Annotated in this window: 45 protein-coding genes and 1 pseudogene; 21 read left to right on the top strand and 25 right to left on the bottom strand. The window is 62.9% G+C overall.

Going from position 1 to position 51,819, the window contains the following annotated elements:
* Nucleotides 1-87 precede the first annotated feature (87 nt).
* Together ACW9IN_RS24830 and ACW9IN_RS24825 are read right to left on the bottom strand one after the other, a co-directional pair.
* On the bottom strand, nt 88-642 hold the full coding sequence (locus tag ACW9IN_RS24830) for a hypothetical protein (protein WP_457368306.1): 555 nt from the start codon (nt 640-642) through the stop codon (nt 88-90).
* Between the two features lie 72 nt (nt 643-714).
* Complete coding sequence (locus tag ACW9IN_RS24825) at nt 715-2,523, bottom strand: monovalent cation:proton antiporter-2 (CPA2) family protein (protein ID WP_457368305.1); 1,809 nt, start codon at nt 2,521-2,523, stop codon at nt 715-717.
* A gap of 509 nt (nt 2,524-3,032) precedes the next feature.
* Here ACW9IN_RS24825 and ACW9IN_RS24820 point away from each other — a divergent pair.
* Nucleotides 3,033-3,929, top strand: a complete 897-nt coding sequence (locus ACW9IN_RS24820) for a LysR family transcriptional regulator (RefSeq protein WP_457368304.1) — start codon at nt 3,033-3,035, stop codon at nt 3,927-3,929.
* Here the strand turns inward: ACW9IN_RS24820 and ACW9IN_RS24815 are convergent.
* On the bottom strand, nt 3,919-4,320 hold the full coding sequence (locus ACW9IN_RS24815) for a RidA family protein (RefSeq protein WP_457368303.1): 402 nt from the start codon (nt 4,318-4,320) through the stop codon (nt 3,919-3,921). The two genes, ACW9IN_RS24820 and ACW9IN_RS24815, sit on opposite strands and share 11 nt — an antisense overlap.
* A 192-nt stretch (nt 4,321-4,512) precedes the next feature.
* Here ACW9IN_RS24815 and ACW9IN_RS24810 point away from each other — a divergent pair, with 192 nt between their 5' ends.
* Nucleotides 4,513-6,063 (top strand): DUF726 domain-containing protein, encoded by a 1,551-nt coding sequence (locus ACW9IN_RS24810; protein ID WP_457368302.1) that lies wholly within the window; start codon nt 4,513-4,515, stop codon nt 6,061-6,063.
* Nucleotides 6,064-6,105: 42 nt separating this feature from the next.
* Nucleotides 6,106-7,425: an Nramp family divalent metal transporter gene (locus ACW9IN_RS24805; RefSeq protein WP_457368301.1), complete on the top strand. Its 1,320-nt coding sequence runs from the start codon at nt 6,106-6,108 to the stop codon at nt 7,423-7,425.
* 25 nt (nt 7,426-7,450) lie between these two features.
* On the opposite strand, the gene ACW9IN_RS24800 is transcribed toward ACW9IN_RS24805, so the two are convergent.
* From ACW9IN_RS24800 to ACW9IN_RS24790, 3 genes are all read right to left on the bottom strand, one after another.
* Complete coding sequence (locus tag ACW9IN_RS24800; RefSeq protein ID WP_457368300.1) at nt 7,451-7,828, bottom strand: type II toxin-antitoxin system VapC family toxin; 378 nt, start codon at nt 7,826-7,828, stop codon at nt 7,451-7,453.
* Nucleotides 7,825-8,184 carry a type II toxin-antitoxin system Phd/YefM family antitoxin gene (locus tag ACW9IN_RS24795; RefSeq protein WP_457368299.1) on the bottom strand — a complete coding sequence of 120 codons (360 nt, stop codon included), beginning with the start codon at nt 8,182-8,184 and terminating at the stop codon, nt 7,825-7,827. Before ACW9IN_RS24795 ends, ACW9IN_RS24800 begins: the two co-directional genes overlap by 4 nt.
* A gap of 140 nt (nt 8,185-8,324) precedes the next feature.
* The gene (locus ACW9IN_RS24790) at nt 8,325-9,257 is read right to left on the bottom strand and encodes a LysR family transcriptional regulator (protein WP_457368298.1); all 933 of its coding nucleotides are present in this window, start codon (nt 9,255-9,257) and stop codon (nt 8,325-8,327) included.
* A 116-nt stretch (nt 9,258-9,373) separates the two neighbouring features.
* On the opposite strand from ACW9IN_RS24790, the gene ACW9IN_RS24785 reads away from it, so the two are divergent.
* Together ACW9IN_RS24785 and ACW9IN_RS24780 are read left to right on the top strand one after the other, a co-directional pair.
* Entirely contained in the window at nt 9,374-9,862 is a 489-nt protein-coding gene (locus ACW9IN_RS24785; RefSeq protein WP_457368297.1) for a DMT family transporter, read from the top strand.
* Nucleotides 9,863-9,866: 4 nt separating this feature from the next.
* Nucleotides 9,867-10,322: a DMT family transporter gene (locus ACW9IN_RS24780; RefSeq protein ID WP_457368296.1), complete on the top strand. Its 456-nt coding sequence runs from the start codon at nt 9,867-9,869 to the stop codon at nt 10,320-10,322.
* Here the strand turns inward: ACW9IN_RS24780 and ACW9IN_RS24775 are convergent.
* On the bottom strand, nt 10,319-10,591 hold the full coding sequence (locus ACW9IN_RS24775; protein WP_457368295.1) for a hypothetical protein: 273 nt from the start codon (nt 10,589-10,591) through the stop codon (nt 10,319-10,321). The genes ACW9IN_RS24780 and ACW9IN_RS24775 overlap by 4 nt on opposite strands.
* 155 nt (nt 10,592-10,746) lie before the next feature.
* Here ACW9IN_RS24775 and ACW9IN_RS24770 point away from each other — a divergent pair, with 155 nt between their 5' ends.
* The 3 genes from ACW9IN_RS24770 (at nt 10,747) to ACW9IN_RS24760 (ending at nt 12,765) form a co-directional block, all read left to right on the top strand.
* Nucleotides 10,747-11,511, top strand: a complete 765-nt coding sequence (locus tag ACW9IN_RS24770) for an AraC family transcriptional regulator (protein WP_457368309.1) — start codon at nt 10,747-10,749, stop codon at nt 11,509-11,511.
* Between the two features lie 89 nt (nt 11,512-11,600).
* Nucleotides 11,601-11,774: a DUF1427 family protein gene (locus ACW9IN_RS24765; RefSeq protein WP_457368294.1), complete on the top strand. Its 174-nt coding sequence runs from the start codon at nt 11,601-11,603 to the stop codon at nt 11,772-11,774.
* 31 nt (nt 11,775-11,805) lie between these two features.
* Nucleotides 11,806-12,765, top strand: a complete 960-nt coding sequence (locus ACW9IN_RS24760) for a quinone oxidoreductase family protein (RefSeq protein WP_457368293.1) — start codon at nt 11,806-11,808, stop codon at nt 12,763-12,765.
* Between the two features lie 76 nt (nt 12,766-12,841).
* On the opposite strand, the gene ACW9IN_RS24755 is transcribed toward ACW9IN_RS24760, so the two are convergent.
* The 3 genes from ACW9IN_RS24755 to ACW9IN_RS24745 form a co-directional block, all read right to left on the bottom strand.
* Nucleotides 12,842-13,870: a purine-nucleoside phosphorylase gene (locus tag ACW9IN_RS24755; RefSeq protein ID WP_457368292.1), complete on the bottom strand. Its 1,029-nt coding sequence runs from the start codon at nt 13,868-13,870 to the stop codon at nt 12,842-12,844.
* 14 nt (nt 13,871-13,884) lie between these two features.
* Complete coding sequence (locus tag ACW9IN_RS24750) at nt 13,885-14,832, bottom strand: nucleoside-specific channel-forming protein Tsx (RefSeq protein WP_457368291.1); 948 nt, start codon at nt 14,830-14,832, stop codon at nt 13,885-13,887.
* Between the two features lie 155 nt (nt 14,833-14,987).
* On the bottom strand, nt 14,988-15,926 hold the full coding sequence (locus ACW9IN_RS24745; RefSeq protein ID WP_457368290.1) for an AraC family transcriptional regulator: 939 nt from the start codon (nt 15,924-15,926) through the stop codon (nt 14,988-14,990).
* A gap of 209 nt (nt 15,927-16,135) precedes the next feature.
* Here ACW9IN_RS24745 and ACW9IN_RS24740 point away from each other — a divergent pair, with 209 nt between their 5' ends.
* Entirely contained in the window at nt 16,136-17,461 is a 1,326-nt protein-coding gene (locus tag ACW9IN_RS24740; protein ID WP_457368289.1) for an ABC transporter substrate-binding protein, read from the top strand.
* Between the two features lie 15 nt (nt 17,462-17,476).
* Nucleotides 17,477-18,250 (top strand): L-iditol 2-dehydrogenase, encoded by a 774-nt coding sequence (locus ACW9IN_RS24735; protein WP_457368288.1) that lies wholly within the window; start codon nt 17,477-17,479, stop codon nt 18,248-18,250.
* 136 nt (nt 18,251-18,386) lie between these two features.
* Here ACW9IN_RS24735 and ACW9IN_RS24730 read toward each other — a convergent pair whose 3' ends face one another.
* Nucleotides 18,387-19,079, bottom strand: a complete 693-nt coding sequence (locus ACW9IN_RS24730) for an NUDIX hydrolase (RefSeq protein ID WP_457368287.1) — start codon at nt 19,077-19,079, stop codon at nt 18,387-18,389.
* 146 nt (nt 19,080-19,225) lie between these two features.
* On the opposite strand from ACW9IN_RS24730, the gene ACW9IN_RS24725 reads away from it, so the two are divergent.
* From ACW9IN_RS24725 to nadE, 3 genes are read left to right on the top strand one after another with little or no spacing between them, the layout of a single operon-like run.
* Complete coding sequence (locus ACW9IN_RS24725; protein WP_457368286.1) at nt 19,226-19,873, top strand: nicotinamidase; 648 nt, start codon at nt 19,226-19,228, stop codon at nt 19,871-19,873.
* Between the two features lie 11 nt (nt 19,874-19,884).
* On the top strand, nt 19,885-21,102 hold the full coding sequence (gene pncB, locus ACW9IN_RS24720; protein ID WP_457368285.1) for a nicotinate phosphoribosyltransferase: 1,218 nt from the start codon (nt 19,885-19,887) through the stop codon (nt 21,100-21,102).
* Nucleotide 21,103: 1 nt separating this feature from the next.
* Nucleotides 21,104-21,934, top strand: coding sequence for an ammonia-dependent NAD(+) synthetase (gene nadE / locus ACW9IN_RS24715; protein ID WP_457368284.1), 831 nt, complete (start codon nt 21,104-21,106; stop codon nt 21,932-21,934).
* Between the two features lie 228 nt (nt 21,935-22,162).
* Here the strand turns inward: nadE and ACW9IN_RS24710 are convergent, their stop codons facing one another.
* Genes ACW9IN_RS24710 through ACW9IN_RS24680 form a run of 7 tightly spaced genes read right to left on the bottom strand, consistent with a single transcriptional unit; the run spans nt 22,163 to nt 28,602 of the window.
* Nucleotides 22,163-23,194, bottom strand: a complete 1,032-nt coding sequence (locus ACW9IN_RS24710; protein ID WP_457368283.1) for an ABC transporter substrate-binding protein — start codon at nt 23,192-23,194, stop codon at nt 22,163-22,165.
* Nucleotides 23,195-23,208: 14 nt separating this feature from the next.
* Nucleotides 23,209-24,306, bottom strand: a complete 1,098-nt coding sequence (locus ACW9IN_RS24705; protein ID WP_457368282.1) for an NAD(P)/FAD-dependent oxidoreductase — start codon at nt 24,304-24,306, stop codon at nt 23,209-23,211.
* The gene (locus tag ACW9IN_RS24700) at nt 24,303-25,646 is read right to left on the bottom strand and encodes an FAD-dependent oxidoreductase (protein ID WP_457368281.1); all 1,344 of its coding nucleotides are present in this window, start codon (nt 25,644-25,646) and stop codon (nt 24,303-24,305) included. The genes ACW9IN_RS24705 and ACW9IN_RS24700 overlap by 4 nt, the downstream gene beginning before the upstream one ends.
* Nucleotides 25,643-25,933: a (2Fe-2S)-binding protein gene (locus ACW9IN_RS24695; RefSeq protein WP_457368280.1), complete on the bottom strand. Its 291-nt coding sequence runs from the start codon at nt 25,931-25,933 to the stop codon at nt 25,643-25,645. The genes ACW9IN_RS24700 and ACW9IN_RS24695 overlap by 4 nt, the downstream gene beginning before the upstream one ends.
* Entirely contained in the window at nt 25,933-26,727 is a 795-nt protein-coding gene (locus tag ACW9IN_RS24690) for an ABC transporter permease (RefSeq protein ID WP_457368279.1), read from the bottom strand. The genes ACW9IN_RS24695 and ACW9IN_RS24690 overlap by 1 nt, the downstream gene beginning before the upstream one ends.
* A 4-nt stretch (nt 26,728-26,731) precedes the next feature.
* Nucleotides 26,732-27,577 (bottom strand): ABC transporter permease, encoded by an 846-nt coding sequence (locus ACW9IN_RS24685; RefSeq protein ID WP_457368278.1) that lies wholly within the window; start codon nt 27,575-27,577, stop codon nt 26,732-26,734.
* Nucleotides 27,574-28,602 (bottom strand): ABC transporter ATP-binding protein, encoded by a 1,029-nt coding sequence (locus ACW9IN_RS24680; protein WP_457368277.1) that lies wholly within the window; start codon nt 28,600-28,602, stop codon nt 27,574-27,576. The genes ACW9IN_RS24685 and ACW9IN_RS24680 overlap by 4 nt, the downstream gene beginning before the upstream one ends.
* Nucleotides 28,603-28,843: 241 nt before the next feature.
* On the opposite strand from ACW9IN_RS24680, the gene ACW9IN_RS24675 reads away from it, so the two are divergent.
* From ACW9IN_RS24675 to ACW9IN_RS24665, 3 genes are all read left to right on the top strand, one after another.
* Nucleotides 28,844-29,674, top strand: a complete 831-nt coding sequence (locus ACW9IN_RS24675) for an IclR family transcriptional regulator (RefSeq protein WP_457368276.1) — start codon at nt 28,844-28,846, stop codon at nt 29,672-29,674.
* 83 nt (nt 29,675-29,757) lie between these two features.
* Nucleotides 29,758-30,177, top strand: coding sequence for a cupin domain-containing protein (locus tag ACW9IN_RS24670; RefSeq protein ID WP_457368275.1), 420 nt, complete (start codon nt 29,758-29,760; stop codon nt 30,175-30,177).
* The gene (locus ACW9IN_RS24665) at nt 30,174-31,640 is read left to right on the top strand and encodes an amidase (protein ID WP_457368274.1); all 1,467 of its coding nucleotides are present in this window, start codon (nt 30,174-30,176) and stop codon (nt 31,638-31,640) included. Before ACW9IN_RS24670 ends, ACW9IN_RS24665 begins: the two co-directional genes overlap by 4 nt.
* Here the strand turns inward: ACW9IN_RS24665 and ACW9IN_RS24660 are convergent.
* From ACW9IN_RS24660 to ACW9IN_RS24650, 3 genes are all read right to left on the bottom strand, one after another.
* Nucleotides 31,630-33,024: a class II fumarate hydratase gene (locus ACW9IN_RS24660; protein WP_457368273.1), complete on the bottom strand. Its 1,395-nt coding sequence runs from the start codon at nt 33,022-33,024 to the stop codon at nt 31,630-31,632. The genes ACW9IN_RS24665 and ACW9IN_RS24660 overlap by 11 nt on opposite strands.
* Nucleotides 33,025-33,036: 12 nt before the next feature.
* Nucleotides 33,037-34,341 carry a cation:dicarboxylate symporter family transporter gene (locus ACW9IN_RS24655; protein ID WP_457368272.1) on the bottom strand — a complete coding sequence of 435 codons (1,305 nt, stop codon included), beginning with the start codon at nt 34,339-34,341 and terminating at the stop codon, nt 33,037-33,039.
* 126 nt (nt 34,342-34,467) lie between these two features.
* On the bottom strand, nt 34,468-35,823 hold the full coding sequence (locus tag ACW9IN_RS24650; protein ID WP_457368271.1) for a class-II fumarase/aspartase family protein: 1,356 nt from the start codon (nt 35,821-35,823) through the stop codon (nt 34,468-34,470).
* A gap of 113 nt (nt 35,824-35,936) precedes the next feature.
* On the opposite strand from ACW9IN_RS24650, the gene ACW9IN_RS24645 reads away from it, so the two are divergent.
* Complete coding sequence (locus ACW9IN_RS24645) at nt 35,937-36,668, top strand: GntR family transcriptional regulator (RefSeq protein ID WP_457368308.1); 732 nt, start codon at nt 35,937-35,939, stop codon at nt 36,666-36,668.
* Between the two features lie 3 nt (nt 36,669-36,671).
* On the opposite strand, the gene ACW9IN_RS24640 is transcribed toward ACW9IN_RS24645, so the two are convergent.
* Together ACW9IN_RS24640 and ACW9IN_RS24635 are read right to left on the bottom strand one after the other, a co-directional pair.
* Nucleotides 36,672-37,379: a methyl-accepting chemotaxis protein gene (locus ACW9IN_RS24640; protein WP_457368307.1), complete on the bottom strand. Its 708-nt coding sequence runs from the start codon at nt 37,377-37,379 to the stop codon at nt 36,672-36,674.
* A 417-nt stretch (nt 37,380-37,796) separates the two neighbouring features.
* Nucleotides 37,797-38,312: pseudogene (locus ACW9IN_RS24635) on the bottom strand (MCP four helix bundle domain-containing protein); the annotation flags it as partial.
* Nucleotides 38,313-38,548: 236 nt separating this feature from the next.
* Here ACW9IN_RS24635 and ACW9IN_RS24630 point away from each other — a divergent pair.
* The 3 genes from ACW9IN_RS24630 to ACW9IN_RS24620 are packed head-to-tail and all read left to right on the top strand — an operon-like array spanning nt 38,549 to nt 41,718.
* A complete protein-coding gene (locus ACW9IN_RS24630) occupies nt 38,549-39,121 on the top strand; it encodes a DUF2239 family protein (protein WP_457368270.1) in 573 nt (190 codons plus the stop codon).
* A 27-nt stretch (nt 39,122-39,148) separates the two neighbouring features.
* Nucleotides 39,149-40,504, top strand: coding sequence for an MATE family efflux transporter (locus tag ACW9IN_RS24625; RefSeq protein WP_457368269.1), 1,356 nt, complete (start codon nt 39,149-39,151; stop codon nt 40,502-40,504).
* A gap of 41 nt (nt 40,505-40,545) precedes the next feature.
* Nucleotides 40,546-41,718, top strand: coding sequence for an MFS transporter (locus ACW9IN_RS24620; RefSeq protein ID WP_457368268.1), 1,173 nt, complete (start codon nt 40,546-40,548; stop codon nt 41,716-41,718).
* On the opposite strand, the gene ACW9IN_RS24615 is transcribed toward ACW9IN_RS24620, so the two are convergent.
* Together ACW9IN_RS24615 and ACW9IN_RS24610 are read right to left on the bottom strand one after the other, a co-directional pair.
* On the bottom strand, nt 41,719-42,084 hold the full coding sequence (locus tag ACW9IN_RS24615; RefSeq protein WP_457368267.1) for a type II toxin-antitoxin system HicB family antitoxin: 366 nt from the start codon (nt 42,082-42,084) through the stop codon (nt 41,719-41,721). It abuts the gene before it with no gap.
* Entirely contained in the window at nt 42,081-42,332 is a 252-nt protein-coding gene (locus ACW9IN_RS24610; protein WP_457368266.1) for a type II toxin-antitoxin system HicA family toxin, read from the bottom strand. The genes ACW9IN_RS24615 and ACW9IN_RS24610 overlap by 4 nt, the downstream gene beginning before the upstream one ends.
* Before the next feature lie 210 nt (nt 42,333-42,542).
* Here ACW9IN_RS24610 and ACW9IN_RS24605 point away from each other — a divergent pair.
* Nucleotides 42,543-51,819: amino acid adenylation domain-containing protein (locus ACW9IN_RS24605; RefSeq protein ID WP_457368265.1), on the top strand; the 9,277-nt coding region annotated here is incomplete at its 3' end.

The raw sequence follows: 51,819 nt of genomic DNA, 5'->3' as shown, positions 1-51,819 counted from the left end.
CACAGATGCCACCTGACCCACCGCCTTCGCAGCCTCGCCGGGGCTCGACAGCTTGCTCCACATTAGTCTGGGTTGTTCGGGGTCGGGTTATTTCCCGCCGGTGATTTGCTTCACCAGCTCCGCATGCCCCTTCACATCATCAGCCCGGGAGATCGCCTGGATCACCAGCAGGCGGTTGCCCGAGCCACCGAGGAAGGTCGAGTTCAGGGTCTTGCCGCCGCCCTGGGTGGCGGTGCTGTCGACCTGGCGCAGGCCGAGGCCCTTGAACGTCAGCTTCTTCTCGGCCTGTTTCTTGAAATCGGGCAGGGCGGCGCTCTGGTCCTTGACGAACCCCGCGACGGCACCGTCGAGGAACTGCGGGTCATTGTCCTGAATGGTGACCCCATCGTTGCGCACGGTTTCGGCGACGATCACCACACTTTTTGTGGTCTGGTTGGCGTACAGCGTGCCTTGGGTGTCGCCGGTGCCATCTTCGGCCTTGCCCGCAGGCAGGGTGTCGGCCACATAGGCCTTGGGCAGGTTGAAGGTGAACTTGCCGCCCAGGGTGGCGATGGTCTGCGTGGCCGGCTTGCTTGCGGCAAACACGCTACCGGCGGTGAGCGCCAGGGCCAGCAAGGCTGCGGTCTTGGTGAAGGTGGCCATGAAGCACTCCAGAGGTGAACGAAATTGCGGCGTATTCTGTCAGAAAAATCGCAATATCGTTCACCAGCCGCCTCACACCTTGTCGGACTCTTCCTCTAGTCGATCCATCTCAAACAGCCGCGCCAGCTCCGTGCGGGCTTCCTGGGCGGTCTGCATCACCTTGGCCGCGTCGTCGTATACCGCATGCTGGGCGGCGAGTACTTGCAGGTCGTGGTTCTTGAAACGGGTGATGCGCGCATCGGCCTGGACCTCGGTCAAACCCAGTCCGACCAGGGTACGGCGGCTCATCTCCAGGCTGGAGTAGAAGGTCTCGCGAACCGGTGAAGCGTCCAGGTCCACCAGCCGGTGCACGTGCTGGCGGTTGCGCGCGCGGGCGATGATCTTCATGTGTGGGTAGAGGTTGCGCACCAGCGCGGCGGTCTTGATGTTGATCTCCGGGTCGTCCATGGCAATCACGAAGAACTCCGCTCGATCGACCTTGGCCGCATGCAGGATCTCTGGGCGCTGCGGGTCACCGTAGAACACCGGCATGCCGCCGAAGCTGCGGGTCAGTTCGATGGTTTCCACCGAGGTGTCCAGCGCAATGAACGAGATGTTCTGCGCCCGCAGGATCCGCGCGACGATCTGGCCCATACGGCCCATGCCGGCGATGACCACGCGCGGCGCGTCGCTTTCGATGGTGCGGTATTCCTCCGGCACGTCCACCGGCTTGGCCTTGGGCTTGAACAGCTTCGGGCATACCAGCAACAGCAACGGTGTGACCGCCATGGACAGGGTGATGGTCAGCACCAGCACATCATGGAGCCCGGCCTCGAAGAGGCCCTGGTCGCGACCGATCTTGAACACCACGAAGGCAAATTCACCGCCCGCCGCCAACACCACACCCAGGCGCAGTGCGCTCTCGCGGTTGAGGTCGCCCGCCAGTCGGCCAACGGCATACAGCAGCGGCAGTTTGAGGCCGATCAGCAACAGGGTCAGGCCAATCACCACCAACGGCGAGCTGAGCAGCAGGCTCAGGTTGGCGCCCATGCCCACACTGATAAAGAACAGGCCCAGCAGCAGGCCCTTGAACGGTTCGATCTGGGATTCCAGCTCGTGGCGGTATTCCGAGTCCGCCAGCAGCAGGCCGGCGAGAAACGCGCCGAGGGCCATGGACACGCCCACCAGCTCCATAAGCCAGGCCGTGCCGATCACCACCAGCAGCGCGGTGGCGGTGGACACTTCACGCAGCCCGGTCTTGGCGACGATGCGAAACACCGGTCGCAACAGGTAGCGTCCGCCGATGATCACCACGGCGATGCTGCCGAGGATCTGCAACACATGCTGCACGCCCTGGGCTTCGGTGGCCGGGTGGTCGCTACCGGCCAGCAGCGGTACGAGGGCGATCAGCGGGATCGCCGCAATGTCCTGGAACAGCAGAATCGCGAACGCCAGGCGACCGTGGGGCTGGTTCAGCTCCTTGCGCTCGGCCAGGCTTTGCAGGCCGAAGGCGGTGGACGACAACGCCAGGCCCAGACCGAGCACGATGGCACTGTTCCACGCCTGGCCAAACAGCCAAAGCGCCACTACGCCCATCACCAGCCCGGTGAGCAGCACCTGGGCCAGCCCCACGCCAAACACGGCTCTGCGCATTACCCATAAACGCTTGGGCGACAGCTCCAGGCCAATGATGAACAGCAACAACACCACCCCCAGTTCGGAAAACTGCGCGACGCTCTGCGGATTGCCCACCAGGCCGAGTACCGACGGGCCAATGATCACGCCGGCGAACAGATAGCCCAGCACCGCGCCCAGTTGCAGGCGCTTGGCCAGGGGCACGGTCAACACGGCGGCGAACAGAAACACCACGGCTGCTTGTAACAGGTTGCCTTCATGGGGCATTGCGAACTCCAGGGTCTTCAAAGCGAATCAACAGGGCGTATTAGAGCGCTTTTTACATTTTGAAAATTGTATTTTTGCTGCGCGGGGCGCGGGACGTTGACTGTCAGCCCGCTCTGACGACGCACTTACAAAAGTATTAATACCATTTAATTCAATGACTTTTCCGCGGGTCTACTAACGTTTTGGCACACGGGATCGGTTGTGGTCATTCCGTGTTCGATACGGGTGGATGCGAAGAGCAGGATGACGGCGGCCAACTGCCGCGTACTGACAACGACCACTCGCTGACCCACGATTTCTCCCTCGGGCTCTGATCAGGCCCGAGTCCCTTGAACCGCCCGAAAGGGCGGTTTTTTTACGCTTCTTTGGAGCGCGTCGAAGTTTCAATGTGTAAACGATGTCTCCGGTTTCGGAGAGGTATCGCTTGAATAACGGCTTGTTATTCTCTGTCCCCATTGTGCAGGTTGATGGACAATGAGCCCGGTTTCCCTCTGCTATAGGTCGCCCTTGTGAATCAACTTCTCGCCATGCGCGCCTTTGTCCGTGTTGTCGACACGGGCTCATTCAGTCGGGCGTCCGATCAGTTGGCGTTGCCACGTTCTACCGTCAGCAAGCTGATCACCGATCTGGAAAAGCACCTGGGCATCAAACTGATGCACCGCACCACCCGAGCCCTGGCGCCGACCTCCGAGGGGCTGGAGTATTACCAGCATGCCCGGCGGCTGGTAGCCGAACTGGACGAAGTCGACAGTGCCGCGCGCGGCCAGGTTCTCAAGCCGCGCGGGCACTTGCGTGTGGATGCGCCGGCTTCGTTTGCCAATTGCCTGCTGATTCCGGCCCTGGTGGACTTTCATCGGGAATACCCCGATATCACCGTGGCCCTGGGCATCAGCGACCGTGCGGTGAATATCGTGGGGGAGGGTGTGGACTGTGTGATTCGCGCCGGCAAGCTCGATGACATGGCCATGATCGGCCGCAAGGTGGCAGACCTGGAATACCTCACTTGCGCCGCGCCCGCCTACCTGGAACGCAACGGTATCCCGACTTCCCCGGAAGACCTGGCGCGCAATCACCTCAAGGCCGGTTACTTTTTTACCGGCTCAGGCAAGCCGGAGCCGCTGATTTTCGAGCAGGGTGGGCGGCGCATCGAAGTGAACGACTGTGCCTATTCCACCAACGAAGGCAACGGTCTCAAGGAAATGCTGCTCGCCGGGCTGGGCGTCGGGCAGCATTTCAAGGCGATCGTGCAGTATTACGTGGACACCGGCCAACTGGTGCAGGTGTTGCCGCAGTGGTCACGCCCGGCCACGCCGCTGCACTTGCTTTACCCACCCAATCGCCATCAGAGCGCGCGGCTCAAGGTGTTCACCGAGTGGGTGATGCGCACGTTCGGGATCAGGGAATGATCGCGGTCACGCGGACTTCCACGCGCATGGTCGGCAAGCCGAGGGCTTCGACGCCAACCTGCGTCCAGATGGGCGCATGGTCGGGCATGTAGCGGCGGTATTGCTTGACCATCGCCTCGTTGACCTCGGGCGGAAAGCCGCCCACGTGGTAGGAGTTGACATGAATCACGTGCTCCCAACCCGCGCCGGCTGCCGCCAGGGTGCGGTCCAGGTTGTGAAACGCCTGGGCGATTTCTTCCGCCAGGTCGGCGGGAATCTGGAGCGCGTCGTCCCATCCCCCTTGGCCGGAGGTTTCCACCCGGTTACCGACTTTGACTGCCTGTGAGTAATGCAGGTGTTCACGCAGGTAATCGCCGTAGCCCGGGGTGACGAAAAACTCGACATTGCTCATGGTATTTCCTCGGTTCAGTTCAAGACATGGCGGATGCTAGAGGATGAAATGAGCGAACAAAATCCCGGTTTTTTGGCATGACTGTTCACTGTTATGCATAATCCGCCGCGCTTGTGGCGGTCAGGATTCACCTCGCTGTGGATCCCGCTTTGTTACTATCGCTGTCCCTTTGTCACCAGGAGTCATCGCCCCATGCAACACCCGTGGGATGAAATGCACCGCACCCGCAAGCCCACGTTTCTGTTATGTGGAGAACCCAAGGGAGAGGTGCTCAATCTCTACGTGCACGGTTACTCGGCATTCTTCAACCCGCAACAACTGGGCAATTTCACCCAGCAGTTGGCGGGCATCGAAGGTTCGACCAACCTGATGCTGTTCTGGCCAGCGGGGCATTTCCTGGAAAACCTGTTTGCGCCGTTCAAGGATGTGATCACCTCGATGCTGGGCGGTGGCCTCGGGGCCGCGACGGTCGGGGTAGGCAAGGCGATTGCGTATTTTCTCGACCACTACAAGAGCGTCGAAGCCCGGGTCGATGAAGTGGCCGGCAGCCTGCTGCCGGAGCTTGTCCGCTATCTGCACGCCGAATCACTGGCGGTAGAGCGGATCAACTTGATCGGGCATTCGCTGGGCGCACGGATTCTGGTCAAGAGCCTGCTGGCCAGCCCCGAGATCGCTCGCGAATTGCCGCTCAATCACTTGTTGCTGATGGGGGGCGCAATCTGTACTTCCAGCCCCTGGGACGCAGTGTCGGCACCCCTCAAGGGGCGTGTGATCAACTGCCACTCCAGTCGGGACTGGGCCCTGGCCTTGAAACCGGACACCGAGCGTTGCATCGGGCGCTACGCCATTCCGTTGACGCCGGCGCTCAAGGCCAAGGTGACCAATGTGCACCTGGCCACTTTCGATCACGCCTCGTATTGGCCGCAGTTACAGACGGTGGTGCAGTACACCGATCTGTTACAGGAGCGGCGCGGCATGATCCGCGCGGATCAGCGCAGCAGCGAAGTGCGCTTTGCCGAGGAGGACGTGGAATTGTTCCCGGCGCTGGTGCAGGCGCGACCCGATGAATTGAAGTTTCTGGCCGAGTTGATGGCGCAAAAGCGCAGCGCTTCGATCGATGCGTCGGTACGCGAGCCGCTCAAGTTGGCGATCGAGTTGCAGCGCATGGGCGGAGATACGTTCATGAACATTGCCCGAGGCCATGGTGTGAGTTATCGGCAGATTGCCGAGGACGTGGTGCAGCGCTTGGGGATCCGCTTCGACGAACCGCTCGAAACGGTGGCGCTGGCGACCCTGGAAGCCCAGGTCGCCGAAACACTCATCGAGCAGTACAAGGACAAACTCAGCAGCACCGACCGTCAGGTGTTCGACGCCGAGCTCACGGCGGCTGCGCAAAAGGAACAAGGCCTGTTCAGCCGTTTCACTGTCGGCCGCTCGGCCACCACGGCATTGAGTGGCACGGCCCTGGCTGGGCTCACCGGGTTCATGCTGCGGCGTGGAGCGGCCACGGCGGTCCCGGTGGTGGGCCAGGCGCTGGCGGCGGCGATGCTGTTGGTGAGCGGCGTGCGCGCTTTTTCCGGGCCGGCCTATTCGATCACCACCCTGGCGGTGCTGGTGGTCGGTTTGATTCGTCAGCGCATGGAACGTGAAGCCCTCAACCAGGAAATGGATTTGGTGGTACAGGTGGTGGAGGCGTTTGATCTGCCCCGGGAAACAGTGGTGCGCACGGTTGGGTCCGACTGATAAGCTGCGCCCCTGTCTAAGTGTGTTTGCCTGGGATACCGCGTGAAATTCAGCCTGCCGAAAATCGCTACCGCCCCGTTCTGCCCGCCGGAAGTGGCCGGCTCCGTCGCCGTTGATCCCAAGGCCTCATTCTTCAAACGCATCCTCATGTTCGCCGGCCCCGGTTTGTTGATTTCGATTGGTTACATGGACCCGGGCAACTGGGCCACCGCCATCGAGGCAGGGTCGCGCTACGGTTACAGCCTGTTGTTCGTGGTGCTGCTGGCCAGTCTTGCCGGGATGGCGGTGCAGTGCCTGTGCTCGCGACTGGGGATCGCCACCGGCAAAGACCTGGCGCAACTGTGCCGTGAACGCTACAGCAAACGTTCGGCGCGCACTCAGTGGGTGCTGGCGGAAATCTCGATTGTGGCGACCGACCTTGCCGAAGTGCTCGGCTGCGCCCTGGCGTTTCATCTGATGCTGGGTGTATCGCTGACCACCGGCATTGTCATTACCGCGTTCGACACATTGCTGATCCTGGCCCTGCAAAACCGTGGTTTCCGACGTCTGGAAGCGATCATGCTGGCGCTGGTGGCAACCATCGGCGTGTGTTTCTTCATCGAGCTGGTGCTGATCAAACCCTACTGGCCGGAAGTGTTGAGCGGCTTCACCCCCTCATTGTCGGCCCTCAGCGACGCGGCTCCGCTGTACCTGGCCATTGGCATCCTCGGCGCCACGGTGATGCCCCATAACCTTTACCTGCACACCTCCATCGTGCAGACGCGCCTGATCGGCAAGGACCTCGCGAGCAAACAGGATGCGGTCAAGCTGGCACGTATCGACACCATCGGCTCCCTGGCCCTGGCGTTGTTGGTCAATGCCGCGATCCTGGTGCTGGCCGCGGCGGCCTTCCACAAGACCGGCCACAGTGATGTGGTGGAAATCCAGGACGCCTACCACTTGCTTGACCCCCTGGTCGGTGGCGTCTTTGCCAGTATCCTGTTCGGCATCGCCTTGCTGGCCTCGGGGCAAAGCTCGACGTTTACCGGCACCATCGCCGGGCAGGTGATCATGGAGGGCTACCTCAACCTGCGTATCCCGTGCTGGCAACGCCGTTTGATCACCCGTGGGCTGGCGCTGATCCCGGCGTTCCTTGGGGTGTGGCTGATGGGCGACGATGCCATCGGCAAGCTGCTGATCCTCAGCCAGGTAGTCCTCAGCCTGCAATTGCCCTTTGCGCTGTACCCCTTGATCCGCATGACTGGCGACAAACAGTTGATGGGTCCATTCGTCAATCGAATGCCCACCCGCATACTGGCGTGGTTTCTGTTTACGGTGATCAGCGGGGCGAATGCATGGTTGATCGGCCAGTGGCTGTTTTGATGTGAACGTTCGTGACGGTGATGACCTAGACCAGGATGGCCAGGGAGGTGTACTGGGCGATCTGTGGGTCTGCGGTCAATAACCTCATGGGCTCGCTCATGGCGGTGGCAACGAGGAGCCGGTCAAAAGGGTCCTTGTGGTAATGCTCAAGGTCGCTCACCGACAGGGCATGTTCCAATGTGATGGGCAGTTCGACAAAACCACTGTCCAGGCTGTATTCACGAATTTCATCCAGATCGATATCCAGCTTGCCCAGGCCGACCTTGATCGCCATCTCCCAGAACGTTGCCGCGCTCACGTAGATTTCTGCTGCATTCTCAATGAGTTTTCGAGCTTTGCTGGATAACTTCGGGTCATCATTCAACGCCCAAAGCAGGATGTGGGTATCCAGCAACACCCTCATGAATGGCTGCCTTCGAAGGCATCCAGCACGTCATCCGGCAGGGGTGCGTCGAAGTCTGCGGGAATGACGAGCTTTCCTTTCATGGCACCTATTCGACGGCCTTTGGATTTTCCCACAGGCACCAACTGCGCCATTGCACGTCCATGCTTTGCAATCGTGATGACCTTGCCGGCGGCGGCTTCATCGACCAGCTTCGACAAGTTGTTTTTTGCCTCACCCAAAGGGATGGTAACCATGTCAGTCTCTCCCGATTTTGGCCAAATATAGCCAAAACTGGGTGAGCTATCCAAAACGGGGCGACCGCTGGTTAATGCTGCGCGCTCGGCGCGCGACTGTTTCCGGTACATGAACTCCATGGAGACTCTCCAAACCGATTTCGCCAAAGTCTGCCGCAGCCTGCCAAGTGCAAAAAATAGTGGCCCGTAAATTCAGAGCGGGACTACTTCGGCGTCTAGGAAAGTTCCTCATCCACTCAGCGTTTTGCCACCTGCAACGCTCAGCGATCCCAATACGGCACCGTGCCAAAACATTCCACAAAGTAATCGATCACCGTGCGCACCTTCAGCGACAACCGCCGGCTGCCCGGCCATAGCGCCGCGATCTGCTGAGGTTCCAGGGTCGTTGCGACGTCATAGTCCGTCAGCACCGCTTGCAGCGTGCCTGCGCGTAAAGCTTCGCCGATCAGCCAGGAGGGAAATACCACCAACCCCAGGCCTTGCTCGGCGGCGTGGGTCAGGGTGTCGGCATGGTTGCCGGTAATCGGGCCCTTGACGCTGTAGGGCGTCCAGTCGCCGCCGTTACGGCGAAAGAACCAGCGCTGCTGACCGGTGATGCCTTTGTAGGCCAGGCATTGATGCCTGAGCAGTTCGTCCGGGTGCTCGGGCGTGCCATGGCGGGCCAGATAGGCCGGGCTTGCAGCGATGCGAAAGCGTTGGGGGGCGAAGATCCGCGCCTGCATGCTGGAGTCGTTGAGCACGCCGATGCGAAACAACAGGTCGGTGCCATCTTGCAGCGGGTCGACGTAGGTATCGGTTTGCTGGATATCCAGTTGCAGCTTGGGATAGCGCTGGCAGAGCGCTCCCAGCCACGGTGACAGGTGACGCTGGCCAAACACCATGGGGGCGTTGATGCGTACCAGCCCACTGGGTTCGCTGTCCTGTTCCTGCAAGGCCTGGCCGGCGCTTTCCAGTTGTTCCAGCATCAGGCGCGCGTGGCGCCCGAGCAGGCGCCCGGCTTCAGTGGGGCTGACCGCGCGGGTGTGGCGGTACAGCAATTGCTGGCCGATGGCCTGTTCCATCAACTGGATCTGCCGGGAGATGGAGGAGGGCGCCAGATTTTCGCGGCGGGCGACTTCGGAAAAGCTGCCGTGGTCCAGCACCGCGACGAACAGGCGCAGTGCCTTGAAACTCAATTCATTCAAGCCCTGCATGGTGGCTCCAGGCTGTGCGTATTGCGCAAAAGTGTTGTACGCATGCTCCCATTTATCGCACAGAAGGGCCACCGGATAATGTGCGCCATGTTCCTTTCCTGAAGCGCAGGTGATGTATGCAGGCACGTTCCATAGAGGGTGTGGCCCAGGCCATGCCGGAAAAAAACCGGTTGCGATGGCTGTTGCTGCCGTTGGTGATCCTGGCCGGCATGGGCCTGTCGGTGGAGGCGGGCCTGCTCGGGCCGCTGGGTGTGCAGGTGGGGCATTTATGGGCCACGTTGAGCATCTTCGGCGTGGGCTCGGCGATTCTGTTTCTGTTGCTGCTGTTCAGCGGCCCGCAAAAGGGCCCGGCGCTGACCGAGCTGCCACGCTGGCAGTTGATCGGTGGGTTCCTGGGGCCGATGTACGTGGTGGTATTGACCCTGGCCACGCCGCATATCGGCATTGCCATGACCATGATTGCGATCCTGTCGGGCCAGGTCGGCAAAAGTGTGCTGATCGACCATTTCGGCTGGTTCGGCGCTGCACGCAAGCGGGTCAATGGTGAGCGCTGGATGGCCCTGGTGCTGATTGTGGTTGCACTGGTTTTGATTGCTCGAGGTTAAGGCGATGAATCTGATTCTGTTATTGGTAGTGGTGATTGCCGCCGGCGCGGTGTTGAGTGTGCAGGCGGCGATCAACGGGCGTCTGGGCCAGACCGTGGGCGTGCTGCGCAGCAGCCTGCTGACGTTTTCAGTGGGGGCGATCAGCACCGGTCTATTGATTCTGTTCTTTGAGCCGGCCCATGCCGTGAGCCTGCTGGACGTGCCGAAATGGCAACTCACCGGGGCGCTGTTCGGGGTGGTGTACATGATGGTGATGGTTGGCGCGGTGCCGGTGGTGGGCACGGCGGTGGCGACGGTGGCGGTGATCGTCGGGCAACTGGGCATGGGCATGCTGATCGACAACTTCGGCTGGCTGGGCAACCCGGCCATCGAGCTGTCGGGCAACCGTATCGTCGCGATGCTGTGCCTGGCGCTGGCACTGGTGTTCATGTACCGCAGCAATGCCCGACAGGTCGATTAACCGACTTCCAACTCCAGCCGCAGGCTGTAATCGGACAGCCGCTGGCTGTCCTTGACCACGCCGCTGGTGCGCCGGCCCTCCAGGGCAAATACCACGGTTTGCGCCGCGTGCAGGTCATTGGGCAGGGGTTGAAACACCTTCAGCACCATCCAGCCGGGTTGCTGCTGCACGCTGACCTGGCATTCGACATGCCTGGCCAACGGCCCGAAGAGTGTGTCCTGGGTGTAATCGATCCGCGCCTTGCCGTTGATGGGGATGGGGCAATCCATGGGGGGCTCCTTGATCCAGCCTGGGCACGCGCATCCTGGCGGCCCGATATGGGGTTGAGTGTAGGCAAGTGATCCTGGGGGGCTGCGAAAATTCACTCGGATTGTCGAACGGTGGTGATTACCATGGCGCCTCACCCTTGATTGATGTGTGCTCCATGGCCCTGGCCGCGCCCCCCGACCTCAGTGATCACGCCGTTCCCGTGCAACCGTTGGCACGCACCTACCCCCGTGGATTGTTCGTGGAGCCCCACAGTCATGATTGGGGCCAGTTGCTCTATGCCATGAGCGGGGTGATGTGGGTCGAGACGCCACGCGAAGCGCTGGTGGTGCCGCCCCAGCGTGCGGTGTGGCTGCCGCCGGGAGTCGAACACGGGATCCGCGTGGTCTCGGACCTGCAGATGCGCAATATTTATCTGCGCCCGGCACTGGCGGCGACGCTGGACAGCCAGGTGCAGGTGATCGAAGTGGGTGGGCTGTTGCGCGAACTGATCGTCACCCTGGTGGACGAGGGCGATCAGGGCGATGCGGCCTACTACGACGCCGTGGTCGGCCTGGCCCTGCTGGAACTGCAACGGGCCCGCCGCTCGCAGATCCGCATCGCCATGCCGGTAGAGGCCGACCGCCGCCTGGTCAGCGCTTGTCAGGCGGTGATGGCCGCGCCGTCCCTGGAGATTCCGTTCGAACACCACGCCGAAACGGCGGGTGCCAGCGTGCGCACCCTGGCGCGGTTGTTCCAGAACAACCTGGGCATGGGGTTCGCCGAATGGCGGCGCCAGGTACAACTGGCCACGGCGGTGGCGGAGTTGATCCAGGGCCAGTCGGTCAGCGCTATCGCGCGCTCCCTGGGCTATTCGCCGAGCAGTTTCAGCGACATGTTTCGTCGCGAACTGGGGATTGCTCCTTCGCAGTTCCGCGGTTGAAGGCTTGGCCGAAATCCTGAAGCACTTGGCCGATGCTTCAGGAACAGGACCTCTACACTGCGCCCATCAACCTACCAGGCGCAGCCCCCATGAGTTATCTGATTTCCCTTGCCATCGGCCTGTTGGTCGGCGTGATCTACGGCGCCCTGGACTTCCGTTCGCCCGCTCCACCCGCCATCGCGCTGGTGGGCCTGATGGGCATGCTGCTTGGTGAAAAGCTCTGGCCCATGGGCCGGCAACTGATCAGCGCCTGGTGGTCCTGATGCCTCTCTTTCTCTTCGATGGATACCTGTCATGAAAGCACTGCAATTTTCCGCCACTGGCGACCTGTCCGCCCTTCGTTTCGTCGACGTCGCCACACCGGTACCCGCCGAGGGTGAAGTGCTGGTGCAGGTCAAGGCGGCGGGCCTCAACCCCAGCGATGTGAAAAACGTGCTTGGCCGTTTCCCCTACACCACGCTGCCGCGCATTGCCGGGCGTGATTTTGCCGGTGTGGTGGTGCAAGGCCCGCAGGCGTTGGTGGGCCAGGAGGTCTGGGGCACGGGGCGCGACCTGGGGTTCTTCGCCGACGGCTCCCACGCGCAGTACCTCAGCGTATCGGCCAAGGGCGTGGCGCATAAACCTGCCCACCTGAGTTTTGCCCAGGCCGCCAGCCTTGGCGTGCCGTACACCACTGCCTGGGACGCACTGGAGCGCAGCGGTGTCGGCCAAGGCACGCGGCTGCTGGTGATCGGAGCCAACGGTGCGGTGGGCAGTGCGACCCTGGCCCTGGCAAAGATTCGCGGTGCCCAGGTGCTGGCCGCCGTGCGTCGACCTGAACAGGTGGAGGTGCTGCAGGCCCAAGGCGTCGAAGCCATCGTCCTGGGCAAGCCCGAGGAGCTGGGTGTGCAGGTGAATGCCGTGTTCAAGGGCGGTGCCGACGTGATCTTCGATACCACGGGTTTCTGGCTGCCGGCGGCGGTGGCGGCGCTGGCGCCGTTCGGGCGGATCGCGATTATCGCCGCGCCGGTTGACGGCCTTGTGCAGTTGCCCGCCCTGGCGTTGTACCGCAAGGGCGGTTCGGTGGTGGGCATCAATTCACTGCTTTACAACTGTGAACAGTGCGCAGTGATGCTGGAGCAGTTTGGACGCTTCTTCGATGAGGGCTCGCTGCCACTGCCCACCGGCCTGCGCGAAGTGGCGCTGGCCGATGGCGTGCAGTGCTATGAGGAAGTGAACAGCGGTAGCGCAGACAAAATCATCTTCCTGCCCTGATACCCCGCTATCCGATCGTTCCCACGCAGCGCGTCACGACGCTAAAGCACACGCGGAGCGTGGGAACGATCATGCTTCACGCCTCAGGAACACCTTTTTCCCAGGCCGACCAGTTCTTCAGGATCGCCTGCACCAGCGGGTTGCCCGTGCGGTACAGGTTTTCCAGCGCCGGTACGAACCCGCCCTGGTCCGCGTATTTCAGCAGGTTATCCACCTCGCTGTAGCCCGGGTAAGGACGGTCGAAGTCCGAACCTGCGCGCACCACCGCCAGGCGCTGCATGTCCACCAAACCTTCACGGCTGGCGCGCAGCAGCGCTTCATAGGTGGAGTTGTCTTCCTGTTGAGTGGTGCAGTATTCGCCTTTGTTGTCGGTCAGCAGCCTGGTCCAGACTTCGGCGCGCTCGCTCAGGCGTGTGCCGGAGAACCAGGTGTTGCCCGCCACGGTGTCGCACCGGGTGACTTGCGGCGGCTGGTTGGCTGGCGCGGCAGGGTAGTGTTTGCGCCAGGCGCTGGACTCCTTGCTTTCAGTCAGTTCCACTTTTTGCGACAGGGCGAAGGCCTTGGCCTGCAATTTGGGGTTCAGCTCGAACACTTCGGTTTTGTAGTCCAGCGGTGGTTTTTCGTTGGGCCCTTTGGTGTTGATGCCGATGTAGCCGGTCGGCCAATCCTTGGGCGCATCCCGCGAGTCCAGCTCCCACTGGGTGCCGAACTCCACCAGGTAATGTGCCCACGCGGTGGTACCGATGGTGCCGTGCTTGGGGCTGATGCCGGCGATCCCGGCGATCAGGAAGTAGCTCTGGCGCAAGTCGAACCTGGGCGACAGGGCCAGCGCCAGGGTGGAGGCGGCGGCGTTGGTCTGGCCCATGCCGGTCACCAGCAGGCACACATCCTGGGTGTTGCAGCGGATCACCGGGTATTCGGCGGACAGCCCCGGTACGCGCACTTCCTGCTTGAGTTCCAGGCGATCGATCCAGGTTTGCGCCTCGGGGGCGAACATGGTGATCAGCATCACCTTGGGTTTGATCGGCGCAGGCGTATCGGCCAGCACCATGTGGGGCAGCACGGCCAGGCCGACAGCGATAGAGAGACGGGTCAACGTTTTCATCGAGTGCTCCTTGATCAGAATTGGTAGCCCACGCCGGCGTAGTAACCCCAGCCGTCGGAGCGGGCGCGGAAGTTGCCTTCGCCGAAATTCAGCTCGCTGCCGTCTTCCCAGTTGCCGCCGTTGTGGAAGTAGCGGCCGACCAGAGTGAAGCGCAGATGGGTGAAGGAATACAACAGCACGTTGGTGGCCACCACTGCGTTGGCGGTGCGCGCGGGGTTGTCTTTGTGCAGGTTCGAGCCGAAATCGTAGTTGGTGAAACCGATGTAGGTCAGTGAGGCGCCGTTGTCGAAGCTGCTGATCGGCACGATGTATTTCATCTGTGCGCGGTAACCGTCCCAGGAATATTCATTGCTGGCGCCATAGTTTTCCCACTGGTAGCGCCCGTAGAAGTTGGCCGACAGGTTGACCCGCGAATGGGTATCGATGTCGGTGCCCAGGCCGCTGTACAGCGTATTGGCACGGTTGGCCTTGTTGCTGCCGTGGTCGTAGATCCAGTCGAACGCCACGTACCATTCCTTGAAGGGGCCGATGGCCAGGCTGCGCCCCGCCAGGTAATCGATGGAAATCCGTGGTTCGTGCTCCATGAATACCGGCGAGCCATGGTCCCACACGCCTTTGTCATTGCTGTTGCCGATGGTGAGAATCTTCGGCACGTCGATATAACCGTACAACTCGAAGGGTCCCTTGCGACCGAAGTATTCGTACTCCAGGTAGACGTCATCCTGGGGTTTGGGCCCGAAGCTGATGTCTTTGCTGCCGATGAGCGTGAGGTCCTGGTTGAACCAGTCGGAAAAGTAGGCGCCTTGTTTCGGCGGGCTGGCTTCCGGGCTCAGGGTTTCGCCCTGTGCTGACTCATCGACGGCAGGTTGTTGCGCCAAAATGGGTGTACTGAGTACTCCCGTAACGGCGGCCAGTAGCAAGGAAACACCAAAGGAGGCAGGACGCCTGGCGGTGGAGTGCATTGAAAATCCCTATTCGTACGCGGTTTGAACCCGATTCTTCGGGTGGTGGCGAACCTGGCGGTCAAGTTCATTCCGCAAACGTTTGCACGGGTTGTACCAACTTCGCTCAATGGCTTGAATAAAAGGGGAAAAACCGGAATTAATCGACCTTTTGATCAGAATTGACTGGGTGTCATTTTTTCAATGCGATTGAACAGGTGCATTGCGGTTTCGCGACGATAGTCGCTCGGCGTCTGGTTCATCTCGATGCGAAAGTGCCGGTTGAAGTTGGACAGGTTGGCGTAGCCCACTTCAAAACAGATATCGGCCACTGACATATCGCTTTGCAGCAGTAACCGACAGGCACGTTGCACGCGGAACTTGCGCATCAGGTCGATAAAACCGTGGCCGGTGTTGCGCTTGAAGAAGCGCGAAAAACCCGGCTCGCTCATCTCCAGTTGCTGTGCGATCACCGACAGGCGCACATCGCCGGTCAGTTCGCGCATCAGGTAATCGAAGGCCTTGTTGATGCGCTCGGCGCTGCGCGCGTCCAGTGTAGGGGCGTAGCACGGGCTGGCGAGGGCCTGAACATGATGGCTGGGGGCGTTTTTCAGCGTATCGAGCAGTTTCAGGAACAGGATCAGTCGCTGCAAGCCCTGGGCTTTGCCGATGGCCTCCATCAGGCTCGCCGCCTGCACGGCGGTGTCGCCGCTGAACTCCAGGCCGCGCCGCGCGCGTTCGAACAGCTGTTGCAGGTCGCCCAGCTCCGGCAAGGTCTTGCGCAGGGCGAGCAGGGCGGCGCCGTCGAATTGCAGCACCACGTCGCGGCCCGTCAGGTACTCGCCGGGGGCCAGTTCGCCGATCCAGTCGTGGGGCAGGTCGGGACCGATCAGCGCCACATGCCCGGCACTGAACGCACCGATATAGTCGCCCGCCACCAGTTTGCCGCTGCCCTGGCGGATCAGGTGAATCTCGAACTCGGGATGGTGGTTCCAGCGCGCCAGGTCGTAGGGGTAATCGTGTTCGAACCAGCGAAAACAGTGGTCCGGCTCGGGCAGGATCACTTCCAGTTCGGCGGGGCGATGTTCGAACAGGGTGGTACGGCTGACGGGCATGGCGATGCCTCTTGTGGGTCTGTATCGCGTCAAAATACGCGCGTGGACGCGGTGTGCGCTACCCCCGGTTTCGCTCGGGACCGATACTTTTTTGATCCTGGCGAACCGGTTAAAAAAGTACCAGTCGTGCATTCGCCATTCGTTTGTGAGGGGGCGGCAGAGCTGCTGTAATCGGCGCTCGACAACAAAAACAACAGGTGGAAACCGCCATGCTCCAGACCTGCAAAGCCAAGCTCCCGCACGCGTTGTTCCTGCTCAGCGCACTGGCCCTGGCCATGCCCAGTCACGCCGCCGACACCGTCACCATCGCCACCGTCAACAACAGCGACATGATCCGCATGCAGCGCCTGTCCAAGGTGTTCGAAGAGCAGCACCCGGACATCAAGCTCAACTGGGTGGTGCTCGAAGAAAACGTGCTGCGCCAGCGCCTCACCACCGACATCGCCACCCAGGGCGGGCAGTTCGACGTGCTCACCATCGGCACCTACGAAACCCCGCTGTGGGGCGCCAAACATTGGCTGGAACCCCTGACCCAACTGCCGGCCGCCTACGACGCCGATGATATTTTCCCGGCCGTGCGCCAGGGCCTGTCGGTCAACAATACCCTGTACGCGCTGCCGTTCTATGGCGAGAGCACCGTTACTTACTACCGCACCGACCTGTTCCAGCAGGCCGGGCTGAGCATGCCCGCGCACCCGACCTGGAGCCAGCTCGGCGAGTTCGCGGCCAAACTCACGGCCAAGGACAAAGACCAGTACGGCATGTGCCTGCGCGGCAAGGCCGGCTGGGGTGAAAACATCGCATTGCTGAGCACCATGGCCAACGCCTTTGGTGCACGTTGGTTCGACGAGCAGTGGAAGCCACAATTGACCAGCCCCGAGTGGACCGCTGCGGCGAACTTCTACGTCAACACCCTCAAGCAATCCGGCCCTCCCGGCGTCTCCAGCAACGGCTTCAACGAAACCCTGGCGCTGTTCAACAGCGGCAAATGCGCGATCTGGGTCGACGCCAGCGTCGCCGGCTCGTTCACCACCGACAAAAGCCAAAGCAAGGTCGCCGACAGCGTAGGGTTTGCCGCGGCGCCCACCGAAGTTACCGACAAGGGGTCCTCATGGTTGTACGCCTGGTCACTGGCGATCCCGGCAACCTCCAAGCACAAGGACGCCGCCAAGGCCTTTGTCACCTGGGCCACCTCCAAGGACTACATCCAACTGGTCGCAGACAAGGACGGCATCACCAACGTACCGCCGGGCACGCGCCAGTCGACCTACAGCGAGGCGTACCTGAAAGCGGCGCCGTTCGCCCAGGTGACCCTGGAAATGATGAAGCACGCCGACCCCGCGCATCCTTCCGCCCAACCGGTGCCCTATGTGGGTATCCAGTACGTGACCATTCCTGAATTCCAGGCCATCGGCACGTCGGTCGGCAAGCTGTTCTCGGCGGCACTCACCGGTGGCATGTCGGTCGATCAGGCCCTGCTCGAAGCCCAATCCACCACCGAGCGCGAAATGAAACGCGCCGGGTATCCGAAATAGAGACGGGAAGCCCCCATGAAACGACTTGAAGGTAAAAGTGCGCTGATCACCGGATCGGCGCGCGGCATCGGTCGCGCCTTTGCCCAGGCCTATATCGCCGAAGGCGCCACCGTGGCCATCGCCGATATCAACCTGCAACGGGCCCAGGCCACGGCCGCCGAGCTGGGCCCGCAGGCCTACGCGGTGGCGATGGACGTCACCGACCAGGCCTCCATCGACAGCGCGATTGCCGCCGTGGTGGCCCGGGTCGGCAAGCTGGATATCCTGATCAACAACGCCGCGCTGTTCGACCTGGCGCCCATCGTCGATATCAGCCGCGACAGCTACGAGCGCCTGTTTTCGATCAACGTCGCCGGCACGCTGTTCACTTTGCAGGCCGCCGCCCGCCAGATGATCAGCCAGGGCCATGGCGGCAAGATCATCAACATGGCCAGCCAGGCCGGGCGCCGTGGCGAGCCGCTGGTGGCGGTGTACTGTGCGACCAAGGCGGCGGTGATCAGCCTCACGCAATCGGCGGGGCTCAACCTGATCAAGCAAGGCATCAACGTCAACGCCATCGCCCCTGGCGTGGTAGACGGCGAACATTGGGACGGCGTGGATGCACTGTTCGCCCGGCACGAAGGCCTGGCGCCGGGCGAGAAGAAGAAACGGGTCGGAGCCGAGGTGCCGTTCGGGCGAATGGGCACGGCGGAGGATCTGACCGGGATGGCGGTTTTTCTGGCTTCCAAAGATGCCGACTACGTCGTGGCCCAGACCTACAACGTCGATGGCGGCAACTGGATGAACTAGAGCCCTGCACTGATCAGAATGTGGGAGCTGGCTTGCCTGCGATAGCTAACTGTCAGTTGCTGCTTTACTGTCTGACCCAACGCTATCGCAGGCAAGCCAGCTCCCACAGGTGATCATCGGTGTTTTTTAAATCGCGTTACTCAGCGAAACTGCGGTCGAAGAAGTAGATTTCTCCAGGTTTCAGAACCGCCACTGTCGCCTGGGGCCTGCCGCCTTCGCCTTGCTTCTTGCGCCCGGTCTCGCGCAAGTACCCAGCCTCAGTCAGTTTCAATAGCCGCTGACGAATACTGGTCTTGAGCACCGGCCGCTCCAGCACCCGGGAAAAGATCGTGGTCGCTTCCGGTGCACTGAACTCTTTGCCCAGGAACATCAACGGCAAGCTGCTGTACAGCGACTTGGACAGCAACCGCTCCTGAACCGCCGCCACAATCCGGTTGTGATCGAATGGCAGCTTGATGCTGCCCTTGGCCACGGCGTCCAGGGCAAACCAGCCTTGATGTTCACCCAGCCGTACCTCATCCGCGACGATCGCCAGGTAGTAAGTGGACGACGACCAGCATCGCGGGTCGCGAAACGCATCACCCACGGTGCCCACTTGCTCGCTCCAGACCAGCTTCAGGCCCACCTTGTCACTGGCGCGCAGGCGCTCCACCGCCGCCTCGAGGCTCAGATCTTGCACATCGCCATTGACCACCACGCCGGGTAACGCCCAATGCCCGGCGAAAGGTTCGGCGTCGCGCTTATTCAGCAGCAGCTTCAGTTCACCGGAGGTGCGGCAATAGAACAATACGCACAGGTCGACAGTGTGGAGGTAGGCGCTGAGCGGCATGTGAGGTCCTTCCAGAATTGCAGTGGGGCACAGTCTAACGGATCAAACAGATATGTCATGTACTGAGTCCAGCATAGATAACCAAATGTTTCTTGCAATGAAAGTACATGACGTGTACTTTTGTTTCAGGCCACAGGAGAACCGCCATGATCCTCGCGAAAACAGCCATTGCTTCATTCGATGTCGACGCCCAGAAGAGCTTCACGCCGCTGTGCCCCAACGAATTGCCGGTGGCCGGCGGTGACCGGATCGGCGCCGAGCTCAATTACATGGCCAGCCTCGCCGGCCATCGCGTTGGCAGCAAGGACGCCCACACCCCGCACGCGCCCTGGGTGGTGTCGCAGCACAGCGACATGCTGCAACCCACCGGCCTGGCCCATGCCGATGTCACTTGGGTGAGCCACTGCGTACCGGGCACGGAAGGGTTTACCTTGCTTGACGAATTGCCCACGCCCTATGACTACGATTACTTCATCTGGAAAGGCGTCGAACCCGACCTGCACCCCTATGGCGCCTGCTACCACGACTTGCACGACAAACTGTCCACCGGCGTGATCGAGTACCTGAACGCCCAAGGCGTGACCCGTGTGATCGTCGGCGGGCTGGCCCTGGACTACTGCGTCAAGACCACCGCGTTGCAACTGCTCAAGGCTGGCCTGGAAGTGGTCCTGCACCTGCCGGCGTGCCGGGGCATCAGCGCGGAGGGCGGGGTGCAGGCCGTGAACGATCTGCTCAAGGCCGGCGCCGCCATCAGCCGCACCCGCGAAGAACTGGCCGTGATGGCCACGCGTTAAGGAGAGACAGCATGGAAAGTGCCTACGACTATGAAACTTCGGTGATTCAGGGCTTGCTCGACACCGACTACTACACCTTCACCATGATGCAGGCCGTGCTGCACCAGCACCCGAATGTCGACGTCGAATACAACTTCATCGTCCGTTCCAGGGAAAAACTCGGCCATCTGATCCCCGAGCTGCGCGCCGAACTCGAGAAAATGGCCGGCCTGCACATGCGCGAAGGTGAACTGCGCTTTCTGTTCAACCCACGTTTTCGCGAATACCTCACGCCGGATTACGAGCGCTTCCTCGGCCTGTTCCGCTTCAACCTGCGTTATATCCACGTCAGTGAAGTCGACGGTCAACTCAACATCCGCGTGGTCGGCCCGATGCTGCACTGCATCATGTTCGAGCAGCCGGTGCTGGCCCTGGTCAGCGAGTTACGCAACCGCGACAAATATCCCGACGTGACCCTGGAAGACGTCACGCGCAAGCTTTACCAGAAGTTCGACTGGCTGGAAAAGCACCTCAGCCGCGACGAGTTGGCCGACCTGCGAGTGTCCGACTTCTCTACCCGCCGGCGCCTGTCCTTCAAAGCCCAGCGGGAAGTGGTGGACATCATGCGCCGCGACTTCCCAGGCCAGTTCGTCGGCACCAGCAACGCGCACTTGGCCTACGAATTCGACTTGCCGCTGATCGGCACCATGGCCCACCAATGGCTGATGGTGCACCAGCAACTGGGCCGGCTGCGCGAGAGCCAGAACGCCGCCCTGGAAAACTGGGTGCGTGAGTATCGCGGTCGCCTTGGTATTGCCCTGACCGACTGCATCAGCACTGACTTTTTCCTCAAGGATTTCGACCTGTATTTCGCCAAGCTCTACGACGGCCTGCGCCAGGACTCCGGCGACCCCATCGTCTGGGCCGACAAGGTGCTGGCCCGCTACAAGCAATTGGGCGTCGACCCGATGACCAAGGACCTGATGTTTTCCGACGGCCTGAACTTCGAAAAATGCCTGCCGATCCTGCGGCACGTGCGTGGCAAAGCCAGGTTCGGCTTCGGCATGGGCACCAGCCTGGCCTGCGATGTGGACGGCGTGGAGCCTTTGAGCATCGTCATGAAACTGGTGCGGGTGCACGGCGAGCCGGTGGTGAAATTCTCGGATGACCCCGTGAAGAACGTCTGCGAAGACGCCTCGTTTTTGCAGTACGCAGCGCAAGTGTTCAATGTGGGTAGTGTGGAGGTGTGACATGCAAGACCGTATCGCACAGGAACTGAACATCGACCGGCAACTGGTCAAGGGCGGTGAAGCCAGGGAGATCCAGCGGCGCATCGACTTCATCAAGAACACCTTGCGCAGCTCGGGCTGCAAGGCGTTGGTGTTGGGCATCAGCGGTGGCGTCGATTCCCTCACCGCCGGTCGTCTGTGTCAGCTGGCGGCGGAGCAATTGCGCGCCGAAGGCTACGCTGCGCGCTTTGTCGCCATGCGCCTTCCCTACAAGATTCAAGCTGACGAACGGGATGCCCAGGCCTCTCTGGACTTCATCACCCCGGATCAGATCGACACCCTCAACATCGCCGCCAGCGTTGACGGCCTCATGGCCAGCCTGACTGCCACAGATGCCTGCGCTGACCATCTCGACTTCATCAAAGGCAACGTCAAGGCCCGTGCGCGGATGATCGCCCAGTACGCCGTGGCCAACCTGCATAACGGCCTGGTGGTCGGCACCGACCATGGCGCCGAAGCCTTGATGGGGTTCTTCACCAAATTCGGCGATGGCGCCTGCGACCTGGCACCGCTGTCCGGCTTGACCAAGACTCAGGTGCGCCTGTTGGCCTCGGCCCTCGGTGCACCGGACAACCTGGTGCACAAACACCCGACTGCCGACCTCGAAGAATTGGTGCCGGGAAAGTTGGATGAACACGCCTACGGTTGCACGTACGCCGAAATCGATGCCTACCTGATGGGCGAACCGGTGAGTGAGCGAGTGCGCAATATTGTGGAACAGGCCTATCTAAAGACCGCCCACAAACGCGCGCTACCCATTACCCCCCTGCAGGAGCCGACTTGCCGGCGATGATCGCAACGGCACCGCGTTTCTCCAGAATGCCCGCGTTATCGTTAACGAGCATCGCAGGCAAGCCAGCTCCCACATTGGATCTTCACCGCGGGTAAGAAAGCGCCCGTCGCAATGTCCCTGCTGACAGAGTTTTTCCAACCACCATAAGTACCCTGTGGGAGCTGGCTTGCCTGCGATAGCGGTTGGATGTGACGCCGTCATCGCAGGCAAGCCCACAGGGGAGTGCGATCAACGCTCGATAGACCGGCTCCACCGCGCGTTCCACTCCGGGCGAGCCTGGTTGACCTGGTCCCAATCAATCGAAATCGCCGTCTGCAAGTAGCCCTGCATCGCTTCCACCCGCGCGCGGGTCTTGTCGGTGGTCGGGGTAGTGGGGTTAGACGGGATCTGGTCGCCTTCTTCCAGCGCCGGGGCCTGGGCTTCGGCGGTCAGCAGGAACGCGGCGAGTTTCTGCGCCAGTTCCGGCTGGTCATTACGCGCGATCACGCATTCAGCCACGTTGAGTACCACCGCGCCTTCCTTGGGTTGCGCATATTCCATGGGCACGCCGAGCAGCTTCTGAGTGGCGACCTGGGTCGGGGTAAGCGGAAAGATCGCCGCTTCGTCGGTCTGCACCATCTCGGAAATTTTCGCGGAACTGGCAATGTACTCCAGCACATTGGGCCCGACGGTTTTCGGCCAGGCCTTGAACCCCGGCTCCACGTTGGTCTCGTCGCCGCCCTGGATGCGGTTGAACATCAGGAAGCCATGCAGGCCGAAGGTGGAGGAGGCCAGGGACTGGAACACCACCTTTTCCTTGAAGCGCGGGTCGGCCAGGTCCATCCACGAGGTGGGCGCGGCCCAGCCTTTTTCCTTGAACATCTTGGCGTTGTAGCCCAGGCCCGTGACGCCGAGGGTCACCGCCACCGCTTCCTCCTTGATTTTCGCCTTGGCCGGAATCTGCTCCAGAGTCGGGCTTGGCGCCAGCTTGTCGCACAGGCCCATGGAGATGGCGCGGTACATGATGCCATCGTCGAGGAACATCACATGCATTTGCGGGTTGTCTTTGTTGGCCTGGACCTTGGCCAGAATGTCCGACGAGGTGCCGGGCACGATCACCACCTTGACGTTGTTGGCCTTTTCGAACGCGGGCAGCACCTTGTCGGCGTACACCCGTTCCATGGTGCCGCCGTTCATGCCCAGGTACAGCGTCGGCGCGGCGTGGGCGGTGGAGGCGAGCAGGGCAAGGGACAAGCAGGGCAGCGCAATACGTGGGTTCATGGATGTTTTTCCTCTCAGGCTTGGAAACGACGGATGGAAAACGCTTCGATGGGTTGGCGGCTGGCGCCCGTGCAGACGATCTCTGCCAGGGCTTCGCCGACGGCGGGACCGAGCTGGAACCCGGCGCCGGCAAAGCCGAAACCGTGGAGCAGGCCGGGTTGGGTGCTGCTGGGACCGATCACTGGTTCGTGATCGGGGAGGTAACCTTCGGTGCCGCTCCAGGTGCGAATCGCCTGGGCGCCCTTGAGAAACGGATACAGCTCGCCGGCGTTGCGCAGGATCTCCAGCACCGCCGCTTGCCCGGGCCGGGCTTGCCGGGGGCCGAGGGCAAAGCCGCGACCGCCGCCCAGGATGCAATTGCCTCGGGCCACTTGCCGCGCATAAATGCCGCCGCCTTCGACGCCGGTACTCACGTTCATCACCACCGGCAGCGGTTCGGTGACCAGCATCGCCGGGTGCGCCGACGTCATCGGCACCGGCTCGCCAAACCGTTCGGCCAGCGTGCCGGCCCAGGCGCCCGCGCAGTTGAGCAGCCACGGTGCTTGCAGGTGCAGGCCGTTGGGGCAGTGCACCTGGAACTGGCGACTGTCATGTTCGATGCGGATCACTTCGGCCTGCTCGTAAAGCGTGGCGCCACAGCGTTGCGCGGCCCTGGCGAAGGCGGGGGAGACCAGTCGCGGGTTGGCGTGTCCGTCCTCGGGGCACAGCGAGGCGCCCACCGCGATATCGCCGACCCAGGGGAAACGGGCGCGCAGCTCGCTGTAATCCAGCAATTGCAGGCCGAGACCAAAGCCACGGGTCTGTTCGGCATATGCCTGCAACGCGGCAAGATCGGCGTGACTGCGGGCCAGCTTCAGGTGCCCTGAGCGCAGGTACTCACCGTCGATGCCGATCAGCCCTGGCAGGTCGGCCCACAACTCATGTGAACGCTGCGACAACGGCAATTGGTGCAAGGGCCGTCCCTGACGCCGCACGCCGCCATAATTGACGCCGCTGGAGTGCGACCCACAGAAGTCGCGCTCCACCAGCGCCACACGCTGACCTTTCTGCGCGAGCATCAGGGCCGCCGAGGCACCGACGATGCCGCCGCCGAGCACAATGACGTCGATCATGGCTGCACCTCGACGCCAAACGGCAGTGGCTTGATCGGCGCCTGGTCGCGCAGCCGCCCAACGTTTTCGATGCCCCGGCCACTGCGCTCGGCCACGATTTCCGCTGCCGCCAGCCCACACATGCGTCCCTGGCAGCGGCCCATGCCGACGCGGCAATGGGCTTTCACGCGATTGATTTCCCAGTGACCTTCATCCACCACCGCACGAATCTCGCCGGCGCTGACTTCCTCGCAGCGGCACACCACCAGGCTGTCCGGCGCCTGTGCCGCCCACTGTGCAGGGAAGGGGAACGCCGTCTCCAGGCCCTGGCGAAAGCGCAGGATGCCTGCCAGCTGCCGCTCCAGCAGCGCGGGGCGACGGTGATCGATCGCCACGCCCGCATCTTCCAGTACCGCCAAGGCTGCGCGCTCGCCGGCCATCTGCGCGGCGTCGGCGCCCATGATGCCGGCACCGTCGCCGGCCAGGTACACGCCCTTGACGCTGCTGCGTCCGGCGCTGTCCCGTTGCGGCAACCAGGCGCGGTTCAGGGCGTTCCAGGCGAACTCGCAGCCGAGCAAGTCCGCCAATTGCGTCTCGCTGCGCAGGGCATGGGCGAAGGCCACGGCGTCGCATTCAAGGTTGTGCTCGCCGAAGCGAATACCGCGAACCCGTTGCTCGCCATCGATCTGCGTCAGCGTTGCGCCCTGATGCACGGGAATCCCGTGGGCCGTCAGCCAGGCGCGGTAATACATGCCCTTGGCCAGGGTTGCCGGTTGCCCGAGCAACGCCGGCAACGCGCGGCACTGGGCGCTGAACGGCGCACTGTCGAGCACCGCCACCACCGTGGCCCCGGCCTTGGCATACTGATACGCCACCAGGTAGAGCAAGGGGCCGCTACCGCAGAAGGCCACGCGCTCACCGATGGCGCAGCCCTGGAATTTCAAGGCGATCTGCGCCGCGCCCAGGCTGTACACCCCGGGCAGCGTCCAGCCGGGCACCGGCAGAATGCGGTCGGTGGCGCCGGTGGCAACGATGAGCTGCGCGTATTCCAGGCTGTCGGCGCGGCCATTGTCGAGCAGGTCGAGGCGCCCATCTTCGGCGTTCCACACCAGCGTTTCCCGGCGATAGTCGATCAGCGGCGCCAACTCGTCCAGCGTGCGGTGCATGGCCTGGGCCTTGTGCGCTTCAAACCCGTAGAGTTGTTTGGCGGAACGCTGGAAGTTCGCCGGTTGGCGTCGATAGATCTGCCCGCCGCCGCGCAGGCTTTCATCCACCAGGCACGGTTTGATGCCATGGTCGAGCAGGGTGCGCGCCGCGCTGATGCCTGCCGGGCCCGCGCCCACGATCACCACCGGCTTCATGGCTGACGCCCCGGCTCGCGGCTGATCGCCTGGCCTTCTTCCAGCAGGGTTGAACAAGCCCGCACACGACGCCCGTCTTCCAGACGTACCCAGCAATCCTGGCAAGCGCCCATCAGGCAAAAACCTGCACGGCGTTCGGCGCTGAAGTCGCTGCCGCGCAAGTGGTCGGCGCAGGTCAGCACGGCGGTCAGCAGGGTGTCGCCAAGCAGGCCTGTCGCCGGTTGCCCGTCCAGGGTAAAGGCCAGCGTCGGGCGCGCGGTTTCGGCCAGTCGTTTGAACAGCGCCATCAATGTTTCCCCACCAGCACACGGTCCAGGCCGTAGACCCGGTCCAGCAGAATCATGGTGGCGGCGGTGAGGGCGATCACCAGCGCCGACACCGCCGCCATCATCGGGTCGATGGACTCGGTGGCGTACACGTACATGCGTACCGGCAGGGTTTGGGTGGCCGGCGAGCTGACGAAGATCGACAGCGTCACCTCATCGAAACTGTTGATGAACGCCAGCAGCCAGCCCCCGGCCACGCCGGGCAGAATCATCGGCAAGGTGATCTGCCGGAACAGCGTAAAGCGGCTGGCCCCGAGGGATTCGGCGGCTTGCTCGGCGCTGCGGTCGATGCCGATGGCCGCCGCCAGCACCAGGCGCAGCACATACGGCGTGATGATCACCACATGGGCCAGCATCAGCCAGGTAAAGCTGCCGTTGACGCCCATCAGCGCGAACAAGCGCAGCATCGCCACGCCCAGCACCAGGTGCGGAATGATGATTGGCGACAGGAACAGCGCGCTGAAAAAGTTGCGCCCCGGGAACGGGTAACGACTGATTGCCAATGCCGCAGGCACCGCGATCAACGTGGCCAGGCTCGCGGCGGTAAACGCCAGGATCAGGCTGTTGTAGAACGCCTGGATAAAATCGGCGCGCTCGAACACCGCGCGAAACCAGCGCAGGGAGAAGCCCGACGTGGGCAGGCTCAGGGTGTTTTCCGGGGTGAAGGCCACCAGGCACACCACCACCAGCGGCGCCATCATGAACAGCACCACCAGCGTGTGGAAACCGAGGGCCAAAGGACCGTTTCTGGACATGCGCTTAAACCCCCAGGGACTTTTTGTAGCGGCCTTCGACCATGCGGTTCCAACTCAGCATGATCAGCAGATTGATCACCAGCAGCGCCACCGCGATGGTCGCACCCATGGGCCAGTTGAGTTCCGAGAGGTATTGGTCGTACACCACCGTGGCGACCATCTTCAGGCGGCGTCCGCCAAGCAGGCCGGGGATCGCAAAGGAACTGGCGGCCAGGCCGAACACGATCAAGGTGCCGGACAGCACGCCGGGCATTACCTGTGGCAGCACGATCTTGCGCATCACCGTGGCCTGGCTTGCGCCCAGGGACAGCGCCGCCTGTTCAGCCGACGGGTCGAGCTTTTGCAGGGAGGTCCATACCGGGATGATCATGAAAGGCAGCATCACGTGCACCAGCGCGATGATCACCGCGAACGGCGTATACAAGAGTTTCACCGGACGCCCGCCGAGGGCCTGGATCACCTGGTTGACCAGCCCGTCGGCACCCAGCAACAGGCTCCAGCCGAAGGCGCGCACCACCACCGAAATCAGCAGCGGCGTGAGGATCAAGATCAGGAAGATCGAGCGCCAGGGCGTACCCATGCGGCTGAGGATGTAGGCCTCGGGCACGCCGATCACCACGCACAGCAGCGTCACCAGCGCACTGATCCAGAAGGTGCGCCAGAAAATCTCGTAGAAGTACGCATCGCTGAACAGCGACAGGTAATGGGCGAAGGTCCACTCATCGGCCTTCACCCCCACCTGATAGTCGAACACGTTGAACGACAGCACCAGCGTCAAGCCCAGCGGCAGGATCAACAACCCGGTAAACAGCGCCAGGGCCGGCAGCGACAGCAGGTAGCCCCGACTCATGGGCGCACCTCATCCGCCGCCAGCACGCGCAGCAGCTCAGCCTGCCAGTCAAGACCGACGACGGCGCCGCAACCCAGCGGCGCGCTGCCGTCGTTGCTGCGCACTACGGCGATTTCACCGAGGCGGGTGTCGACGCGGTACAGCCACTGGCTGCCAAAGAAGTAACGGTCGAGCACCTTGCCCTGCAAACGGCCACTGCCGGCATCCACCATCTGGATCTTTTCCGGGCGCAGGCTGAGGGTCAGCTCGCCGTCGCCGCTTTCAAGACGCACCTGCGCAAGACCCAGTGAGTCGTAGTCGCCGGCCAGCAGGTTGGCCTTGCCGACGAAATCCGAGATGAACCGCGTGCGCGGGTGTTCATACAGCTTGTACGGCGCGTCGATCTGGGTGACGCGCCCGGCCTGCATCACCACCACGCGGTCGCTGATCGACAGCGCTTCGGCCTGGTCGTGGGTGACCATCAAGGTGGTGATGCCGACGGCACACTGGATGCGGCGAATCTCGAACTGCATTTCTTCGCGCAAATTGGCGTCGAGGTTGGACAGCGGCTCATCGAGCAGCAGTACCGGAGGCTCGATCACCAGCGCACGGGCCAGGGCGACGCGCTGGCGCTGGCCGCCGGACAACTCCCGTGGGTAGCGCTCGGCGTGCTGGGCCAGGCGCACCAGCTCCAGCACGGTCTTGACCTTGTTGGCGATCTCGGCGGCGGGCACTTTGCGCATCTTCAGGCCGAAGGCGACGTTGTCGCGCACGGTCATGTGCGGGAACAGCGCATAGCTCTGGAACACCACGCCCAGGCCACGGCTGGCGGGCTTGGCGTGGGTGATGTCGCGTCCGTCGAGCATTATCTGCCCGCCGCTGACGTCCACGAAGCCGGCGATCATTTGCAGGGTGGTGGTCTTGCCGCAGCCCGAAGGGCCGAGCAGGGAAACGAACTCGCCTTTTTCCACCGCAAGGTCGGTGGCGACCACTGCGTCGACGGCGCCGTAGCGTTTGCTCAAGGCGTTGAGCTGGAGAAATGCCATGTCTGCGTTCCACCTTTTTTGAGTCGCGTCGAAACGCGCTTTTTTGTTTTGGGCAGATGCGAAAAGGGTGTTGCCGGTGCGTTGGCGCTCGATCTTGGTCGGCTGCCGGTTGTTGTTCATTTCGCCCCTGTGGACGCAGATTAGGACGAAGCTTAGGATGGGCGGAAGATGGAATTTCACTGAATGGACTATTATTTTCGAGTTTATTCACTCACCGGAATTTTCAAAGAGATTGTGTTTCATGGATTCCACTGATCGAAATGACAATGGCAAAGAAGTCGGAGCAGGCGGGGTGTCGCGCCTGTTCGCGCTGTTGCGAACCCTGGGCGCCGTGCCGGAGGGTGGCGAACGCGTCACTCAGCTCGCGCAACAAGTGGGCCTGTCCCAACCCACCACCCATCGCCTGCTGCGCAGCTTGATGGACGAAGGCATGGTCGAGCAGGACGCGCGCAGCAAACGCTATCGCCTGAGCCTGGAGTTCTTCGCCCTGGCGGCCAATGCCGGCAAGACCGGCAACTTGCGCGACCTGGTGCGGCCCAGCCTGTTGCGTCTCAGCGCGTCATTGGGCGATTCGCTGTTCTTGCTGGCCCGCTCCGGCTTCGACGCAATTTGCCTGGACCGCAGCGAAGGCCCGTATCCGATCCGCACCTTTACCGGCGATATCGGCGGGCGCGTGGCATTGGGCGTGGGGCAGGGCAGTCTGGCGATCCTGGCGTTCCTGCCCGAAGAGGAGCGCGAAACGGTAATCCGCTACAACCTGCCACGGCTCAAGGACTTCCACCTGTATGACGAAGTGCTGCTGCGTTCGGAGGTAGAGAACGTACGGCGTCTGGGGTATGCCGCGCGCAATACCGGGGTGCTGGAAGGCATGGCGGGGTTGGCGGTGCCGATTCTCAATCGGGACGGGCATGCCGTGGCCGCGCTGAGCGTGGCCACCATCAGCGACCGCCTGGGCCCCAGCCGCTTGCCGATGGTGGTGGAATTGCTCAAGCGCGAAGCGGCGGCGATCGGGCCACGGATCAACCCGTTCGACCCGACGTTGCGCCGACCGTCGCAGACCTTTGGCGGGTAGTTGCCTTCAGCTTGCACACGAGGGAATAAACGGCGGGGCTCAGGTGTTTACCGGGATATTCGAAAAACCAGTGAGCCTGAGTCATGACCGAACCCAAGACCTGCCGCCTGCTTCGTCCACGTGCTGCCGTTGTCGGCAAGCAAGGCCTGCACAACGCCGTGGGCATTTCCACCGAAACCGTGGGCGCCACCGGGATCAACCTGCAAATCGTCAGCATCCCGCCGGGCGCTCGGGCCAAGACCCACATGCATGAGGGCCATGAAACCGCGATCTACGCTCTGAGCGGCATCTCCCGCGTGTGGTACGGCCAGCAACTGGAGCAGCACGAGACGATCCATCCCGGCGACTTTTTCTATATCCCGGCGGGCATGCCCCATCAGCCTTACAACGACACCGATGAGACCGTCTCGGTGCTGGTGGCGCGCTCCGACCCCAACGAGCAGGAAAGCGTAGTGCTGATGCCCCACCTGGACACGCTGCACCCCGCCGAGCCCAGGACATGAACACCGACACCGCCTATCGCAGTGCCACCGAGCTGCTGGCCGACATCGCCGCCGGCCGCCTGAGCAGCCGCGCGTTGCTGGAGCATTGCATCGCGCGGATGGAGGCGCTCAACCCGGCGCTCAACAGCGTGATCGCACTCAACCTGGAGCAGGCGCGGCTCAAAGCCGACCTGGCCGATACGGCGGTGCGCAATGGTCTGGCGTTGGGCCCGCTGCATGGCTTGCCTGTGACTATCAAGGACACGTTCGAAGTGCTGGGCCTGCCCTGTACCGCAGGCGCGCCCGCGTTGCGCGAGCACCGCCCGCAGCACTCGGCGGCGGCGGTGAAGCGCCTGGAAGACGCCGGCGCCATTGTGTTCGGCAAGACCAACGTGCCGGCCATGGCTGGCGATATCCAGACCTACAACAGCTTGTTCGGCACCACCAACAACCCCTGGAACCTGGCGCTGACCCCGGGCGGTTCGTCAGGCGGTGCAGCGGTGGCCCTGGCGGCCGGGTTTACCCCGTTGGAACTGGGCAGCGACATTGGCGGGTCGATCCGTATCCCGGCGCATTTCTGTGGGGTTTACGGACACAAGCCCACCCATGGAATCGTCTCCCAGCGCGGACATATTCCCGGGCAGCCGGGTGAGCTGGCGCAAGGGCACTTGAACGTGGTCGGCCCGTTGGCGCGCAACGCCGCCGATTTGCGACTGCTGCTGGACGTGATCACGGACCGGCCTGCTGGCTGGCAACTGGCGCTGCCCGCCGCGCGGCATGAGTCGCTCAAGGCATTTCGCGTGTTGCTCTGGACCGAAGATCCGGCCTGCCCGCTCGACAGCAGCCTGACCGAAGCGTACCGGCAATTGCGCGTCAGCCTGGAAGCGGTCGGGGTGGAGGTGGTGCAGGGCGCGCCAAAGGGTCCGTCGCTGGAGCGTCTGTTCGGCGCTTACCTGGTGCAGTTGGGTGCCAAGCTGAGCGTCGGGTTGTCGCCGGTGAGCCGTTGTTTCATGGGGCTGATGGCGCCGGTGTTGAGAGGGTTGGGCAAGATGCTCGATCTGCCCCGGCAGGCGGACAAGTTCTATCAGGGCAGTGCCCTGCGCCACGCCGACTGGCTGCAAGCCCATGAGCAGGGCCTGCAGTTGCGCGAGGCGTTCCTGAAGAACTTCGAGGACTTCGACGTGATCCTGGCGCCGCCGACCTTCACGACCGCGTTCGCCCACGATCAATCCCGGGTCATCAGCCTGCGCAGCCTGAACGTGGAGGGGCGCAAGCGTCACTATGCCGACCTGTACACCTGGATCTCGCCCGCCACGCTGATGGGGTTGCCGGCCACCTGCGCGCCCATCGGTCTAACGGCTCAGGGTTTGCCGGTGGGCATCCAGATCATCGGCGCGCCGTTCGAGGATCGCACCACGATCCAGTTCGCCGAGTGCCTGGCCGAGCTGACGGGCGGGTTCCAGGTGCCGCCGACTATGGCATAGCCGGGCGAATCATCGCTTCAGGGCGCACATGGCGCTCGTAGTCCTCGGCGGTGATGAAGCCCAGTTGCACCGCCGCTTCCTTGGGCGACAAGCCTTCGTCCGCCGCCTTGCGGGTGATCTGTGCCACGCGGTCATAACCCAACAACGGGTTCAGCACCGTCGCCATCAGCAATGAATGCTCCACATTGCGCGCCAACTGTGGGCGGTTGACCTCAAGCCCGCTGAGCAGCTTGTGGGTGAACAGGCTGACACAGTCGGTGAGGACCTCGATCGAGTGCAGCAGGTTGTGGATCAGCACCGGCTTGGCCACGTTCAACTCGAACGTGCTGGACGCGCCCGCCAGGGTGATGGTGGTGTGGTTGCCCATCACCTGCATCGCCGCCTGCACCAACACTTCGGCAATGGTCGGGTTGCGCTTGCCCGGCATGATCGAGGAGGTGAGGCAGTCGTCCGGCACGATCAATTCCCCCAGGCCGCAGCGCGGGCCCGAGCCGAGCAGGCGGATGTCGTTGGCGATCTTGGTCAGCGACACCGCCAGCACATTCAAGGCCCCAGAGGCTTCCACCAGCGCATCGTGGGTGCCCATGCCTTCGAATTTGCAGGGGTTGGTTTCGAAGGGTTCGCCGGTGAGTCGGCTGATTTCCTCGCAGAACGCCAGGTCAAAACCGACCGGTGTGTTCAACCCGGTGCCCACCGCCGTGCCGCCCTGGGGCAGCAGGCGCAGGCGTGGCAGGCAGGCTTCGATGCGCGCGATGCCGTGGTGAATCTGCTGGGCAAACGCGCCAAAGGCCTGGCCCTGGCTCATGGGCACCGCGTCCATCAGGTGGGTACGGCCGATTTTCAGCACGTCTTGCCAGGCATCGGCCTTGGCGTCGAGTTCATCCTGCAGCCGACTCAAGGCCGGCAGCAGGCGTCCACGCAGCTCCAGCACGGTGGTCAGGTGCATCACCGTGGGGAAGCTGTCGTTGGACGATTGCGAGCGGTTCACATGGTCGTTGGGGTGCACCGGGGACTTGCTGCCCAAGGCGCTGCCGAGCCTGAGGTTGGCGACGTTGGCGATCACCTCGTTGGCGTTCATGTTGGTCTGGGTGCCGGAGCCGGTCTGCCAGATCGACAGCGGGAAATGCGCGTCGAACTCACCGTTGGCCAGGGCCTCGGCCGCCCGTTCGATGGCCTGGGCCAGCTCCGGCGCCAGTGCGCCGAGCCGGGCGTTGGCTCGGGCACAGGCGCGCTTCTGCTGGCCGAACGCGCGGATCAGGCAGGCCGGGAACGGTTGTTTGCTGCCGAACACCTCCAGCGCGCGCTGGGTCTGCGCGCCCCAGTAGCGCTCGGCCGGCAGGCTCACCGGGCCGAACGCATCATGTTCTATTCGTGTATCAGACATCTGCAAACTCCGTTAAAGGGCGGCGCCGGCAGCGCGGCCCAGTACCCGTTGATATTCATCCTGCGCGGTCTGTTGGGAGAACTCCCCCGACCACTTCGACACCACCACGGTCGCCACGCTGTTGCCGATGGTGTTGCATGTGGCGATGGCCATCGACATGAAGCGGTACACGCCAAACAGCAACGCCAGCCCCTCCGCCGGCAATACGCCGATGGCGGTGACGGTGGCGGCGAACACCACGAAGCTGCCGCCGGACACGGCTGCCGCGCCCTTGGACGTCACCAGCATGATGGCGATGATGCCCAGTTGTTGCTCCCAGCTCAGCGGCACGCCGTAAGCGTTGGCGATAAACAGCACGCACAACGACATGTAGATCGACGTGCCATCCAGGTTGAAGGCGTAGCCGGTGGGCAACACCAGGCCGACGCTCTGCTTGGAGCAGCCGAACTTCTCGAGTTTTTGCAACAGGCGGGGCAGGGCGCTTTCCGACGAGGCGGTGCCGAGCACGATAAAGATTTCATCCTTGATGTAGGTCAGGAAGCGCCACAGGCTGAAGCCACTCAGGCGGCAGACCACGCCCAGCACCACGAAGATAAAGAACGCGATACCCACGTAGAACATCAGCACCAGGTTGGCCAGCGACATCAGCACGGCGCTGCCGTTGCTGCCTACCGCGTACGCCACCGAGCCGAAGGCGCCCAGGGGGGCGAACTTCATGATCAGGTTGATGAACTCGAAGAAGCATTCGGAGATGCGATTCAGGCCGTCTTCGATCACTTCACGACGTTCCGGTTTCAACGCCAGCAGGGCGAAGCCGAACAGCACCGAGATCACCAGCACCTGCAATAACTGGCCACCGGCGAAGGCGCCGACGAAATTGTCCGGGAAAATCCCGTAGATGAAGTCCATGGTCGACGCGGGCGCGTGGCCCTTGGCGACCGCCGCGCTCGCAGCCGCCGCGGCGGCGCTGCTGGGATGAGCATCGTGCATGCCGGAGCCGATCTGCAACAGGTTGCCCCAGAGCAGACCGATGGCCAGGGCGATGGTTGACACCACTTCGAAATAGATCAATGCGCGCAGGCCGACCTTGCCGACCCGCTTGATATCACCGGCCGAGGCGATGCCGTGGACCACGGTGAAAAACACCAGCGGCGCGACGGCGGTCTTGATCAGCTTGAGGAAGATATCGCCAAGAATCTTGAAACTGGCGGCCAACTCCGGTGCGAGAAAGCCGAAGGCGATCCCGAGGAACATGGCGGCGACGACCTGGAACGTCAGGTCCTTGTAGAGCGGTTTTTTTGCGGGGGTGGATGACATGTCTGTGATCTCGTTGTTGTTATTGGCTGTTTGAGCGATGTGTCAGGAGCCTGGCTTTTGTGGTGAGCTAGCTTGCCTCGCGCGGGGCAAGCCCGCTCACTACAAAAAACCGATGTGCCCGAAAGATCAGCGTTTGACTGAGCCTGGGCGCGCCAGCGCGATGTCCACCATCTGCGGTGCCAGCCCCAGGTAGTTGGCCGGGTCGGTCAGGCGTTGCAGCTCGGCCACGTCCAGTTGTGCGGTGGCTTCGCCCTGGGCGAGCAGGGCGTCGAGCAGGCTGGTGCCCTGGTCGTTGGCCATGCGGCAGGCGGCGTAGACCACGTCGTGGGCCACTTGGCGGCCAAGCGCCGGAGCGAGCCCCATCATCACCGCTTCGGCGACGATCAGGCCCTGGGTCATGTCGAGGTTCTTGCGCATGCGCTCGGGGCGCACTTCCAGACCGGCGAGCATAAAAGTGGCCTGGCCCAGGGATGCGGCGCTGAGGGCGAAGGCTTCGGGGATGGCGATCCACTCCGCCTGCCACGGGCCGGTGGAGCGTTCGAAGTCCTGGATCATCGCGTCGAGCATCAGCCCGGCGTGTTGGCGCACGCCCTTGGCGGCGGCGTACATCAGCTCGCAGGAAATCGGGTTGCGTTTTTGCGGCATGGTGCTGCTGGCGCCACGGCCCTTGACGAAGGGTTCGTACACTTCGCCCAGCTCACTGGTCATCATCATCATGATGTCCAGGGCGATCTTGCCCAGAGAGCCCGTGACCAGGCCGAGGAAGTTCAGGGTTTCGGCCAGGCCGTCGCGTGCCACGTGCCAGGTGGCCTGCGGCACGCCCAGGCCCAGTTCGGCCATTAGCGCTTCCTGCACTTCCAGACCCTTGTCGCCCAGGGAGGCGAGGGTGCCGGCGGCCCCGGCGAACTGACCGATTTCCACCCGTGGACGCAGTTCCACCAGGCGCTCGGCGTGACGGTCGAACATGCTCAGCCACACGGCGCATTTGTAGCCGAAGGTGATCGGCAGCGCGTGCTGCAAGTGGGTGCGACCGGCCATGGGGGTATCGCGATAACGCTCGGCCAGGCCGGCGAGCAGGCCGCGTACCGCCTGGATATCACGTTCGACGATGGCCAGCGCGGCGCGCACTTGCAGGACCACGGCGGTGTCCATGATGTCCTGGGTGGTGGCGCCCCAGTGCACGTAGCGGCCAGCTTCGCCGCAGATCTTCGACAGTTGCTCCACCAGCGGCAGGATCGGGTAACCGACGATCTCGGTTTCGTGCTGCATCAGCGCCAGATCCAGGGCGTCGTACTGCGACAGCGCGGCAATCTGTTCGGCGGCCTGCGCAGGGATCACGCCACAGCGCGCTTCGGCGCGGGCCAGGGCCACTTCCACTTCGATATAGCGTTCGATCAGCGCTTTATCGGAGAACACACCGCGCATTTCGGCAGTGCCGAACATGTCGCGGAACAGGGCGGAATCAAAAACGGTGCTCGACATGGGAAAATCCTAATTGTTATTTTTAAACCATACATATTTAATATGTCCGTACATTATGATTACGCCTGTGCTGATACACTGTCAACTCGACAACGAGGGTAAAAATGGAAAGCGTGAGCCAGAGGCGTTATGCGGTGGTGGCCAAGGACTTGATCGAGCAGATTGGCAGCGGCCATTACCCGGTAGGGTCGTTGTTGCCGACGGAATTCGAACTCTGTTCGCTGTATGCGGTGAGCCGGCACACGGTGCGCGCGGCTATCGACCAGTTGCAGGGGCAGGGCATGGTGTCGCGCCGCAAGCGCGTGGGCACCCGCGTCGAAGCCGCGTCACCCCAGGGCGGGTATACCCAGGCGATGGCTTCGGTGGCCGACCTGGTGCAGGTGGCCGAAACCCATATCCGTGATATTCAGGGCGTGCGTGAATTCGTCGCCGATATCGCCCTGGCCCGGCGCCTGGGGCTGGAGCCGGGCGGGCATTATTTCTGCGTGTCGAGCATCAAGGTCGACGCCAGCGCCGGCAATGCGCCGCTGTGCTGGACCGACGTGTACGCCGAACAGACCTTTGCCCAGGTGATTCCCGAGGCGCGCGAACATCCGGATGAGTTGATCGCCGCGTTGATCGGCAAGGCGTTCGCGCGGCATATCGATGTGGTGGACCAGCAGGTGCGTCCGGTGCAACTGACCGCCGAACTGGCCTCCAGCCTCAAAGCCCAGGGTGGGGCGTTGGGGCTGAATATCATCCGCCAGTACCGCGATGAAGCCGGCGCTCTCATTGCCGTGTCGGAAACGGTCTACCCCGCGGACCGTTTCACCCTGACCATGCAGATGCGCCGCGACAAGCTTTGAAACTTACGCCACGTTGAAAAACGCCACCTTCGTGCTCAGCCGGTCCGCCAGCTCCGCCAGTTCCTGGTTGGAGTTTTCCACCACTTCGGAGCCGGCGGCCGATTGCACGGTGGAGCTGTGGATGCGCGTGACGTTCTGCGCCACTTCTTCAGCCGCCGCGCTTTGCTGCACCGAAGCACTGGCGATCTGCGCGTTCATGGCGTTGATCGCGCCGACTTCCTGACTGATCTTGCCCAGCGCCACCTGGGAATCGCGGGTCTGTGCCACCGTGACCTGAGCCAGGGTGCGACTGCGCTGCATGATGTCGGCAGCGTCCTGTGTGCCGCTTTGCAGCTTGCCGATCATGTCGCGGATTTCCTGGGTGGACTCCTGGGTGCGGGTGGCCAGCGAGCGCACTTCATCGGCCACCACCGCAAAACCGCGACCATGCTCACCGGCACGGGCGGCTTCGATGGCGGCGTTCAGGGCCAGCAGGTTGGTTTGCGCGGCGATGGCGTTGATCACTTCGATCACGGTCTCGATGTTTTCGCTGTCGCTGGAGACTTGATTGACCCGAGTGGTGGCCTGGTCAAGGATCGTCGCCAGTTCTTCGATGGCCACGGTCACTTCACCCACCAGGCGATGGCCGCTGTCGACTTCCGCGTCGGCCAGGATGGTGGCCTTGGACGCCGCAGAGGCATATCCCGAAACCTCGCTGACCGAGGCGGCCATCTGTGTGATCGCTGCCGCTACGTGCTGGGCCTCACTGGTTTGCAGGGTGATTTGCTGGCGGTTGTCGCTGACCACCGACAACAGCGTGACCGAAGAGTGGCGCAGCGCCTGGGCCGCCGCGCGCACTTCGGTGATGGTGTCGCCCAGGCGGGCGAGGGCGCTTTTCAGGATGCCCATCACGCTGTCGGGGTAGCGGGTTTCGATAGGCTGGCTCAACTCGCCATTGGCCAGCCGGCGGATCGCTTCGGCGACTTCCTCGGGCTCGGCGCCCAGGGTGGCCTTGACCTTGCGGATGATCAACAGCGACACCAGCACGCTCAACACAATCGCCACGGCACTGGCCAGCAGCATCAGCACCGCGAAATTGCTGGCCGCCGACTGCACGGTGTCGAGCCGCTGCTTGATCTGCGCTTCTTCGAAGTCGATCAGCGCGTTCACGCGTTTGAGCCACTCGCTGTAATGCCCCGAGGTCTGGGCCAGCAGCAGTTCCTGGGCGGTGGCGATGTCATTGCTGCGGCGCAGGCTGATCACGCGGTCGCTGGAGGCCAGCGCCTGGGTTTCGATGGCCTTGATGTCGCTCAGCAAGCGCGCCTCTTCGGCGCTGGGGGCGGTGGCGCCGAACAGGCGGTCGAGCATGACCGCAGAGTCCTGGTAGTCGCGTTTGAGTTGGTCGATCTCGGCCAGGTGGCGATTGAGCGCCGGTTCATCCTTGACCAGCACCGCGTCGCGGATCGCAATGGCGCGGTTGTGCACGCTGCCCCGGAAGTTGATGGCGTAGCGCTGCACCACAGCCGCTTTTTCCCCGACCTCCTTGAGTGTGCTGTCGATAAACCCCACGCGTTGAATACCGACGGCGGTGATCAGCACCAGCAACGACAGGGTGGACGCAAAGCCCAATCCGATACGCAGCGCTAACGAGACAGGTTTTTTCATGGAAGGCTCGATGTTCAGGGGGGGGAGAAGTGATGGCTAAAAGCTATCTGTCGCGCGAAATCTAACCACCCGTCGACCCGTCGTCCAATCAGTAATTGCTGACCCTGACATTGAGCGAATTGATGGAATAAAACGCCTGGGTCGACGTTCTCTTGCCTAATGCACTTGCATCGGATCCATTCTTGACTAATATAGCCCGGGTAAAACAACTTATACCCGGGTATAAACGAATGGACATGCCTCCTTTTCCCCGCTGTACTGCCTTCGCTCGCCATCAGCGTGTGGCGCAAGGTTCCTACGCTGATGTGGCTTTGGCCCTGGCGGATCTTGAACTGCCTGCCGGCAGTTTTCTGGTGTTCGATGACGCCACCGGCGCCCAGGTGGATTACCCCTGGCCGGCAGGTTATGCCCCTGAACAACCCGAACTGGCTCCAGTTGAAGCCGAAGAAGAACCGCCGGCATCGCCTGGCGTGGGGCGTCCTCGCCTGGGCGTGGTCGCGCGGGAAGTGACGTTACTGCCGCGTCACTGGGAGTGGTTGGGCCAGCAACGCGGTGGCGCCTCGGCGGCGTTGCGCCGGCTGGTGGATGAGGCGCGCAGCGTGCATGCTGCCCGTGATCGACTGCGCCAGGCCAAGGAAGCCAGCTACCGTTTCATGAGTGCCATCGGCGGCGATCTCGCCGGTTTCGAAGACGCTTCACGCGCGCTGTTTGCCCAGGACGGGGCAGACTTTTCGAATAAAATCGCGCACTGGCCCGTGGACGTACAAACGTACCTGGCCTGGCTGTCGCGCCATGCTTTTTCTGCCTGACCCTCATTTTCGGGACGCGAACCAACCATGGAAGTCACCCAGCAACGACCGTTGTGGCAGATCTACCTGATCTTTCTGGCACCGATGGTGCTGTCCAATTTCCTGCAAAGCTTTTCCGGCACCCTCAACGGCATCTATGTCGGGCAAATGCTCGGCACCCAGGCGCTGGCGGCGGTGTCGGGCATGTTTCCCATCGTGTTTTTCTTTATCGCCCTGGTCATCGGTCTGGGAGCGGGGGCCTCGGTACTGATCGGTCAGGCCTGGGGTGCCCAGGAGACCGGGCTGGTAAAGGTGATCACCGGCGCCACCCTCACGCTGGGCGCGTTGGTGGGGCTGATCGCGGCGGTGCTGGGCGGCCTGTTCGCGCGCCCGGCGTTGCAGGTGCTGGGCACGCCGCTGGATGTGCTGGATGACGCGGTGGGCTATGCGCAGATGATGATGCTGATCATGCCGCTGTTGCTGGTGTTCATCCTCTATACCCAATTGCTGCGTGGGGTCAGCGACACGATCTCGCCGCTGCTGGCGCTGATGGTTTCGACCCTGGTCGGTCTGGTGCTGACGCCGGCGCTGATTCGCGGCTGGATCGGCCTGCTGCCCCTGGGTATCCAGAGTGCGGTGTATGCCGGACTGGTGGGCAACGCCTCGGCGATGCTGTTTCTGGTGCTGCGCCTGCGCCATAAAAAACACGTGATGGCGCCGGATCGCGAACTGCTCGCGGCGTTGCGCCTGGACCGCGCGATCCTGGGTAAAGTCCTGCGCATCGGCCTGCCCACCGGCTTGCAGATGGTGGTGCTGTCGCTGTCGGAACTGGTGATTCTGGCCCTGGTCAACGGCCACGGCTCCCAGGCCACGGCGGCTTACGGCGCGGTGACGCAGATCGTCAACTACGTGCAGTTTCCGGCACTGTCGATTGCCATCACCGCCTCGATCCTCGGCGCCCAGGCCATTGGCGCCGGGCGCCTGGAGCGTATCGGGCCGATCCTGCGCACGGGGCTGTTGATCAACACTTGCCTCACCGGTGGCCTGATCCTGCTGGGGTATGGCTTGTCCCACTGGCTGCTGGGCCTGTTCATCACGGACGACACGGCGCGGCTCAACGCCGAGCACCTGTTGCATATCATGCTCTGGAGCATTCTGGTGTTCGGCTTCCAGGCGGTGGTGGGCGGGATCATGCGCGCCAGCGGTGTGGTGCTGATGCCGGTGGCGATCTCGATTTTCTGTATGCTGTGCGTCGAGTTGCCGATCGCCTACCTGTTCAATGCGCACTTTGGCCTTGAAGGCGTGTGGATGGCATTTCCGGTGACCTACCTGGCGATGCTGGCGTTGCAGGTCACGTATTACCGGCAGGTGTGGCGGCATAAGCAGATCAAGCGCCTGGTGTGATAAAAGGTTGCGCACTTCAAGGACACAAGGCTTTTCACGTCATGGCAAACCCCTACGCCGAGTTGTTCCAGGCCCCTGGCGCGCGTGCCTTCGTACTGGCCGGCATGCTCGCACGCATGCCGGTTTCCATGACGGGCATCGGGCTGATCACCATGCTCTCCCAAGTGAACGGCGGCTACGGCCTGGCGGGCTCGGTGGCCGCCGTGTTTGCCTTGGCCACGGCGTTTTGCGCACCCCAGGTGTCACGTTTGGTGGACCGCTACAGCCAGGGCCGGGTACTGCCGATTGCCGCGCTGATCGGCGGCGGCGCGCTGTTGCTGCTGTTGCTGTGCACCCACTTGCAGGCGCCGGCCTGGACGTTGTTCCTGTTTGCCGCGTTGGCCGGTTGCATGCCCAATATGTCGGCCATGGTGCGGGCGCGCTGGACCGAGTTGTATCGCGGCCAGCCCCGGCTGCAAACCGCGTTTGCCCTGGAGTCGGTGCTGGACGAAGTGTGTTTCATCATCGGCCCGCCGATTTCGGTGGGGCTCTGCGTGGTGGTGTTTCCCGAGGCCGGGCCGCTGGTCGCGGCGTTGCTGCTGGCGGTGGGCGTGACGGCCTTCGTGCTGCAACGCCAGACCGAACCCCCGGTGCACGCCCGCCATGAACATCACGGGCGCTGGCTGATCGCTTCGCCGCCGGTGCTGATCCTGATGATCCTGCTGCTGGCCATGGGGGTGATCGTCGGCGTGGTGGATGTGGTCAGCGTGGCCTTCGCCCAGCAACAGGGCCAGCCGGCGGCGGCGAGTATTGTGCTGTCGGTTTATGCGATCGGTTCATGCCTGGCCGGGCTGGCCTTTGGCACCCTCAAGCTCAAGGCGCCGCTGCCCCGCCAGTTCCTGTTCTGTGGCGTGGCCACGGCGCTGACCACCTTGCCGCTGCTGCTGGTGAGCAACATTCCCGGGCTTGCCGTGGCGATCTTCATTTCCGGGCTGTTCTTCGCCCCCACCCTGATCGTGTCCATGGCCCTGGTGGAGCGAATCGTCCCGCCCAGCCGCCTCACCGAAGGCATGACCTGGCTGATCACCGGCCTGAGCATCGGCGTGGCCATCGGCGCCGCCAGCTCCGGCTGGCTGATCGACCACTTTGGCGCCACCAGCGGTTTCTGGGTGGCGCTGGCGGCAGGGGCGGTGGTGCTGGGGGCGGCGGTGCTGGGTTATCGGCGATTGGGCTAATCAGCTAACCGCAGGAGAGGCGTCATTGCCATGATGTTGTAAAAACTCATTCAAGGCTTGGCGTGTCAGGTCATTGAGCGTCACTTTTTTGCGGGTTGCTGCCAGGGCTGCCGCCAAGTGCAGGTCATGGCCAACCCGGACGTTGAAGGAGCCTTTACAGGGCTTCTCCGGGGTATGCCCGAGGGTCTGGCAAGTGGCGAGGTAGTCATCCACCGCCTCACGAAATGCAGCGTCCAGCTCAGCGACGGTTTTACCTTCGTAGCTCACCAGTGCCTTGATGAACAGGATCTTGCCGAACAGGCAGTTGTCTTCGACGCTGGCTTCAATCGAGCCGATGTAGCCCTTGTGCTTCAATTGGTTGTTCACTGAATCAGTTCTCCTGATTTCAATTGTTCGATGATTTGGCGCCGAATGTAGTGCTTCAGTTCGTTGCCGGGGTGTGGCTTGTGCAACGTGATCATTGCACTGGGATCGCCGATATCGAACTTCACGCGACTTCCAGCCCCCTCAATCTGTGTGTAACCCAATCGGCGCAGCAGGGTAACGAGTTCCGACCAGGTAAACGCGGTTTGCTCATTGAGCAGTTTGGCGAGCAGCTTTTCATTTTTGGACACGGCGTTCCTTGCGTGTAACTAAATTTAGTTGCAAAAAGTGGTGTTCGTCAATGCTAGCTCGGCTTGGTGTTGTCCTCCTGATTTTGATGTAACCCTTGATGACACTGCGTTTCGCGGCGTTCATCCCCCCGCTAATTTTTCCCTCTCCGGTTCGTTTTATAGGGACGACGTGCCTTTGTGCTTCCTGCCTATTGCTCCGGACTCCAAGAAATGAATGCTGAAGACTCCTTGAAACTTGCTCGCCGGTTTATCGGGTTGCCCCTGGAAAAGCGTCAGCTGTTCCTGCAGGCCCTGCAGAAAGAAGGCGTGGATTTTTCGCGGTTTCCCATACCGGCAGGGGTCGAGACCGAGGATCGCCAGGCACTCTCCTACGCGCAGCAGCGCATGTGGTTTCTGTGGCAACTGGACCCGGCCAGCGGTGCCTATAACCTGCCGGGGGCGGTGCGACTCAAGGGCGTATTGAGCCTTCCTGCGATGGAGCAGGCGTTCGCCAGCCTGGTGGCACGGCACGAAACCCTGCGTACGGTGTTCCAGCGCCAGGCGGATGAGCGCCTGGCACAGGTTGCGCGGATGCCAGAGCTGGCCGTCGAACAGACGAACCTGAGCCACCTGGCCGTCGCCGAACGCGAGCAGGCCGTTATCGACGCCGCGACGCGCCAATCGCTGCTGCCGTTTGACCTGGAAAATGGCCCGCTGCTGCGTGTGCAGTTGCTCAAGCTCGACGAGCACGAGCATGTCTTGCTGCTGACCCTGCACCACATCGTCTCCGATGGCTGGTCGATGAATGTGCTGATCGACGAGTTCATCCGTTGCTACGACGCCCATGAGCGCGGCGAAGCACCGCAATTGCCGGCGTTGCCGATCCAGTACAGCGATTACGCCCTGTGGCAGCGCCGCTGGCTGGAGGCGGGGGAGCGGGCCCGTCAACTCGAGTACTGGCAAGCGCGCCTGGGGGATGAGCAGCCGGTGCTGGAGTTGCCCACCGACCGCCCGCGTCCGGCCATGCCCAGCTACCAGGGCACACGCCATGACTTTGCGATTGACCCGGCGCTGGCCGCGCAATTGCGCAGCTGCGCGCAACAGCACAATGTCACCCTGTTCATGCTGCTGCTCGGCGCCTTCAATGTGCTGCTGCATCGCTATACCGGCCAGGGCGATATCCGTATCGGCGTGCCCATCGCCAACCGCAACCGCAGCGAAGTCGAAGGGCTGATCGGGTTTTTCGTCAACACCCAGGTGCTGCGCACCGAGCTGACCGGACAAACCCGCGTTGCCGAGCTGCTGCAAGGCATCAAGGAGCATGCACTGGGTGCCCAGGATCACCAGGAATTGCCGTTCGAGCGCCTGGTGGAAGCACTGAAAGTCGAGCGCAGCTTGAGCCACACGCCGTTGTTCCAGGTGATGTACAACCACCAGCCGGTGGTGGCCGATATCGCCTCGGTCAGCACCGCCTCCGGCCTGGAGTTGTCGCTGGTGCAGTGGCAAGGCCGCACCACCCAGTTCGACCTGACCCTCGATACCTTCGAGAAGTCCGGCACCCTGCATGCGGCGCTGACCTATGCCAACGATCTGTTCGACGCGCCCAGCATCGCCCGTATGGCACGCCACTGGATCAGCCTGTTGCAGGCCATGGTGGCCGACGGCGAGCAGCGCGTCGGTGAGTTGCCGATGTTGGTCGCCGATGAACAGCGGGTGCTGGTTCAGGACTGGAACCAGACCGCCAAACCGTATCCGACCGATTGCGCCATCCATCACCTGATCGAACAACAGGTGCAGCGCACACCGCAGGCGCCGGCGCTGCTGTTCGGTACGGTCAGCCTGACCTATGGGCAACTCGATGCCCGCGCCAACCGGTTGGCCCATGCCCTGCGTGCGCAGGGCGTCGGGGCGGATTCGCTGGTGGGGATCTGCGTCGAGCGTTCCATCGAAATGGTGGTGGGCCTGCTGGCCATTCTCAAAGCCGGCGGCGCCTATGTGCCACTGGACCCGGAATACCCGCGCGAACGCCTGGCCTACATGATCGAAGACAGCGGCATCCGCCTGCTGCTCAGCCAGCACAGCCTGTTGCCGTCGCTGCCTGCCGAGGGCATCCAGGTGATTGCCCTCGACCAGCCCGCCCAGTGGCTTGACGGCTACAGTGACGAATCGCCCGCCGTGGAGGTTCACGCGCTGAACCTCGCCTACGTGATCTACACCTCCGGTTCCACCGGCAAGCCCAAGGGCGCCGGCAATAGCCACCGTGCGTTGGTCAACCGCCTGTGTTGGATGCAGCAGGCCTACGGTCTGGATGACGGCGACGCGGTATTGCAGAAAACCCCGTTCAGTTTCGACGTGTCGGTGTGGGAGTTCTTCTGGCCGCTGATGACCGGCGCACGCCTGGTGGTTGCAGCGCCGGGTGAGCACCGCGAGCCGGCGCGCCTGATCGAGACCATCGGCCAGTTCGGCATCACCACCTTGCACTTCGTGCCGTCGATGCTCCAGGCGTTCATCCATGAGACGGGCGTGCAAGCCTGCACCTCCCTCAAGCGCATCGTGTGCAGCGGCGAGGCGCTGCCATTGGACGCACAGCTGCAAGTGTTCGCCAAGCTGCCCGGGGCCGGCCTGTTCAATCTCTACGGCCCGACCGAAGCGGCTATCGACGTGACCCACTGGACCTGCGTCGACGAAGGCCGCGATGCCGTGCCGATCGGTCGCCCGATCGCCAACCTCGGCACCTATGTGCTCGACGCCCAACTCAACCCGGTGCCTGCCGGTGTTGCCGGCGAGTTGTACCTGGGTGGCGTCGGCCTGGCGCGCAGTTACCACCGGCGCCCGGCATTGACCGCCGAGCGCTTCGTGCCCAGCCCGTTCGTGAGCGGCGAGCGCCTTTACCGCACGGGCGACCGTGTACGCCAGCGCGCCGACGGGGTGATCGACTACCTTGGTCGTCTCGATCATCAGGTCAAGCTGCGTGGCCTGCGCATCGAATTGGGCGAGATCGAAACGCGCCTGATGCAGCACCCGCAAGTGCGCGAGGCCGTGGTGCTGGTGCAGGGCGGCAAGCAACTGGTGGCCTACCTGGTGCTGGAAGCCGAGCAACCGAGCGACCTCAAGGCCTGGCTGCTTGGCAGCTTGCCCGAGTACATGGTGCCGACCCATATCGTGCCGCTGGCCAAGCTGCCGGTAACCGCCAATGGCAAGCTCGACCGCAAGGCCCTGCCGGTGCCGGATGCCGCGCCGCAGCAGGCCTACAGCGCGCCGGAAAACGCCCTGCAAATCACGCTGGCGTCGATCTGGAGCGACGTGCTGGGCGTGAAAAAAGTCGGCCTGGACGATAACTTTTTCGAGCTGGGCGGCGATTCGATCATCTCGATCCAGGTGGTCAGCCGCGCGCGTCAGGCAGGTATTCGCCTCAGCCCGCGTGACCTGTTCCAGTACCAGAGCGTGCGCAGCCTGGCGCTGGTGGCGCGTCATGAGCAAGCGACCGTCATCGACCAGGGGCCGGTCACTGGCGAGGTCATCCTCACCCCTGTGCAGCAGGGCTTTTTCGCCCAGGCCATCCCGGCCCGGCACCACTGGAACCAGTCGCTGTTGCTGACGCCGCGCCAAGCGCTGGAACCGACGCGCCTGGGAACGGCCCTGACCCGGCTGATCAACCATCACGACGCCTTGCGCCTGCGCTTCGTGCCGCAGGGCGGCAGTTGGCAGCAGCGCCATGTCGAGCCGATCACCGAAACCCCGCTGTGGCAACGCCATGCCGCTGACGACACTGAACTGGCTGCCCTGTGCGATGACGCCCAACGCAGCCTGGACCTGGAGCAAGGTCCGCTGCTGCGCGCGGCCCTGGTGCAAATGGCCGACGGCACGCAACGCCTGTTGCTGGTGGTGCATCATCTGGTGGTGGACGGCGTGTCCTGGCGCATTCTGCTGGAGGATTTGCAGCAGGCTTACCGCGACTCGGCACTGCCGGCCAAGACCAGTGCCTATCAGCACTGGGCGCAGCGGTTGCAGGCCCATGCGCAACGCCTGGACGATCAACTGCCGTATTGGCAGGCGCAGTCTGTCGAGGCCGACTTGCCGTGTGACAACCCCCAGGGCGGCCTGCAAAACCGCCTGGGCAGCAAGCTGGAAATCCGCTTCAGCGCCGAGCAGACCCGGCAACTGTTGCAGGATGCCCCGGTGGCCTACCGTACTCAGGTCAATGATTTGCTGCTGACCGCGTTGGCGCGGGTGATCAGCCGCTGGAGCGGCCAGTCCGCGGCGCTGATCCAGCTGGAAGGTCATGGCCGCGAAGACCTGTTCGACGACATCGACCTGACCCGCACCGTGGGTTGGTTCACCAGTCTGTTCCCGGTGCGTTTGCAGGCGGGCGGCGAGCTGGGCGACGCGATCAAGTCGGTCAAGGAACAGCTGCGCGCCGTACCGGACAAGGGATTGGGTTACGGCCTGCTGCGCTATCTGGGCTCGGACGAGGCGCGTGCCAGCCTGGCCGGCCAGGCCGTGCCGCGCATCACGTTCAACTATTTGGGGCAGTTCGACCGTCAGTTCGATGAGTCGGCGCTGTTCGTGCCGGCGGCCCAGGGCAGCGGGCAAGCTCAGGATCCCGAGGCACCGCTGGCCAACTGGCTGACGGTGGAAGGGCAGGTGTATGGCGGTGAGCTGGCGCTGCAATGGGGCTTCAGCCGCGAGATGTTCCAGGCTCCGACCCTTCAGCAATTGGCGGATGACTACCGCCAGGAACTGCTGGCACTGATCGAGCATTGCGTCGACCCGCAGCAAGGCGGTTTCACCCCGTCCGATGTGGCGCTGGCGCAACTGACCCAGCCCCAGCTGGATGCGCTGGACTTGCCGGCCCGCGAGGTGCAGGACCTGTACCCGCTGTCGCCGATGCAGCAGGGCATGTTGTTCCATAGCCTGTATCAGCAAGGCAGCGACGACATCTACGTCAGCCAGTTGCGCGCTGATATCCACGGGTTGGACGTGGCGCGCTTCCAGCAAGCCTGGGCCCAGGTGCTGGCGCGGCATGACATGTTGCGCAGCGGCTTTGTCTGGCAGGAAACCCAGGCGCAGCCGCTGCAAGCGGTGCACCGCGAAGTCACCTTGCCGTTCGCCGAGTATGACTGGCAGACCCGGTCGGACCAGCACGCAGCGCTGGAGGCGCTGAGTGAGTCGACACGGGCGCAGGGCTTTGCGCTGGAACGCGCGCCGTTGTTGAGCCTGAAGCTGGTGCGTCTCGGCGCCGATCATTTCCATCTGATCTACACCAACCACCACATCCTGCTGGATGGCTGGAGCCGTGCGCAGTTGTTCGGCGAAGTCTTGCAGCACTATTCGGGCCGGCCATTGGCGCCGGTGCAGGGGCATTACCGCGAGTACATCGACTGGCTGCAAGCCCAGGACGCGTCAGTCAGCGAGGCCTTCTGGAAAGCCCAACTGGCAAGGTTGCCGGCGCCGACCTTGCTGGCCCCTGGCGCCTCCCCCGAGCCGTCGGCAGCCAAGGGCAGCCACCTGGTGACCTTGACTGGCGAGCAAACCGCCCAACTCAAAGCCTGTGCCCAGGCGCACAAAGTCACACTCAATACCCTGGTGCAAGCCGCCTGGGCCCTGTTGTTGCAACGTCAGACCGGCCAGCAGAGCGTGGTGTTCGGTGCCACCGTTTCCGGTCGGCCCGCCGCTTTGCCGGGCGTGGAGCAACAGGTCGGCCTGTTCATCAATACCTTGCCGGTGATTGCCACGCCGTGCCCGCAACAGTGGGTGGGCGAATGGTTGCAGCAGGTGCAGGCGCACAACCTGAGCCTGCGGGAACACGAACACACGCCGCTGTTCGATATCCAGCGCTGGGCGGGGGCGGGTGGTGCGGCGTTGTTCGACACGCTGCTGGTGTTCGAAAACTACCCGGTGTCCAAGGCTCTGGCCGAGGGCGCAACGGCTGGGTTGACGTTCAGCCAGGTGCAGAATTTCGAACAGACTCACTACCCGCTGACCGTGTTGTTGGGCGCGGGCGCAAGCCTGGAGTTCGAATTCAGCTTTGATGCGCAGCTGTTTAGCCAGGCACAGATTCGCCACCTGGCCGGGTCGTTCCAGCGCCTGTTGCACGGCTTGGCCGGTCCTGCGCCACAGCGTCTGGGTGACCTGTCGTCCCTGGATGAAGCCGAGCGTCAGCAAGTGCTTTCGGGCTGGAACGCGACTGAGCGCGACTATCCGCAAGGCCAGTGGGTACACCAATTGTTCGAAGCCCACGCACAAGCCCAGCCGGACGCACTTGCGTTGGTATTTGGCCAACAGCGCCTGAACTACGCCGAGGTGAACCGCCGCGCGAATCGCCTGGCCCATCGTCTGATCGAGGCTGGCGTAGGCCCGGATGTGCTGGTGGGTCTGGCGGTGGAACGCTCCATCGAAATGGTCATCGGCCTGCTGGCGGTGCTCAAGGCCGGCGGTGCCTATGTGCCGCTGGACCCGGAATACCCGCGTGAACGCCTGGCCTACATGCTCGACGACAGCGGCGTGAAACTGCTGCTGACCCAGGCGCATTTGCTTGAACAGTTGCCGATTCCGGCTGGGCTGCACACGCTGGTGCTGGGCGACTCGGCCTTCGAGGATTACAGCGACGCCAACCCGGGCATTGAACTGGATGGCGAAAACCTCGCCTACGTGATCTACACCTCGGGTTCCACCGGCCAGCCGAAAGGCGCGGGCAACCGCCATTCCGCCTTGCTGAACCGCCTGCACTGGATGCAGGAAGCCTATGAACTGGACGTCAGCGACAGCGTGTTGCAAAAGACTCCGTTCAGCTTTGACGTGTCGGTATGGGAGTTCTTCTGGCCGCTGATGACTGGCTCGCGTCTGGTGGTGGCTGCGCCGGGTGATCATCGCGACCCGGCCAAGCTGGTGGCCCTGATCAACCAGGAGCAGATCACCACGCTGCATTTCGTGCCGTCGATGCTGCAAGCCTTCCTGCAAGACCCGGCGGTGTCCACCTGCCAAACCCTGCAACGCATTGTGTGCAGTGGTGAAGCCCTGCCGGTGGACGCCCAGCAACAGGTGTTCGCCAAGCTGCCCCAGGCCGGGCTCTACAACCTGTACGGCCCGACCGAAGCGGCCATCGACGTGACCCACTGGACCTGTGTCGATGAAGATCGCGACGCGGTGCCGATCGGTCGTCCGATTGCCAACCTGGGTTGCTACATCCTCGACAGCAATTTCGAACCGGTGCCGGTTGGCGTGCTGGGCGAACTGTATTTGGGCGGTGTTGGCCTGGCGCGCGGTTATCACCGTCGTCCGTCCCTGACCGCCGAACGTTTTATCGCCCATCCGTTCGTTCAAGGCGAACGCCTGTATCGCACTGGTGATTTGGCGCGCTTCCGCGAAGATGGCGTGATCGAATACGCCGGGCGTATCGACCATCAAGTGAAACTGCGCGGCCTGCGCATCGAGCTGGGTGAAATCGAAGCGCGTTTGCTGGAGCACGATTGGGTGCGTGAAACCGCCGTATTGGCCGTCGATGGCAAGTTCCTGGTGGGCTACCTGGTACTGCAAAACGCCGGCGAGGATTGGCGCGACGTACTCAGTGCGCACCTGGTCCGGCAGCTGCCGGACTATATGGTCCCGGCGCAATGGATGTTGCTGGAACAGATGCCGCTGAGTCCCAACGGCAAGCTCGACCGCAAAGCGCTGCCCAAAGTCGACGCCAACCTGCAAGCCCGCGAATATGTGGCGCCGGCCAGCGAGCTGGAACAGCAGATCGCCGCGATCTGGGCCGACGTGCTGGACGTTGAGCGCGTCGGTCTTGACGACAACTTCTTCGAACTGGGCGGGCACTCGCTGTTGGCCACCCAGGTCATCTCGCGCACCCGCCACGGCCTGGGGCTCGATGTGGGCTTGAAGGCCCTGTTCGATCAGCCGGTGCTCGGGGCATTCGTGCAGGCATTGAGCGGTGCACGCCTTGAACACAGCCGCATCGAGCGTGTCGAGCGCGGCCAGCCGTTGGTGCTGTCCTATGCCCAGGAGCGCCAGTGGTTCCTCTGGCAACTGGACCCGCACAGCGCCGCTTACCATATCCCCAGCGCCTTGCGCCTCAAGGGCGCGCTGGACCGCGACGCCTTGCAGCGCGCCTTTGACACCTTGCTGATGCGCCACGAAAGCCTGCGCACCCATCTGCAACAGGACGGCGACCGCACCGTCCAGGTGATCAGTGCCCGGGCGCGTATCGAGGTGGTGTCGTTTGATGCCAGCGAAGCCCACTTGAAGGCTCAGGTCGAGGCACAGATCACTCAGCCGTTCGATCTGCGCCAGGGCCCGCTGATGCGCGTCAGCCTGTTGCGCCTGGCCGAAGACGAGCATGTGTTGGTGCTGGTGCAGCACCATATCGTTTCCGATGGCTGGTCGATGCAGGTGATGGTCGATGAACTGGTGCGGCTCTATACCGCTTACAGCCAAGGCCAGGCGTTGCGCTTGCCGGAGCTGCCGATCCAGTACGCCGACTATGCCGTGTGGCAGCGCGACTGGATGGAGGCGGGGGAGAGGGCGCGCCAGTTGGATTACTGGCGCGAACAGCTTGGTGGTGTGCAGCCGGTACTGGAATTGCCGTTCGACCATCAGCGCCCGGCGGTGCCGACCCATCGTGGCGCGCGTTTGAATATTCCGCTGGCCACCGCGTTGCTGGAAGACCTTAAAGCCCTGGCCCAGCGCGAGGGCGTCACGCTGTTCATGCTGTTGCTGGCGTCCTATCAGGTGCTCTTGCACCGCTACAGCGGTCAGCAGGACATCCGCGTCGGCGTGCCGATTGCCAACCGCAACCGCATGGAAACCGAGGGGCTGATCGGCTTCTTCGTCAACACCCAAGTGCTCAAGGCCGAAATCGACGGGCAGACCAGCGTGGCCCAGTTGCTGGCCCAGGTCAAACAGCGTGCGCTGGAAGCCCAGAGTCATCAGGATTTGCCTTTCGAGCAACTGGTGGAGGCGCTGCAACCGGAGCGCAGCCTGAGCTTGAGCCCGCTGTTCCAGGTGGCGTTCAACCACCATATCAGCCGGGCCGGCAGTCATTTGCAGCGCCTGGGGCAACTGGATATCAGTCCGGTGGCTTGGGATGAAGCGGCTGCGCAATTCGACCTGACCCTGGACATCGAAGAGTCCGTGGACCAACTGCGTGCTTCGCTCAGCTACGCCACCGACCTGTTCGAACCCACCACCATCGCCCGCATGGCGCGCCACTGGCAGAACCTGTTGCAGGCCATGGTTGCCGATCAACAGCAGAGTATCGGCCGATTGAATTTGCTCGATGCTGACGAGCAACAGCACATTCTCCAGCTGTGGAACGGCACCGACTCGGGCTTCCCGGCCACGCGTTTTGTGCACGAGTTGTTCGGCGATCGCGCCCGGGAAAATCCCGATGCGGTGGCGGTCAAGTTCGACACGCAAACCCTGTCCTACGGCGAACTCGAGCGCCAGGCCAATCGCCTGGCCCACGCGCTGATCGCCCGTGGCGTCGGCCCGGAAGTGCGCGTGGCCA

It is taken from the genome of Pseudomonas sp. SDO5271_S396 (genome assembly GCF_054071795.1).
Note: the sequence above shows the minus strand (reverse complement) of the source record. Positions and strands in the feature narration are given on the sequence as shown.

Coding starts and splice junctions, on each gene's coding strand:
- ACW9IN_RS24765 (WP_457368294.1), top strand. CDS start 11,601: ATGAGTTATCTGATTTCCCTTGCCATCGGCCTGTTGGTCGGCGTGATC.
- nadE (WP_457368284.1), top strand. CDS start 21,104: ATGCAAGACCGTATCGCACAGGAACTGAACATCGACCGGCAACTGGTC.
- ACW9IN_RS24650 (WP_457368271.1), bottom strand. CDS start 35,823: ATGTCGAGCACCGTTTTTGATTCCGCCCTGTTCCGCGACATGTTCGGC.
- ACW9IN_RS24685 (WP_457368278.1), bottom strand. CDS start 27,577: ATGAGTCGGGGCTACCTGCTGTCGCTGCCGGCCCTGGCGCTGTTTACC.
- ACW9IN_RS24810 (WP_457368302.1), top strand. CDS start 4,513: ATGCAACACCCGTGGGATGAAATGCACCGCACCCGCAAGCCCACGTTT.
- ACW9IN_RS24790 (WP_457368298.1), bottom strand. CDS start 9,257: ATGCAGGGCTTGAATGAATTGAGTTTCAAGGCACTGCGCCTGTTCGTC.
- ACW9IN_RS24700 (WP_457368281.1), bottom strand. CDS start 25,646: ATGAAGCCGGTGGTGATCGTGGGCGCGGGCCCGGCAGGCATCAGCGCG.
- ACW9IN_RS24815 (WP_457368303.1), bottom strand. CDS start 4,320: ATGAGCAATGTCGAGTTTTTCGTCACCCCGGGCTACGGCGATTACCTG.
- ACW9IN_RS24725 (WP_457368286.1), top strand. CDS start 19,226: ATGATCCTCGCGAAAACAGCCATTGCTTCATTCGATGTCGACGCCCAG.
- ACW9IN_RS24740 (WP_457368289.1), top strand. CDS start 16,136: ATGCTCCAGACCTGCAAAGCCAAGCTCCCGCACGCGTTGTTCCTGCTC.
- ACW9IN_RS24625 (WP_457368269.1), top strand. CDS start 39,149: ATGGAAGTCACCCAGCAACGACCGTTGTGGCAGATCTACCTGATCTTT.
- ACW9IN_RS24620 (WP_457368268.1), top strand. CDS start 40,546: ATGGCAAACCCCTACGCCGAGTTGTTCCAGGCCCCTGGCGCGCGTGCC.
- ACW9IN_RS24745 (WP_457368290.1), bottom strand. CDS start 15,926: ATGCCCGTCAGCCGTACCACCCTGTTCGAACATCGCCCCGCCGAACTG.
- ACW9IN_RS24695 (WP_457368280.1), bottom strand. CDS start 25,933: ATGGCGCTGTTCAAACGACTGGCCGAAACCGCGCGCCCGACGCTGGCC.
- ACW9IN_RS24775 (WP_457368295.1), bottom strand. CDS start 10,591: ATGGATTGCCCCATCCCCATCAACGGCAAGGCGCGGATCGATTACACC.
- ACW9IN_RS24735 (WP_457368288.1), top strand. CDS start 17,477: ATGAAACGACTTGAAGGTAAAAGTGCGCTGATCACCGGATCGGCGCGC.
- ACW9IN_RS24730 (WP_457368287.1), bottom strand. CDS start 19,079: ATGCCGCTCAGCGCCTACCTCCACACTGTCGACCTGTGCGTATTGTTC.
- ACW9IN_RS24770 (WP_457368309.1), top strand. CDS start 10,747: ATGGCCCTGGCCGCGCCCCCCGACCTCAGTGATCACGCCGTTCCCGTG.
- ACW9IN_RS24655 (WP_457368272.1), bottom strand. CDS start 34,341: ATGTCATCCACCCCCGCAAAAAAACCGCTCTACAAGGACCTGACGTTC.
- ACW9IN_RS24750 (WP_457368291.1), bottom strand. CDS start 14,832: ATGCACTCCACCGCCAGGCGTCCTGCCTCCTTTGGTGTTTCCTTGCTA.
- ACW9IN_RS24680 (WP_457368277.1), bottom strand. CDS start 28,602: ATGGCATTTCTCCAGCTCAACGCCTTGAGCAAACGCTACGGCGCCGTC.
- ACW9IN_RS24800 (WP_457368300.1), bottom strand. CDS start 7,828: ATGAGGGTGTTGCTGGATACCCACATCCTGCTTTGGGCGTTGAATGAT.
- ACW9IN_RS24640 (WP_457368307.1), bottom strand. CDS start 37,379: ATGGCCGCCTCGGTCAGCGAGGTTTCGGGATATGCCTCTGCGGCGTCC.
- ACW9IN_RS24660 (WP_457368273.1), bottom strand. CDS start 33,024: ATGTCTGATACACGAATAGAACATGATGCGTTCGGCCCGGTGAGCCTG.
- ACW9IN_RS24785 (WP_457368297.1), top strand. CDS start 9,374: ATGCAGGCACGTTCCATAGAGGGTGTGGCCCAGGCCATGCCGGAAAAA.
- ACW9IN_RS24630 (WP_457368270.1), top strand. CDS start 38,549: ATGCCTCCTTTTCCCCGCTGTACTGCCTTCGCTCGCCATCAGCGTGTG.
- ACW9IN_RS24710 (WP_457368283.1), bottom strand. CDS start 23,194: ATGAACCCACGTATTGCGCTGCCCTGCTTGTCCCTTGCCCTGCTCGCC.
- ACW9IN_RS24780 (WP_457368296.1), top strand. CDS start 9,867: ATGAATCTGATTCTGTTATTGGTAGTGGTGATTGCCGCCGGCGCGGTG.
- pncB (WP_457368285.1), top strand. CDS start 19,885: ATGGAAAGTGCCTACGACTATGAAACTTCGGTGATTCAGGGCTTGCTC.
- ACW9IN_RS24670 (WP_457368275.1), top strand. CDS start 29,758: ATGACCGAACCCAAGACCTGCCGCCTGCTTCGTCCACGTGCTGCCGTT.
- ACW9IN_RS24755 (WP_457368292.1), bottom strand. CDS start 13,870: ATGAAAACGTTGACCCGTCTCTCTATCGCTGTCGGCCTGGCCGTGCTG.
- ACW9IN_RS24830 (WP_457368306.1), bottom strand. CDS start 642: ATGGCCACCTTCACCAAGACCGCAGCCTTGCTGGCCCTGGCGCTCACC.
- ACW9IN_RS24665 (WP_457368274.1), top strand. CDS start 30,174: ATGAACACCGACACCGCCTATCGCAGTGCCACCGAGCTGCTGGCCGAC.
- ACW9IN_RS24825 (WP_457368305.1), bottom strand. CDS start 2,523: ATGCCCCATGAAGGCAACCTGTTACAAGCAGCCGTGGTGTTTCTGTTC.
- ACW9IN_RS24690 (WP_457368279.1), bottom strand. CDS start 26,727: ATGTCCAGAAACGGTCCTTTGGCCCTCGGTTTCCACACGCTGGTGGTG.
- ACW9IN_RS24705 (WP_457368282.1), bottom strand. CDS start 24,306: ATGATCGACGTCATTGTGCTCGGCGGCGGCATCGTCGGTGCCTCGGCG.
- ACW9IN_RS24675 (WP_457368276.1), top strand. CDS start 28,844: ATGGATTCCACTGATCGAAATGACAATGGCAAAGAAGTCGGAGCAGGC.
- ACW9IN_RS24760 (WP_457368293.1), top strand. CDS start 11,806: ATGAAAGCACTGCAATTTTCCGCCACTGGCGACCTGTCCGCCCTTCGT.
- ACW9IN_RS24795 (WP_457368299.1), bottom strand. CDS start 8,184: ATGGAGTTCATGTACCGGAAACAGTCGCGCGCCGAGCGCGCAGCATTA.